The sequence below is a fragment of the Fibrobacter sp. UWS1 genome (assembly GCF_002300445.1).
GTDB classification, from domain to species: domain Bacteria; phylum Fibrobacterota; class Fibrobacteria; order Fibrobacterales; family Fibrobacteraceae; genus Hallerella; species Hallerella intestinalis.
Genome location: NZ_NSGW01000001.1, coordinates 1,384,114 through 1,441,784, shown reverse-complemented (window position 1 = coordinate 1,441,784; position 57,671 = coordinate 1,384,114). Strand labels below are relative to the sequence as shown.

Annotated in this window: 51 protein-coding genes, 1 tRNA gene and 2 pseudogenes (2 of these 54 only partly in view); 29 read left to right on the top strand and 25 right to left on the bottom strand. The window is 47.1% G+C overall.

Features of this window, described 5'->3' with window-relative positions; translation table 11 throughout:
* Positions 1-1,472, bottom strand: partial view of a PD40 domain-containing protein gene (locus BGX14_RS05985; protein WP_095879367.1) — the 5' end (the start) only. It extends 2,035 nt beyond the left edge of the window; the window shows 1,472 of its 3,507 coding nt (coding positions 1-1,472); the start codon lies at positions 1,470-1,472; the stop codon falls past the left edge of the window.
* A 32-nt stretch (positions 1,473-1,504) separates the two neighbouring features.
* A complete protein-coding gene (gene mutL, locus BGX14_RS05980) occupies positions 1,505-3,397 on the bottom strand; it encodes a DNA mismatch repair endonuclease MutL (RefSeq protein WP_095879366.1) in 1,893 nt (630 codons plus the stop codon).
* Positions 3,398-3,494: 97 nt separating this feature from the next.
* On the opposite strand from mutL, the gene BGX14_RS05975 reads away from it, so the two are divergent.
* From BGX14_RS05975 to BGX14_RS05965, 3 genes are all read left to right on the top strand, one after another.
* On the top strand, positions 3,495-4,808 hold the full coding sequence (locus BGX14_RS05975) for a hypothetical protein (protein WP_143394164.1): 1,314 nt from the start codon (positions 3,495-3,497) through the stop codon (positions 4,806-4,808).
* Between the two features lie 375 nt (positions 4,809-5,183).
* Complete coding sequence (locus tag BGX14_RS05970) at positions 5,184-6,011, top strand: TIGR02147 family protein (protein ID WP_095879364.1); 828 nt, start codon at positions 5,184-5,186, stop codon at positions 6,009-6,011.
* A 169-nt stretch (positions 6,012-6,180) separates the two neighbouring features.
* Positions 6,181-7,554, top strand: coding sequence for a hypothetical protein (locus tag BGX14_RS05965; protein WP_095879363.1), 1,374 nt, complete (start codon positions 6,181-6,183; stop codon positions 7,552-7,554).
* A 12-nt stretch (positions 7,555-7,566) separates the two neighbouring features.
* Here BGX14_RS05965 and BGX14_RS05960 read toward each other — a convergent pair whose 3' ends face one another.
* Complete coding sequence (locus tag BGX14_RS05960) at positions 7,567-7,866, bottom strand: septum formation initiator family protein (RefSeq protein WP_158222140.1); 300 nt, start codon at positions 7,864-7,866, stop codon at positions 7,567-7,569.
* A gap of 4 nt (positions 7,867-7,870) precedes the next feature.
* Positions 7,871-8,770 carry a DNA-protecting protein DprA gene (locus BGX14_RS05955; RefSeq protein WP_095879362.1) on the bottom strand — a complete coding sequence of 300 codons (900 nt, stop codon included), beginning with the start codon at positions 8,768-8,770 and terminating at the stop codon, positions 7,871-7,873.
* Between BGX14_RS05955 and mazG the strand changes: the two genes are divergently transcribed.
* Complete coding sequence (gene mazG, locus BGX14_RS05950) at positions 8,769-9,590, top strand: nucleoside triphosphate pyrophosphohydrolase (protein WP_073305407.1); 822 nt, start codon at positions 8,769-8,771, stop codon at positions 9,588-9,590. The genes BGX14_RS05955 and mazG overlap by 2 nt on opposite strands.
* Here mazG and BGX14_RS05945 read toward each other — a convergent pair.
* A complete protein-coding gene (locus BGX14_RS05945; protein WP_073305406.1) occupies positions 9,568-9,783 on the bottom strand; it encodes a hypothetical protein in 216 nt (71 codons plus the stop codon). The two genes, mazG and BGX14_RS05945, sit on opposite strands and share 23 nt — an antisense overlap.
* A gap of 124 nt (positions 9,784-9,907) precedes the next feature.
* Here BGX14_RS05945 and rimP point away from each other — a divergent pair, with 124 nt between their 5' ends.
* The 7 genes from rimP to thrS all read left to right on the top strand — a co-directional run bounded on the left by rimP (position 9,908) and on the right by thrS (position 18,849).
* Positions 9,908-10,357: a ribosome maturation factor RimP gene (rimP, locus tag BGX14_RS05940; RefSeq protein ID WP_095849645.1), complete on the top strand. Its 450-nt coding sequence runs from the start codon at positions 9,908-9,910 to the stop codon at positions 10,355-10,357.
* 13 nt (positions 10,358-10,370) lie between these two features.
* Positions 10,371-11,675 carry a transcription termination factor NusA gene (nusA, locus tag BGX14_RS05935; RefSeq protein ID WP_095879361.1) on the top strand — a complete coding sequence of 435 codons (1,305 nt, stop codon included), beginning with the start codon at positions 10,371-10,373 and terminating at the stop codon, positions 11,673-11,675.
* A gap of 28 nt (positions 11,676-11,703) precedes the next feature.
* Positions 11,704-14,652, top strand: a complete 2,949-nt coding sequence (gene infB, locus BGX14_RS05930; RefSeq protein WP_095879360.1) for a translation initiation factor IF-2 — start codon at positions 11,704-11,706, stop codon at positions 14,650-14,652.
* Positions 14,645-15,025, top strand: a complete 381-nt coding sequence (rbfA, locus tag BGX14_RS05925) for a 30S ribosome-binding factor RbfA (protein WP_073305398.1) — start codon at positions 14,645-14,647, stop codon at positions 15,023-15,025. Before infB ends, rbfA begins: the two co-directional genes overlap by 8 nt.
* Positions 15,015-15,941: a tRNA pseudouridine(55) synthase TruB gene (gene truB, locus BGX14_RS05920; RefSeq protein WP_073305396.1), complete on the top strand. Its 927-nt coding sequence runs from the start codon at positions 15,015-15,017 to the stop codon at positions 15,939-15,941. The genes rbfA and truB overlap by 11 nt, the downstream gene beginning before the upstream one ends.
* The gene (gene ribF / locus BGX14_RS05915) at positions 15,934-16,815 is read left to right on the top strand and encodes a riboflavin biosynthesis protein RibF (protein WP_073305394.1); all 882 of its coding nucleotides are present in this window, start codon (positions 15,934-15,936) and stop codon (positions 16,813-16,815) included. Before truB ends, ribF begins: the two co-directional genes overlap by 8 nt.
* A 96-nt stretch (positions 16,816-16,911) precedes the next feature.
* Entirely contained in the window at positions 16,912-18,849 is a 1,938-nt protein-coding gene (gene thrS, locus BGX14_RS05910; RefSeq protein WP_095879359.1) for a threonine--tRNA ligase, read from the top strand.
* A gap of 137 nt (positions 18,850-18,986) precedes the next feature.
* Here thrS and BGX14_RS16280 read toward each other — a convergent pair whose 3' ends face one another.
* From BGX14_RS16280 to BGX14_RS05900, 3 genes are all read right to left on the bottom strand, one after another.
* On the bottom strand, positions 18,987-19,115 hold the full coding sequence (locus BGX14_RS16280) for a hypothetical protein (RefSeq protein WP_255404482.1): 129 nt from the start codon (positions 19,113-19,115) through the stop codon (positions 18,987-18,989).
* Positions 19,116-19,238: 123 nt separating this feature from the next.
* The gene (locus BGX14_RS05905; protein ID WP_073305392.1) at positions 19,239-19,451 is read right to left on the bottom strand and encodes a hypothetical protein; all 213 of its coding nucleotides are present in this window, start codon (positions 19,449-19,451) and stop codon (positions 19,239-19,241) included.
* Between the two features lies 1 nt (position 19,452).
* Positions 19,453-19,935: a hypothetical protein gene (locus tag BGX14_RS05900; protein WP_198951161.1), complete on the bottom strand. Its 483-nt coding sequence runs from the start codon at positions 19,933-19,935 to the stop codon at positions 19,453-19,455.
* Between the two features lie 564 nt (positions 19,936-20,499).
* On the opposite strand from BGX14_RS05900, the gene BGX14_RS05895 reads away from it, so the two are divergent.
* The 3 genes from BGX14_RS05895 to BGX14_RS05885 are packed head-to-tail and all read left to right on the top strand — an operon-like array spanning position 20,500 to position 22,186.
* Positions 20,500-21,423, top strand: coding sequence for an FISUMP domain-containing protein (locus BGX14_RS05895; protein WP_143394163.1), 924 nt, complete (start codon positions 20,500-20,502; stop codon positions 21,421-21,423).
* Positions 21,424-21,428: 5 nt separating this feature from the next.
* Complete coding sequence (locus tag BGX14_RS05890; RefSeq protein WP_143394162.1) at positions 21,429-21,656, top strand: hypothetical protein; 228 nt, start codon at positions 21,429-21,431, stop codon at positions 21,654-21,656.
* A 14-nt stretch (positions 21,657-21,670) separates the two neighbouring features.
* Entirely contained in the window at positions 21,671-22,186 is a 516-nt protein-coding gene (locus BGX14_RS05885; protein ID WP_143394161.1) for a hypothetical protein, read from the top strand.
* 398 nt (positions 22,187-22,584) lie between these two features.
* Here the strand turns inward: BGX14_RS05885 and BGX14_RS05880 are convergent, their stop codons facing one another.
* A complete protein-coding gene (locus BGX14_RS05880) occupies positions 22,585-23,544 on the bottom strand; it encodes an IS30 family transposase (protein WP_095878741.1) in 960 nt (319 codons plus the stop codon).
* Between the two features lie 198 nt (positions 23,545-23,742).
* On the opposite strand from BGX14_RS05880, the gene BGX14_RS05875 reads away from it, so the two are divergent.
* From BGX14_RS05875 to BGX14_RS16470, 3 genes and pseudogenes are all read left to right on the top strand, one after another.
* Positions 23,743-24,294, top strand: a complete 552-nt coding sequence (locus BGX14_RS05875) for a hypothetical protein (RefSeq protein WP_143159454.1) — start codon at positions 23,743-23,745, stop codon at positions 24,292-24,294.
* A gap of 156 nt (positions 24,295-24,450) precedes the next feature.
* Positions 24,451-24,851 (top strand): annotated as a pseudogene (locus BGX14_RS05870) (aminoacyl--tRNA ligase-related protein); the annotation flags it as partial.
* 132 nt (positions 24,852-24,983) lie between these two features.
* Positions 24,984-25,350, top strand: a pseudogene (locus BGX14_RS16470) (His/Gly/Thr/Pro-type tRNA ligase C-terminal domain-containing protein); the annotation flags it as partial.
* Positions 25,351-25,355: 5 nt separating this feature from the next.
* On the opposite strand, the gene BGX14_RS05860 reads toward BGX14_RS16470, so the two are convergent.
* The 4 genes from BGX14_RS05860 to BGX14_RS05845 form a co-directional block, all read right to left on the bottom strand.
* The gene (locus BGX14_RS05860) at positions 25,356-26,708 is read right to left on the bottom strand and encodes an IS5 family transposase (protein ID WP_198951137.1); all 1,353 of its coding nucleotides are present in this window, start codon (positions 26,706-26,708) and stop codon (positions 25,356-25,358) included.
* Between the two features lie 332 nt (positions 26,709-27,040).
* Positions 27,041-27,385: a type II toxin-antitoxin system RelE/ParE family toxin gene (locus tag BGX14_RS05855; RefSeq protein ID WP_095879353.1), complete on the bottom strand. Its 345-nt coding sequence runs from the start codon at positions 27,383-27,385 to the stop codon at positions 27,041-27,043.
* Entirely contained in the window at positions 27,372-27,653 is a 282-nt protein-coding gene (locus BGX14_RS05850; RefSeq protein WP_198951160.1) for a type II toxin-antitoxin system Phd/YefM family antitoxin, read from the bottom strand. The genes BGX14_RS05855 and BGX14_RS05850 overlap by 14 nt, the downstream gene beginning before the upstream one ends.
* A 47-nt stretch (positions 27,654-27,700) precedes the next feature.
* Positions 27,701-27,940 (bottom strand): hypothetical protein, encoded by a 240-nt coding sequence (locus BGX14_RS05845; RefSeq protein WP_143394160.1) that lies wholly within the window; start codon positions 27,938-27,940, stop codon positions 27,701-27,703.
* A gap of 538 nt (positions 27,941-28,478) precedes the next feature.
* Here BGX14_RS05845 and BGX14_RS05840 point away from each other — a divergent pair.
* The 5 genes from BGX14_RS05840 (at position 28,479) to BGX14_RS05820 (ending at position 36,019) form a co-directional block, all read left to right on the top strand.
* Positions 28,479-29,639, top strand: coding sequence for a glycosyltransferase (locus BGX14_RS05840; RefSeq protein WP_078775916.1), 1,161 nt, complete (start codon positions 28,479-28,481; stop codon positions 29,637-29,639).
* Positions 29,640-31,589, top strand: a complete 1,950-nt coding sequence (locus tag BGX14_RS05835; RefSeq protein ID WP_233126425.1) for an LTA synthase family protein — start codon at positions 29,640-29,642, stop codon at positions 31,587-31,589.
* 88 nt (positions 31,590-31,677) lie between these two features.
* Positions 31,678-34,251, top strand: a complete 2,574-nt coding sequence (locus tag BGX14_RS05830) for an RND family transporter (RefSeq protein WP_095879351.1) — start codon at positions 31,678-31,680, stop codon at positions 34,249-34,251.
* A 390-nt stretch (positions 34,252-34,641) separates the two neighbouring features.
* Positions 34,642-35,595, top strand: coding sequence for an Rpn family recombination-promoting nuclease/putative transposase (locus BGX14_RS05825; protein ID WP_143394159.1), 954 nt, complete (start codon positions 34,642-34,644; stop codon positions 35,593-35,595).
* A gap of 127 nt (positions 35,596-35,722) precedes the next feature.
* Positions 35,723-36,019: a hypothetical protein gene (locus tag BGX14_RS05820; protein WP_073305810.1), complete on the top strand. Its 297-nt coding sequence runs from the start codon at positions 35,723-35,725 to the stop codon at positions 36,017-36,019.
* Between the two features lie 343 nt (positions 36,020-36,362).
* On the opposite strand, the gene BGX14_RS05815 is transcribed toward BGX14_RS05820, so the two are convergent.
* From BGX14_RS05815 to rnc, 9 genes are all read right to left on the bottom strand, one after another.
* Positions 36,363-37,610 carry a hypothetical protein gene (locus BGX14_RS05815; protein WP_095879349.1) on the bottom strand — a complete coding sequence of 416 codons (1,248 nt, stop codon included), beginning with the start codon at positions 37,608-37,610 and terminating at the stop codon, positions 36,363-36,365.
* A gap of 155 nt (positions 37,611-37,765) precedes the next feature.
* Positions 37,766-38,569, bottom strand: coding sequence for an ABC transporter ATP-binding protein (locus BGX14_RS05810; protein ID WP_073305803.1), 804 nt, complete (start codon positions 38,567-38,569; stop codon positions 37,766-37,768).
* A 9-nt stretch (positions 38,570-38,578) separates the two neighbouring features.
* The gene (locus BGX14_RS05805) at positions 38,579-39,361 is read right to left on the bottom strand and encodes an ABC transporter permease (RefSeq protein ID WP_073305802.1); all 783 of its coding nucleotides are present in this window, start codon (positions 39,359-39,361) and stop codon (positions 38,579-38,581) included.
* Positions 39,362-39,370: 9 nt separating this feature from the next.
* On the bottom strand, positions 39,371-40,777 hold the full coding sequence (gene dnaB, locus BGX14_RS05800) for a replicative DNA helicase (RefSeq protein ID WP_078775872.1): 1,407 nt from the start codon (positions 40,775-40,777) through the stop codon (positions 39,371-39,373).
* Positions 40,778-40,968: 191 nt separating this feature from the next.
* Positions 40,969-41,778 (bottom strand): uracil-DNA glycosylase family protein, encoded by an 810-nt coding sequence (locus BGX14_RS05795; protein WP_095879348.1) that lies wholly within the window; start codon positions 41,776-41,778, stop codon positions 40,969-40,971.
* Positions 41,771-42,979: a bifunctional phosphopantothenoylcysteine decarboxylase/phosphopantothenate--cysteine ligase CoaBC gene (gene coaBC, locus BGX14_RS05790; protein ID WP_073305799.1), complete on the bottom strand. Its 1,209-nt coding sequence runs from the start codon at positions 42,977-42,979 to the stop codon at positions 41,771-41,773. The genes BGX14_RS05795 and coaBC overlap by 8 nt, the downstream gene beginning before the upstream one ends.
* Positions 42,980-42,982: 3 nt before the next feature.
* Positions 42,983-43,876 carry an NAD(P)/FAD-dependent oxidoreductase gene (locus tag BGX14_RS05785; RefSeq protein ID WP_073305798.1) on the bottom strand — a complete coding sequence of 298 codons (894 nt, stop codon included), beginning with the start codon at positions 43,874-43,876 and terminating at the stop codon, positions 42,983-42,985.
* Positions 43,866-45,704 (bottom strand): extracellular solute-binding protein, encoded by a 1,839-nt coding sequence (locus tag BGX14_RS05780; protein WP_073305797.1) that lies wholly within the window; start codon positions 45,702-45,704, stop codon positions 43,866-43,868. The genes BGX14_RS05785 and BGX14_RS05780 overlap by 11 nt, the downstream gene beginning before the upstream one ends.
* Entirely contained in the window at positions 45,701-46,558 is an 858-nt protein-coding gene (gene rnc, locus BGX14_RS05775; RefSeq protein WP_095849644.1) for a ribonuclease III, read from the bottom strand. The genes BGX14_RS05780 and rnc overlap by 4 nt, the downstream gene beginning before the upstream one ends.
* Before the next feature lie 362 nt (positions 46,559-46,920).
* Here rnc and BGX14_RS05770 point away from each other — a divergent pair, with 362 nt between their 5' ends.
* The 5 genes from BGX14_RS05770 (at position 46,921) to BGX14_RS05750 (ending at position 51,977) form a co-directional block, all read left to right on the top strand.
* On the top strand, positions 46,921-47,304 hold the full coding sequence (locus tag BGX14_RS05770) for a VOC family protein (protein WP_073305817.1): 384 nt from the start codon (positions 46,921-46,923) through the stop codon (positions 47,302-47,304).
* A gap of 641 nt (positions 47,305-47,945) precedes the next feature.
* Complete coding sequence (locus BGX14_RS05765; protein ID WP_073305795.1) at positions 47,946-48,602, top strand: hypothetical protein; 657 nt, start codon at positions 47,946-47,948, stop codon at positions 48,600-48,602.
* A gap of 32 nt (positions 48,603-48,634) precedes the next feature.
* The gene (locus BGX14_RS05760; RefSeq protein WP_143394157.1) at positions 48,635-49,483 is read left to right on the top strand and encodes a hypothetical protein; all 849 of its coding nucleotides are present in this window, start codon (positions 48,635-48,637) and stop codon (positions 49,481-49,483) included.
* 72 nt (positions 49,484-49,555) lie between these two features.
* The gene (gene sppA, locus BGX14_RS05755; RefSeq protein ID WP_095879346.1) at positions 49,556-51,877 is read left to right on the top strand and encodes a signal peptide peptidase SppA; all 2,322 of its coding nucleotides are present in this window, start codon (positions 49,556-49,558) and stop codon (positions 51,875-51,877) included.
* 29 nt (positions 51,878-51,906) lie between these two features.
* Positions 51,907-51,977, top strand: a tRNA-Gln gene (locus BGX14_RS05750).
* 169 nt (positions 51,978-52,146) lie between these two features.
* Here the strand turns inward: BGX14_RS05750 and BGX14_RS16465 are convergent.
* Together BGX14_RS16465 and feoB are read right to left on the bottom strand one after the other, a co-directional pair.
* Positions 52,147-52,296 carry a FeoB-associated Cys-rich membrane protein gene (locus tag BGX14_RS16465; protein ID WP_158223241.1) on the bottom strand — a complete coding sequence of 50 codons (150 nt, stop codon included), beginning with the start codon at positions 52,294-52,296 and terminating at the stop codon, positions 52,147-52,149.
* Positions 52,296-54,641: a ferrous iron transport protein B gene (gene feoB / locus BGX14_RS05740; RefSeq protein WP_095879344.1), complete on the bottom strand. Its 2,346-nt coding sequence runs from the start codon at positions 54,639-54,641 to the stop codon at positions 52,296-52,298. The genes BGX14_RS16465 and feoB overlap by 1 nt, the downstream gene beginning before the upstream one ends.
* 78 nt (positions 54,642-54,719) lie before the next feature.
* Between feoB and BGX14_RS05735 the strand changes: the two genes are divergently transcribed.
* Positions 54,720-55,490, top strand: a complete 771-nt coding sequence (locus tag BGX14_RS05735; RefSeq protein WP_095879343.1) for an RsmB/NOP family class I SAM-dependent RNA methyltransferase — start codon at positions 54,720-54,722, stop codon at positions 55,488-55,490.
* Between the two features lie 413 nt (positions 55,491-55,903).
* Positions 55,904-57,322, top strand: coding sequence for a hypothetical protein (locus BGX14_RS05730; RefSeq protein WP_143394156.1), 1,419 nt, complete (start codon positions 55,904-55,906; stop codon positions 57,320-57,322).
* On the opposite strand, the gene opgC is transcribed toward BGX14_RS05730, so the two are convergent.
* Positions 57,263-57,671: the end of an OpgC domain-containing protein gene (gene opgC / locus BGX14_RS05725; protein WP_095879341.1), read on the bottom strand. The gene runs 677 nt beyond the window's last position; only the last 409 of its 1,086 coding nucleotides appear in the window; the start codon falls outside the window, past its right edge — the gene reads right to left on this strand; it ends in the stop codon at positions 57,263-57,265. The two genes, BGX14_RS05730 and opgC, sit on opposite strands and share 60 nt — an antisense overlap.

Below are 57,671 nucleotides of genomic sequence, written 5' to 3'. Positions count from 1 at the left end.
TAGTAAAGAAAATTTTCGTCGGGGATAAAAATGTCTTGAATTTCTTCATTTTTTTGAACTCCAGAATCGGGGATGGCGGCTTTACTCAAGACGAATCGCGTTGAATGGGGTTCCCTTCTTGCGAAGACGATTTCTTTGCCGTCGGGCGAAATATCTGGATATACGGCATCGGCGAGAGTGGTCACGAGTTGATTATTTCCGTTGGTGTCGGCGATGGCTATGTCAAAATGGGCGTGCCCGTGGCGATCGCGTTTTTTGAAAGTCGTATAAGCAAGAACGGGGCCTCGTCCTTCGATTTGTCGGACGGAGATTCCTTTGTCAAACCAAGGCTTTTCAGGATGAAATCCATTGTCTGAAAATTGGGAAATGTCTAAAATGGAATCTTGCAAGGTAATGGAAATGCCGCTTGCGGAATCTGTTGCCGTTATGGAATCTTGGGCGTGAACGGGAATTTTAAAAACGTCTCCGTCAAACCAGGCCCCTCCAAAATTGGAAATGCCGTAAATATGTCCGCCCGATACGACAGGAAAGTCGTGGTAAAAAGCATCTTGAGTCCATTTTTTCCCGGAAATTAAAACTCCCAATTCTTCTTTTTGTTTGGTATAATGGCGGGTTATATCTTCTTTCCAATTTTTATAGAGGGAATCTTCGTCAATGCCTATCACTTTTTGGAGCGCAGCGGAAAGAGTTGCGCGGTAGGGTCTAGAAAGTTCAAACCAAATGTCGGGAACAGCTTTGGGACCGTATTTGGCATCGATGTAGCGAACCAGCGAAAATCCTTGAGTGTAGGGACCGAGTTCCGCTTTCAGGGAATTGTCTGCAAAATCATGCATGTAATTCAAATCGAGCAAGCTGTCGTTCAAAACAGCCGTGCGAAGAATCATGTCCCGGTGGGAATCCCAGCTGTCAAAACCCATGCGCGCCGATTCAAATTGCGCAGTTCCTTCGGCAAACCAAAGAGGCTGTAATGTAAATGGAATGGTCAAAGATGCGTTTTCGGTACGGCGTTCATTGTAATAGTCGATATAAGAAAATTGCAGTCCGTAAAGAAAATGGGGAAGTTTGCTTCCGCTTTCGATGCTGACGAGATGCGAAAATTCATGAGTGATTACGTCCGTGACCCATGGGTGCGTGCTCCGCAATTTAAAATCCCAGTTAGACAAAAAAAGATTGACGGCGTTTTCGTTGGGAACTGCGGAACCATTCGCATACAAGGCGTTTTGAATGGAAACGTGAATGCGAAGCGGCATATCGATATGATAACGGGAAACGACGGAATCGTAAACGGCTTCTGCCGCCGAAGCGACGCGTCCTGCGTGAGTGCTGTATTCCGCTGGATAAATATAATGGAAGTGTTCAGACGTTGCAGTTTTCCATCGGATTTCGCTCTGATTGCCAGAAAAGGAAAGTTCGGCGGATGCGGCGAAACTGCAAAAGAGAAGAGAGGCGAAGATTGTCCGTATGATTTTCACAATAGATTTAAATATACAAACTCGGTGCTTTGTCAGCGCTTAAATCGTTTGTGAATTTCGGTCAGGGGAAGCCTCATTAAAGTCGGTCTGCCGCAAGGGGAACTCATGGGGTCTTGCGTCGCCAGAAGGGACGCCATCATCATGGTCATCTCCTCGACGCTCAATTTGTCTCCGGCATGAATGGCGTTGCTTTTTGCCCAAGCTTTGGCCCAAAGTTCTTGGGAAGGATTTTCGGGATTTTCGCCTTCAAAAACGTCTGCAAAAAGATTGTGCAAAGCCTCAACGGCTCGGGAAAAGGGAAGGTCTCGAGGGATTCCGCGAAGTTGGTATGTGTTTTTCCCGAACAACTCTAGATGAAAGCCCAATTTATCTAAAATCGGCAACAAATGAGGAATAACGCTGGCTTCCGCTGCAGAGACGTCTATCATTTCTGGAAAAAGCAGTTCTTGGCTTTCTAAGGCGACTTCGGACTTTAAAGAGTCCAACGCTTGTTCATAAAGAATGCGTTGATGTGCCGCATTCTGATCGATTAGCAGCAGCCCTTCGCTGTCTTCACAGACCAGATAGGTATTTGCCAGTTGAAAAAATTGGGGCGGAGGCGTTTTATCTATCCGAGCGGGCGGGCGCAGATTTTGCGGGGTCAGCGGAATAATGTTTCCGTTCTCCGGCAGGGAAAAGAGATCTTGAATGATGTCGTCGGGGTCAGGTGTCCGATATTTTTTAGGGGGCTCTTGAATGGTCTTGGGGGGAGCTTTTTGAACGGGAGCTGCAAAAGATGTCGGTTTGCTTTCATTAATCAGTTCAGACGTTGGCAAGGGAAAGTCGCGCTCGGTCTTGAAATTTTTGATTCCGACAACAGGAGCTTCAGGGGAAGTGCCTGTGTGAAACGGTACGGCGGGAATATCTTCTAACCGGATTATCGGATGTTCTTCGTCCGGTTTTTGAAAAGCGTCTCGAACGGCGTGGTGTACGGCCAAAAAAACATCGTTTTCGTTTGCGAAGCGGACTTCTCTTTTATTGGGATGGACGTTTACGTCGAAATCCAAGTCTGCCATTTCCAAGAAAAGTACGGCGATGGGGGAACTGGTCGTTCCGTAGGGTTCATAAGCTCGATTGACAGCCTTTGTCATAATCGGATTCCAAATCGGACGCTTTTGAACGTGGAAATACAACTTGCTCCGTTTGTTCTTTTGAATTCCTGGAGGTATAGCAAAGCCGGACACACGGATTCCCGCTTCTTCATAATCAACAGGAACCATGTCTTTGGCGATTCCTGCGCCAAGAGCTTCTGCGATCCGGCTGCGCAAGTCGTTTCCTTCTACGCCTGTAAAAACATCTCGCCCGTTTACTTTATAATCGAACCTCACGTTGGGGTTGGCGATGGCGAGTCGGGTTACGGTGTCCAAAATGCGGGATGCTTCTAACGTATCGCTTCCTAAAAATGTCTTTCGGACTGGAGCGTTAAAAAAAAGATCTTCGATGAAAAAAGACGTTCCTCGAGGGGACGCGTCGGTGTAATGGGAGTCGGGAACGCCTCCGATTAAATGGACGGAATGCGCTTCGGCGCTATCTGCTGTACGACTTGTGATGGTCAGTTTGGAAACCGCGGCAATCGATGCGATAGCTTCGCCCCGAAACCCATTGGTTGCTAAATGAAAAAGGTCTTCTGCCGATTTCAGCTTGGATGTTGTATGGGGAAGATAGCAGATGTTCAGGTCGGCTTCATTCATTCCTTCGCCATTGTCTCGAACTAAAATGGACTTTTTTCCGCCGTCCGTAATTTGAATTTCGATTCGGGTTGCTTTGGCATCCAATGCGTTTTCGATGAGTTCTTTGATGGCGGATGCCGGGCGTTCGACAACTTCTCCGGCTGCAATTTGGTTTACAACTTCTTCGGGAAGGGGGTGAATTCGGGTTGTTTCCATGTATTGAAATATAGAAAACTTGCTAAAAAGCCCCAAAAAGAGGATGATTTGTCCTAGAAGGTGGCCAAAATTTAAATAAAAAATCTAAATTATGGCCATGTCGGAAAAAGAAAATAAAATCCCTAATGTTTTTTTGAAGTTGGCCTACAGCGAACTTCTTCTTTCCTTTAGTACCGAAGAACTTGTTCCTTTGGTACAGAGTTCAAACATTTCGAGCCGCAAGCTGATTGAAAACGCCTGGCGCGATGACGAATTGATCAGTGCAAGTGACAATGCGTTGATCTTGTCGGGATTTTCAAATTGGCTTCTCTCTAAAGGGCGGAATTTGGACGCCTTCGCCGATTCCATGTTTGGGAAGTTGAATCACTTGAATTCTGTTCCCAAAAGGGCGATCTTGCGTTCTTATTTGCCTTATATCCGTGATTTTTATGAAATGCAGGATCAGCGTCAAGGTATTTTGCGTTTGATAGAAAAACGGAATATGTTCCACGAAAATTTCGTGTTTGTGGAAGGTGCTGCCGAAGGCAACGAACGTCACGATTACTTGGTAAATCAGGGCCATAAGGCTGGGGGGCAGCCCTCGCCGATATATTCTTCGTGGCTTTTGCGTTTTATGCAGAACTCTCCGCGCTTGCTGGATCTCCCCGCGTTTGAAAAAATGCAGGTTTATGCCTGTGAATACCCTGCGGATGAAGCTTTGCTCGGACGTTTAGGCGGCGGCTTGGAAGGCGATATTTTCTATGTAAGCGGAATTGCTGTCGGCAAGTTGGTGAAATTTTCGGAATGCTTGGAAAAGCACCCGATCAATCGGGATCTTTCGAAATATGCGGACTGCCTTTGTGTTCGTGCGGATACGGATGTCATTGACACGTTTACGGGAACGCATTTGCTCTATAAAGATCGCTATTATAGTGCGCCGGTTACTTTGGCTGAATTTGTTTATGCAAAAGATGCCCACGTTAAAGATCCTTTTGCCGGTCTGATTTCTGCACTGGTTCAAGATGAATACAATGCGTGGACTCCGGTACAAAAAGCGCATGATGAACTTTTGCATAAAATCAATCATGTCGCGGAAATCATCTATTATGAAGCGGACGATTCTATTTCGGTCAATGGCAAGCATTTGATGCGTAATGTTCCTGCTCGAATTTTGCGTAATATCTTGCGGGAATATAAAAGCACTGGTCGTGAAGAATTTGAAAACCGTGAATTCAAGCGCGATCCGGAAATTTGTATCGATTCGGTGAATCCGAACTTTGAAAGCCGTTTGAATCGAGTCGTTGATCATCTGGAAAAAATCGCTGACGTGATGGGTTTGAACCGTCATCGCCGCGGAGGCTTCCGGTTTGAGCCGCATTGCCATATTGAGTTCCGCGAAGAACCTGCAATTGTTCGCAAATCGAAAAAATAAGCAATAAGTAATGGTTCTGCTTGAGGTTCCATTTCTATATTGGGAATAGAAATTTGGCGGAAAGGTAAATCCTCTAACAACTCTATCATTGCTCCCCTCCTGGTAAGTTCGGGGTTCAATCCGCCAGCTTTTAAGAGTTCCGTGTTCATCACGGAACTTTTTGTATAAGCTGAAAACGATTGACTCGCCGGTAGTTCTGTAAAAGTCTTTTGGCTGTCAAGAGAAAAAGAATAAGCGTCGATGCCATTTGGATTGCATTTATTGAAACCAAAAAGTGCCGAAAGTGTTTTTATGGACGGATTTTATGTAAAATCCTATTCGCATTTCTTAAAGTTTACGAACAAATGAAGCGGAACATTTTAGATTTGGGCTTGTATGGAGACGATTTTTTATTACGATAATTATCGGGATTTTTTGAGAGATTCGCATGATGTCAAAAATCGTGCTTGTTTTTCCTGGAGGGCGATTTCGCATCGCGCTAAAATCAACAACCCGAATTTTTTGCGGCAAGTTATGCTGGGCGGGAAAAATTTGAGTCTGAAAACGATAGAACCGGTGGGAAAGGCTCTTGGTCTTCGCGGTGAAGAATTAGCATACTGGTTTGAGTTGGTCAATTACTGTCAGTCTGAACCCGGTGAAAATCGAGAAAGGCTCCGTTTGGAACTCGCCAAAATGAAAGGTTCTATTCGTCCGGTACAAATTTCTTCGGGGTTGGCCGAGTATTATGGGCGTTGGTATATTCCCGTTATTCGAGAGTTGATTGCTTTGTACGATTTTCGGGATGATTTTGAATTGCTCGGACTATCGCTGGTTCCGCCGATTTTGGAAAGGGAAGCTCGTTATGCTGTTCAGGTCTTGGAAAAATTTCATTTTATTGTGAAAGATGAAAAAGGGAAATGGGTGCAGACGGAAAAGGCTCTTCGCAGTGGAACTTCTTGTGAAAGTTCGTGTTTATTGCGATACCATCAGTGGATGTTGGAAAAAGCGGCGCAATCTTTAACTCATTGCAATAAAGAAGAACGTCTGGTGTCGGGAATGACAATGGGAGTTTCTAAAGGTTGTTATAAAATGATTTTAGCGGAATTTAAAAAATTCAAGAATTGTGTTGCGGCACTTGTTCAAAATGATTCTCAAAGCGATAGGGTGATGAATTTGTCGATGCAGATATTTCCTGTTGGTATTGTTGGAGGGAAAGGAAAATGAAAAACTTGAATTCAGAAATAGGAGTGGAAATTTTTACGATTGCCGTTTGGGCGGAATATTTTGGAGGAACTAGCGAACATGAAAATGTTCTTCGGCGGAAATAGAGTTTTTCTTTGCTGGAGAATTTTAGAAGCCTGCTTTCAAAAAGAATAAAAATTATTTTTGAGACATGAGAAAAATATTTTTGTTTCTTTTACTTTTTACGGTGTCTCTTTTGGCTCAAGAAGATTCTACGGTGGAGATTTCTTCGGCTTCTAGCGATTCGGTTTCGCCGTTGAGTGTTGAACAAGAAATTTTGGCGGAACCGGTTCCTGCTACTGAAATGGTTCGCCGAGCTAGAACGTTGCTTTTGCGAGCTTTGCAGGAAAAGGACAAAGAACGAGCCACTCGTTTTGTGCATTTTTTAGACGGCCAGTATTCGGATAATGTTTGTTCTTTTTCGGGAATGGAAAAGGGACTCGTATTTTTGCATTTGGGCGTATATGATGCCGCTTTGACTTTGCTTGTTCAGGAACGCCGACTTTTGGGATCGGGTTCTAGACGGGCGGAATCGCGGGAAGAACGCTGTGTCGCAGAAGTTTTAAACGCCAATTGGAAAACGGCGAGTATCATTCAAGATGAACTGTTTTTGTATTTGAATCAATTTTATGCACGGCAATCGCAAAAGCAAGATAGCCTCGTGTCCGTTATTCAGGAATCTACTGTTGATGTGTTTTTTAAAGAAGCGGCTCCTGCTTTTTTGCCGGTGATTTTCACCATTTCATGGGGAAACGCCGAAGACCGTGCGATTCGCCATCTGCTGCATTCTGGAACGGCATTTGTGCAAAAATATCCGATGGATGAAAATGGACGCTGGTTGGAACGCTATTTTTTGGAACCATTTGAGAAGCGTTTTCAGAAAACGCCATCGACGACGCAAGACCCGATTCAAAATCATTTATATGGTAAAAGCGTTGGCTTTGAGTTTTTATCCGGCATCGGCTTTTTGACGGGAGATTTGAAAGACGAGTTTCATCATCGATTTTGGGATTACGCTTTTGCGGTTCCCATTCAAATTTATCGTGTCGTATTTACGCCGTTTATTTCCTTTGGTTGGATAGAAACGCGAAATAACCGAAAATTTTCTGACGTACTGTGGGAAAAGGATAGTGAATTGCTGGTTTATGAAGGCGGAGTGTCTGTCGGTGTTGTGGCTTGGGATAGCCGTTATATCAAATTGGAACCGTTTGTTGGGATCGCTACGGCAAGCGCCTCTTTGCCGGAAAATAGTTATGATTACTATTACTACGCCAATAAGCCGAATAATAATTATCACTTGTTGCGGGATCATATTGAAACCAATAACTCGTTGGCTTTTTTAGCGGGCATTGCCGGAGAAGTTAGGCTGGTGACGATTTGTAGGCGCGACGAGGAAGCTCCGCTAAATTCCATTTCGCTTCGAGTCAAATATACCGCTAGTTTCTTGGATCATGATTTCGGTTATCAAAAAATGGAAGGCCTGTCGCATAAAGTACAGGCCGGTGTCGGATTTTTCATCTGGTAGCGTTGAAAATTGTTATTCTTTCTCGCTTGTAAATTGATAGCTTATTTCGCCTTTTTTAGAAAGTCCGTAATTTTTTCGGGCGATGGATTCGATATAAAAAGAATCTTTAAGCAGCCGCTCTTCTTCGTGTTTGCGAATTTCCAGCTCCGTTTTTAACGAGTCGATTTCCGCTTCTAGCCGAATCACTTGATTTTTCATTTTTTGTTGCCGCCATAAACCGATTTTTCCAAAGGAAAATGTCCAGGCCAAAGACGCTGTTACCACAATGAGGCCGACGGCGATAAAAAGAAAAATTTTCTTTTGCAGGTTCAACGGTTTACTCCGGAATAGAAAAATGAAAAGCATCGCCGTCTTTGGAATGAACCAGTCCGGCGATTTCTAGTTCAGTCAATATAGCTAAAATCTGAGAAATCGGAAAAGAGCTGTTTGCGCATAAATCGTTTAACGAGTGGGTGAAGCCCGCATTTTGGTCGAATAATTTTTGGGCGCTTTCCGAAAGGCGAATTCCCATGCCGGGTAGATTTTGGGGAGAAATGTCTGTCAAGCGTCGTGCGCCACAGAGGTCGGAAAAATCATTTGGATTCCATACGGGTTCTGCAATTTTTTGAGAGATCAGCCGATTAGGCCCTTGCGCCGTTTCAGAAAGAAGACTGCCAGGAACGGCTAGAATTTTTCGCTTCAGTTTTTGTGCGTATTCTACAGTCAGCAGGCCGCCGCCGCGATCCTTGCTTTCGATGAGCGTAACGCTTTTGGAAAGTCCCGCAATGATCCGGTTCCTTTGCGGAAACATAAAAGCCAGCGGTGGAGTTTTTCCGGGATATTCCGAAATAATAGCGCCGCCGCTTTCCAGAATTTTTTCGGCGACGATTTTTCGGGAACCGCCGATTTCCAGTTCGATTCCTTGGGCGATGACAGCCACGGTTGGAATTTTATAAAGAAACGCGGATTGATGACAGTAGCTGTCAATGCCTTGCGCAAGACCGGAGAGAACGACGGCATCTGTGCCTTGGAGATTGCGAATCAGTTTTTGACAGATGGTTTCTGCATTTGGGCTTGGCCTTCGTGTGCCGACCATCGCTATCCACGAAAGATGAAAATCGGGTAGAGAACCTCGGTAGTATAAAACTTCGGGCAAGTGAGGGATTTGACGAAAGTCGTCGGGAAAATTTTTGCGCTCCAGCGTATGGACGGGGAAATAATTAATTTTGCTTGTCATGAAATACTCCTTTGATGATTTAGTTCGGATAATGAAACGTTTGCGTTCTTCGGAGGGTTGCCCCTGGGATCGTGCGCAGACCACACAAACGCTTTTGCCTTATTTGGTGGAAGAAACTTCGGAATTTATCGACGCGGCTCAAGCTCATGACAAATCCCAAATGTGCGAAGAATTGGGCGACGTTTTGTTGCAGGTCGTTTTTCATGCGCAGGTGGCCGAAGAAAACGGGGATTTTAAAAGCGATGACGTGACGGATGCGATTTGCCGGAAAATGATTCGTCGGCACCCTCACGTATTTGGAAATGCCCATGCGGAAAATGCGAAAGAAGTTTCCGCTCGCTGGGAAGAAATCAAAGCGAAGGAAGTCATGGATGCGGGCAGGACGGAGATGTCGGCGATGGACAAGGTTTCCCGCAGCATGCCGACACTTTCCCGTGCGCAAGAGATGGGCCGCCGTGCCGCCAAGAATGGATTTGATTGGAAGGAAAATGCAGAAGTATTGGATAAAGTGCACGAGGAATGGAATGAGTTTTTGGCCGAATATCAAAAGGCTCCGGAAGAGTCTGGGCGTCTGGAACGCATGGAGGATGAATTCGGCGACTTGCTGTTCACTCTTTGCCATTTGGCGCGTCATTTGGGATTGAATGCGGAAATGGCGCTGCTTCGGGCGACTCGAAAATTTGACATTCGCTTTCGAATGCTGGAAAGCATCGCTCGGAAAAAACACCCGCAAAAATCCCTCAAGGAATATTCTCCCGGGGAGTTGCTCGCCCTGTGGAGCGAGGCCAAAACGGCGACTAGTCAAAAATCAGATTATTGACGGAAAGACCTACAAAGAAGACGAACAGATAGCCGTACCAGAGAATGGTGAGCGGGTAATTCAGCATCCGCTTGGTTTTGCTTTCGATGGCCTTGTTCTTTTCGGCGATACGAATCAGATTCCGTTTCAGGAAAAAGAAGGTTCCAGCGGTGCCGATAAGGCTTGCGAGAATGAGCAAAAAGATGGAAAGCATGAATTAAAGATAAAAATCGCCGCGGATTTTGGGAATCCGGTTGCCCGTTGTCATTATTTTTTCTCTATTTGATGTCGTTGACGGTTCGTTTATGGAAACGATCCTTTCTTTTAATGAGGTGTATTTGGATACACAAGAAAAATTGAATGCGCTGATTGCTGCGGCTTGCGATGCCGTCCAGGTGGAATTTGTCGAATGCGACAGATTTAAGGCGGGAAAGCGTGAAATTCTTCGGATTTACATTGATAAAGAGGGCGGAGTCGATGTGGAGGACTGCGCAAATGTCAGCCGTCGGCTTTCAGAAGCTCTCGATGAGGATGAAACGCTTATCGAAGGAGCGTTTACGCTGGAAGTCTCCTCTCCGGGGATCGACCGTCCCCTCAAGTCTATGCGGGATTTTGAACGCAATCTGAATAGCCTGCTGCGTATAACCCGGGAAACGGGCAAGCCGATTACGGGAATTCTGATTGCTGCAGATGAACAAAATTTAACCCTCTCGGTGAAAGGCGTGACGGATGCGGTCTTGGTTCCGCGGTCCGAGATCCTCTCCGCGAAAGTAGAAGTTCAATTCTAAAATAAAGGCTCTTATGACAACGAAGACTAAGGAACCCAAAATCAATCTGCTCGAGGCTTTAAAAACAGTCGTCGATACCAAAAACATTGACGATTCCATTGTAGAAGGAGCTCTCAAAGACGCTCTGATTACGGCGGCTCGCAAATATCTGAATATCGATAAACATTTTGATGTCAATATCGATGAAGAAACGAATGAAATTTCGATAGCGCTGGTTGTCGATATTGTGGATGATTATCCGGACTACGACCCGTCGCTTTCTGCAGAAGCCGTTCAGGAAATGGACGAGCATTATATGCTGATTGAACAAGCCCGTGATTTGAATCCGGATGTTCAGCCGGGAGACCATTTGGAAATGGAACTTCCCGTTTCTGCTTTTGGTCGCCAAGCGATTCAGACCGCCAAGCAGTACTTAATTCAGCGCATTCGCGATGCAGAACGCAGCAAAATTGTGGATACCTATCGCAATCGTATCGGCTCTATTGTGAATGGCGAAGTCTTGCGGATTGAATCCCGCAATGCGATCGTGTCCATCGGTCGTCAGACGGAAGCGGTGCTCCCTTACAGAGACCAGTTGCCCAAGGAGCGATTCCAGCAGGGCAGTTCTGTCAAGGCTGTGATCAAAGATGTCGCCGAGTCCGCCAAAAATGGTGCGCAGGTGATTCTTTCCCGTACAAGCGACATGTTCCTTTATGAACTGTTCCGTCAGGAAGTCCCCGAAATTTTTGATGGCACTGTGGAAGTTAAAGGCGTTGTCCGGGATCCGGGTTTCCGTGCAAAAATTTCTGTTTCGGCGCGCGATGCTCGGATTGATCCGGTCGGTGCGTGTGTCGGAATGCAGGGCGCCCGAGTAAAAGCGATTGTCCGTGAATTGGGCAATGAACGGATTGATATTGTCCATTGGAATCCGGATTTGATCACGTTTATTCGCCACGCCCTTTCTCCGGCGAATATCGTCAAGTATTTTGAAGTGCCTGGAACTCGTCGCATTGTGATTGTGATTGCGGATGAAGATCTCGCTCAGGCGATAGGTCGCAATGGGCAGAATGTAACGCTGGCGACTAGGCTGGTGGAACATGATTTGGACGTGTTTGGCGAAAAAGAATGGTCCGAAAAAAGCGATGAAGAAAAACAGAAAATTTTGACGCCTCGCCAGAAAGAACTCGTGGAATCCGAGGACTTCCATTCTGCGGAAAATTCTCCGTTCAAGGAAAATTCCGAAAATGTTTCCGAACCGCCTGAAGAAACGCCTGAAACCGAAAAGAGTGAACCGGCACAGGTGGATGAGTCTCAAGAGGCAGACGAATCACAGGTTTAAGGAATAGCCTATTGGAGCAAAAGCATAGATGAGTAATGAAATCAAAATCACCCCGGGTGAATGGGCTAAAAAACGCGGCGTAGATCCCAGCCGAGTTGTTGCGTTGCTGCATGATAATGGCGTGCAGGTGTTGACTCCGTTCAGTCCGGTTCCCCAAATGGCTTTTGCTTCGATAGAAGCTCAAGTTCTGGAAGAAAAAGCGAAAGCGGAAGCGCGCAAGGCAAAGGCCAGCAGTTTACGCAAGAATGTGAAAAAGAACGCTCCGGACGAAAAAGAAGCTCCCGCAGCCACGCCGTCGCAACCTGCGGCTCCGTCTAGCGGTCGGAGAACTATCACCGGGAAATTTATGGGTGGTAGCGTTCGTGTTACACGAGATGCTCGTTCTACAGTCAAACCTTCCAAGCCCGTTCCGTCTATTCCGAAGGCGGCTCCGATTTCGGCACCCAAGCCTGTCGTTGCTCCTGTGGTAAAACCGGTTGCGGTTAAAACGAATGAGGTTAAAACAGATCCTGTTAAACCGTCCGTTTCAGAACCGGCAAAATCGGCACCGACTCCTGCTCCGGTGGCAAAACCGGCTGCAGCTCCGGCAGTCGCTCCCAAAGTCAATGCGGTTCCGGTGGGCGGTCTTCGCCAAGTCGGAATGAAAGCTCAGGTATTTAAACCAGATGCGGCAATTCTTGCTCGAATTGAAAAATCTCGTCAGCAGGCTGCGGCTCAACATCGCGGTCGTGGAAATAACGCTTCGGGCGGCTACAATGCGGGGCATTTGGGCCAAAACGGAAATAATCGCAATGGTCAGGGTGCTAATTCGCATTATCGGGGAAACGCCGGTCAGCAGGGAACGGGACGTTCTTTTGGCGGCGGGACTCGCGGGGGGCATTTCCCGGGCCAGAATATGCAGGATGTTTTTGCCAATGCGCAAAACAATCCCAATGCGGGTTCCAATCGTTTTGGTGGTTCTTCTGCGGGTCGTAATGATAAAAACAAGCGCGGTAAAAATGGTCGAGACAATAAAGACGGTCGTTTTGAACTGCGCGAACAGCAAGATTCCATTCGCCAGAATGTTTCCCGCGTGATGGCGTCTCTTTCGAAGAATCCTGTGAAAAAAGTCTATCACAAAGACAAGGCGGCTTCTTCGGACGGAGAACAGAAGAAAATTTTGAAGACGTCGGATTTCATCACTGTCGGTGAACTCGCTGGAATGATGGATCAGATGCCGGCGCGAGTCATTGCGAAGTGCATGGAAATGGGTATGATGGTGACCATCAACGCTCGCTTGGATTTTGAAACGATTCAAGTTCTTGCCGATGAATTTGGCTACGACGCCCAGTTGATGGAAGAATATGAAGAGGAAGTTCTTGGCGTTGACGACAGCCAGGCCGAGGATTTGGAACCGCGGCATCCTGTTGTGACGGTAATGGGACACGTGGACCATGGTAAGACTTCGCTCTTGGACTGGATTCGCAAGACTCATGTCGTTTCTGGAGAATCGGGCGGCATTACCCAGCACATTGGCGCTTATGAAGTAACGACTTCTGTTGGTAAGGTGACTTTCTTGGATACGCCGGGTCACGAAGCGTTTAGCGCGATGCGTGCTCGCGGTTCTCAAGTTACCGACGTAATCGTTCTGGTTGTTGCTGCAGACTCGATGGTGATGCCGCAGACGGTGGAATCCATTGAACTTGCCAAGCGTGAAAAAGTCCCGCTGGTTGTCGCGATTACCAAAATGGATTTGCCGACCGCCAACCCGGACAAAATCCGTGCGCAACTCGCGGAACGCGGTGTCGAAGTAGAACAGTGGGGCGGTAACGTCAGCTGTATTGAAGTTTCTGCTCGCACAGGCGAGGGAATGCCACAGCTTTTGGAAACTCTGGCTCTGGAAGCGGAAGTGTTGGAACTGAAAGCGTCCAAATCCGCTCATGCCCGAGGTGCCGTTGTCGAATCCAAATTGGATGCGGGCAAAGGCTCTATGGCGACAATTCTTGTTCAGAATGGAACCCTCCATATTGGCGACCCGTTTGTTTGCGGTGTTTACGCTGGCCGTGTCCGTGCGATGTTTGACGATCGCGGCAAGCAGATGAAGAGCGCCGGGCCTTCGGCTCCGTGCCAGGTCTTGGGCTTTGATGGAACTCCGCAGGCTGGCGATGAGCTTACCGTGGTCGAAGACGAAAAGACCGCGCGTGAAATTGCATCGAAGCGTCGTATGGCGGCCCGTGAACGCGATTTGCGTGCTCGCAAGTCCATTTCTCTAGAATCCACTTATGAAGGCGTCAAGAACGGAACGATTTCCGAACTCAATTTGATTATTAAGGCGGACGTGGGCGGATCTTCCGAAGCGATTGCCGCTAGCCTGGAAAAACTGTCGAATAGCGAAGTCAAAGTCAATATCATTCGTAAGGGTGTCGGTGCCATTACGGATTCCGATATCCTGCTCGCTTCGACTTCTCAGGCGGTAATCATCGCGTTCCATCTGATGCCGTCCTTCTCCATTCGTGAAATGGCGCAGAAAGAAGGCGTTCAGATTAAGAACTACCGGATTATCTACGAAATTATTGACGACATCAAGAATACGGTCGAAGGCCTTTTGAAGCCGACGACTCGCGAAGAACTGACGGGCGAAGCCGAAATCCGCCAGCTGTTCAAGATTCCCAAAGTCGGAATTATTGCCGGCTGTATGGTTACGGACGGCGAAGTGGACCGCAACAGCCGTGTGCATGTCTATCGCGATGGCGTAGAACTTGGACAGACCGTTGTGCAGTCGCTGAAACGCCTCAAGGACGATGTCAAGTCGGTTTCTCGTGGCTTTGAATGCGGTATCGGATTGAAGGGCTATGACAACATGAAGGAAGGCGATACGCTGATGTTCTTCAAGGAAGTGACCGTGGCTCGAACTCTTGCGGATGTCGCCCGGGATGAAGCTGCTGCCAAAGCCGCTGCTGCCGAGAAGAAAGACGCGGAAAAGGATTCCGATGCGTAAATCACATAGCCATAGCAATCGGCGAGTCCCTCGCACCACGCGCTTGGACGAACAATTTCGTGAAGAGATCGCGAAGCTCCTGATGAAGGGGCTGAAAGATCCGCGAATCGGTTTTGTTACGATCAATCGCGTGGAGATTACGAATGACTTGAGCTATGCAAAAGTTTTTGTCTCTGTCCTTGGTTCGGACAGGGAGAAGGCTTCTTCGTTAATCGCTCTCCGAAATTCTGCCGGATTCATTCGCACTTATCTGGGCAAGGCTCTTAAAATTCGCAAGATTCCGCAGCTTTCCTTTATTTTGGATGAAAGTCTGGATCATGCGATGCACATTGAAGAAATCCTTGCGGAATTGAAGGACTCAGGTGAACTCTGAAAATTCTGCTTCTGGCTTGATTTTGCTCGATAAAGCGGCGGGCGTTACTTCTTGTAACGCCCTTTTTCCGATTCGCAAAATTTTTCAAACGCGGCGCGTTGGCCATGCGGGATCGCTGGATATGCGGGCTTCTGGCTTGATTGTTGCAGCGGTGGGAAGGGCAACGCGTTTGCTGCCGTTTGTGGAAGCCGCCGAAAAGACTTATTCTTTTGTCGCCCATTTTGGTTATTCCACGCAAACGGATGAATGGGATGGAGCTTTAGTCCATCAAGATCCGGACACGTCGCCGATTTCAACGGAACAAGTGCAAAGCATATTGCCTCAATTCATCGGCGAAATCGAACAGATTCCTCCGGATTACAGCGCGGTCAAACTGAACGGCCATCGGGCTTCGGATTTGAAACGCAAAGGGCGACAAGTTGAATTGAAAGCGCGGAAAATTTTCATTCGCCATTTGAATTTGGATGGAGTTGCCGAAGCGCCTGATGGTGTTTCCGGGCGGGTTCGTTCTTCGTATCGATTTACTTGCGATTGTTCAAAAGGCACCTATATCCGTTCGCTGGTGCGAGATATGGCGAACGCTCTGGGGACATTTGGCGCGGTTTCGGGCATTCGACGCTTGCGCATTGGGCACTTGTCCATCGAACAGGCGGTTCTGCCGGAAAATTTGAATGCGGGATCCCTTTTAAATCCTCAGGACTGTATGAAATTTCCAGTCGTGGAATTGACGGACAGGCAAGTTGTCGCCTTGCGGAACGGGCGTTTAATCACTTGGAACGGTTCGGAGATCGTTTTAGAGAAAGATGCTCCCAATATGATTTTGGCTGTCGGTCGGGACGGCGAATTGAAAGCGGGCTGTTCCTTTGAAAACGGCAAGCTTGCCCCGAAGTTTTATTTGGGAAGTGACGATGCTTGATTTGGTTGCGCGTGCGGTAACGGTCGGCAATTTTGACGGCTGTCATTTGGGGCATCAGGAAGTGTTCCAGATTTTGCGAACCGAAGCAAAGGCTCGTGGTTTGGTGCCGACGGTCGTTTCCTTTGAACCGCATACGCGTCATGTTCTGGGCATTCCCGGGCATCCGGCTCTGCTGACGACGACCGAAGAAAAATCTTTTTTTGTGCGCTCTTTAGGATTGGATTTTGTGGCGTTGCCATTTTCCCGTCAAGTTGCTGAACAGCCATTTCAGCAATTTTTCCAAGAAAAAATTCTGGGCGAACTGAATACGAAATTTTTGGTGCTAGGACACGACCATCGTTTTGGTGCAGCGGGCAAAGGCACTTTTGACGCCATCATCGCCGCATTTCCCGATGTTTCTGCCATTCAGGTTTCGGCAAAATATAAAGACGGAGAAATTCTCAGTTCGTCTCGAATCCGGAATGCTCTGGAAAACGGGGCTGTTGAACGTGCGACGACTTTTCTCGGTCGGCCATATCGAATCCACGGGATTGTCGTAGATGGCAAGCATCTTGGCCGGACTATCGGTTTCCCTACGGCGAATGTGCAAACGGGCGCATTCAAATTGATTCCCAAATACGGCTCTTACGCCGCGGTCGTTCGCTTGCAAAATTCAACGGCGCATCGGGCGGTGGTCAATATCGGTCGCCAGCCGTCTATCGGGGATTTACCGCTCGCTATTGAAGCGCACATTTTGGATTTTAACCAAAATATCTATGGACAGTCGATGGATGTGGACTTGGTCGCATTTATCCGACCGGAGCAAAAGTTCGATTCCCTTGACGATTTAAAACGCCAGATTGGGATGGACGCGGATTTCGCTCGGAATATCTAGTTGCTGGGGCTTTCAGATTTTATTATCTTACAGCGCACCACCAGATGTCGTATTTCTGGGGAACCGGGCGAGAACCGCCCACCAAAGGAAAATATCATGTCTCAAATCGAAATCACTTTCCCCGATGGCTCCGTACGTTCCGTAGCATCGGGCACCACCGGCCTCGAAATCGCGAAAGGCATTTCCGAAGGACTCGCCCGTAAAGCTCTTGGCGTCAAATTGGGGAACAAGGTTCTGGACCTTTCCCGTCCGCTGACCGAAAGCGGCACCATCAAAATTATCACGCCGAACAATGACGACCCGGATGCCTTAATGCTCCTGCGCCACAGCTGCAGCCATGTGCTCGCCGAAGCCATCTGCGATTTGTTTCCGGGGACAAAGTTGGCGTATGGCCCCGCCATCGAAAAAGGTTTCTATTACGATTTGATGACGCCGACTCCGATTAAAGAAGAGGATTTCCCGAAAATTGAAAAACGCATGAAGGAAATCATCAAGGAAGATCGCCCGTTTACTCGTATCGAAGTCAGCGGCGAAGAAGGCTTGAAGCGTACCGAAGGCGATAAATACAAGACGGACAATGCGGAGCGCGCCCTTGCCCGCGAAAATTCGGATGGCACGTTGAGTTTTTATGTTACAGGCGAACCGGGAAAAAATTGGGAAGACTTGTGTGCGGGTCCCCATGTGCCGAGTACGGGAAAACTCAAAAGTTTCAAAATTCTTTCCCTCTCCGGCGCTTACTGGCACGGCGATCAGAAAAGCGACCAGCTGACCCGCGTTTACGGAACCTGCTTTGCCGACAAGGAAGGCCTTGAAATCTATGTCAAGCAGCTGGAAGAAGCCGCCAAGCGCGACCATCGGAAAATCGGCAAGGAAATGGACCTTTACCACATCGAAGACCACTCTCCGGGAATGGTGTTCTGGCATCCGAAGGGAACCAAGATGGTCAATGCCCTCAAGGATTATATCCGTGGGAAAATCGACAATCGCGGCTACCAGGAAGTGATTACGCCGGAAATCGTGAACAAGGTTTTGTGGTTGAAATCCGGGCACGCCGACAAATACAACGAAAATATGTTCAAAACTATGGCGGGCGACGTGGAGATGGCGGTGAAGCCGATGAATTGCCCCTGCCATATTTTGATTTTCAATTCCCAGCTTCGCAGCTGGCGGGATTTGCCGATGCGCCTTGCGGAATTTGGCAAGTGTCATCGCTACGAACCCGCAGGAACCATGCACGGTTTGATGCGCGTCCGCGGATTTGTTCAGGATGACGCACACATTTTCTGCACCGAAGACCAGATTGCAAGCGAAGTCGCCGACTTCTGCGCCCTAGTCAAGGAAATCTACCACGACTTTGGGTTTGACGATGTCAAGGTCAAGTTCTCGACCCGTCCGGCAAAACGCGTGGGTTCGGACGAACTTTGGGACAAGGCGGAAGCCTCGCTGGAACAGGCGACAAAGCTGGCCGGACTCGACTATGAACTAAATCCGGGCGAAGGTGCTTTCTATGGCCCGAAACTGGAATTCACTTTGAAGGATTCTCTCGGTCGTGACTGGCAATGCGGAACGATTCAGGTGGACTTCAACTTGCCGCAGCGTCTGGGTGCCGAATATGTCGGTAAGGACAACCAGAAGCACATTCCGGTGATGCTGCACCGTGCGGCCGTGGGTTCCATCGAACGCTTCCTCGGCATTTTGATTGAAGAATTCATGGGCGATTTCCCGCTGTGGCTCGCTCCGGTTCAGGCCCGCGTGCTCCCGATTTCCGAGAAGTTCGTTGACTACGCAAAATCCGTGGAACGCGAGCTCGTGAACGCCGGCGTCCGCGTGGAAGTCGACGAATCCAACGAAAAGCTCGGCTACAAGATCCGCCAGTGCGAATTGCAGAAGGTGCCTTACCTCCTCATCGTAGGCGAGAAGGAAGTGGCCGATGGTGTCGTGTCTGTTCGCCGCCGTAAAGAGGGTGACAAGGGCAGCATGAAAGTTGCCGACTTCCTCAAGATGACCGCTGAAGACAGAAAAGTCGTTCGCTAGTCGCCAAACATGTCATGCCGGACTTTGTTCCGGCATCGCCTTTTAGAAAACGCAGACTCATTGAGCTTGCGTTTTTTTGGTATAGGGGAAAGCGTGGGACTATAGTCCCAACTGCTCGGCTCGATCATGCCAGCCCGCTAGCGGTCTGTCGCGATACTCGCCTTATGCAGTTGTCCCCTGGTTCGCACTTCGTTGTTCTCCACCCTTTCTAGCGGATGTACAGTCGCCGCACCCGCAAAGCCATGCAAGGCGAGTGCCGCAGCCATGCTTGCATGGCTATGGCCGAGCCGCAGGGGTTTCTGTAACGCCCGGGCTTACCCCGCCCTCCCGCCCAAAACAGAAGGCCATTGCTTTATCAGCAATGGCCTTCTGAAAAATATGTCCAACGTTTAAATTTCGAACAGTTTCATTTCCTGCTCTGTGAGCGGACGTCCCAAACTGTTTGAATAGGCAATTGCTTCATGCAAACGGAAATGTCGTTCTGTCGGAGATGGTTCAGTCAAACGACCGTCAGAAAAGTCTTCTCCGAAGCGGTCGAAATTTTCTCGCAGCGTATTACTCTTGCGTGAAGCAACGACGGGTTCGAGTTCTGCTACAATCATATTATGCCTCCTCGGGAAAATAGGTTTGAATTAGTTTCAATGCTCCATAACTGTCTATGTACATTTTTTGAGAATCGATGTTTCGCGCACCTAAAGTTTCACGATAATGTTCTACAAGATTCGTTTTTGCGGTAAATTGGATATAGCCCTCATTGCCGACATCCCAGCTTAACTTGCAAGCTATTGCAAAGAGATGAGCTCCTACGCCCTTGTATTTTCCTAAATGCCCGATATTCTCCGGAGCAGCTTCTACAATATCTACATGTGTATAAAATTGATCGCGGATATGCTTCAGTGCTATCATACCTTGCACTTGAGTGTCATCCTTCAACAACAACTCATAAACCTCATAATCGTGCTGATGTGGTATGCTCCAATCGAATTTCCATCCTTTTCGTTGTAGTGCTGCTGCATCCTTTTTTGAAATAGTTTTTAGGACAAGTCGAAATTCGGTATCGAGTTGTTCTCCTGTTTCTCGGCACACTAGGCAATTCGTTAGGGAATCTATTTGGATGTCAATTTCCATTGGGTCGCGTCATCCTTATCAGTGTAAATATACCTTTTTCGCACCTCAAAGGCAAGTTTTAGGGAGGTCCATTCCAAGTAGGAATAGCCCGTTTGCTTTACAAAATGGCACAAATTCGCCATTTTCTTCACAAAAGCGCTCTCTTTTATAAACTTTTTGAGCGTTTTACTTTTTTTATTTTATTTTTAAGGAGTAAAAGAGTTTTTGCTCTTGTTCTCTAAGCGAAATCTAGACAATTTCCCAATGCGAGGACAAGGCGAACGCTCACGCAGGTATGCCGTTTTGTGGTGTATCTCGGTTTGTCGTATCAGCTATTTGGCTGATTTATGGTTGTTTCGACCAGTGGCAACAGCCCGTTTGGGGCGTGGGTCGTTTGCGTTTATCGCATTGAGGCAAGTCTAGAGCCCCGCTTAGGTAAATGCAACGATCTACGCCTTTTTTGTATTCATACAAATTTTGGCGAAGTTCCTTGTTGAGCAGGGGCGGAACTCATTAGGTTTTAATCCAACCAGTGAGGACTGTATGAAACATCTCAATAGAATCGCCGCTGCCGTAGCCTTTATTGCTACGACATTCCTTTTCTCCGCCTGCGGTGGAGAATCTTTCACCGACTCGCGTGACGGTCAAAAATATAAGACCGTCAAAATTGGAGACCAAGTGTGGATGGCGGAAAATCTCAAATTCAAGGGTGGGGCAGAGTCTGTTGAAGAATCGGGTGCAAGGTATGTTTGGGATTCTGCTCTTGTAGCATGTCCCGAAGGTTGGCATTTACCAAGTAAATCAGAACTAGAGGGAATAGTTTCTGATACAAGCATTGACTACGTCTGGTCATCCACAGAAAAAGAAGACTTGTCTTTAGGTGCTTATGTAAAAGACGGAGATAAGTTAGCGTATGCTTTCAAGTCAGAATTATGGTCGGTTCGTTGTGTTCAGGGGAAAGGCGAGCTACAACGACTTCAAGAAGTCAACGGTCATAAAGTTATTCGCATCGGAAACAGTATTTGGATGGCGAACAATCTAAACATAGAGACGCCTACTAGCATATGCTATCTTGAAGACGAAAGCGAATGTTCTAAAGGTCGATTCTATACCATTTTAGAGGCTAAAAATATATGTCCCGAAGGATGGCGTTTGCCAAATAAAAAAGACGCTTCTACACTTATTAACAAACTATCAAAGTATTGCAAGGAAAGAGAACCATATCAACATGCTCTTGAAAAATGCTCTGTTGTTCGTGAATTTTGGGGTCAAAAAATGGGCTATTTTGATGACGAATCACAGTTCAAATATGGAACAGGCAGCATGATAATAGGCTATTGGCTCCTTTCCGACGGAAATACTATTAAAAATCACGTCGATCTTAGCGTTGAAAAAATTTATAGATGGGATTTTAAGGGAAAATTTAATGTTCGCTGCATCGCTGATACTGAAGAAAACAAGGAGTAATAAATATGACAAAGACATATTCCTTGTTGCTTAACATTAAGGTTGAAACTCAAAAAGGTGCCGACAGTCGTAAAGTACGGACATACAAATTCAAAGGATGGAAAAATGGCTTGTGCAATAGTAAAGCCTTTGAATGGTCTGAAGAATACGCTCAAGGCAAACCAAAGTCTATGCAAAAGCTAGGTAAATTGATATTCGACGCTGCACAGAGCATTGCCAAAAGTAACGATTAATGGAGGAAACATCAATGCCAGTAAACTTTACCATTCACGGACCATTTGATGTTCCGACAAAGCCTAAGAAAATCAAGGGCGGAACTACAACCATTCGACAACTTGGTGATGTCGGTGCGTTCTTATGGAAAGAAAAAAACTTTTCAAAATATGCCGACAAGAAAGGCTGCTATGTTTTTGTCAACGCTGTAACTCGTGGGTCAACCCCCATTTATGTCGGCAGAACGAACAAAACATTTAAAAATGAATGCTTTGCAACCGCCAAAAAGGCAATGCTCAATGATTTTTTAGCAGAAGCGTCTAAGACGGGATTAAAAGTATATTTCATTGTCTTGGAGCATCGAAAAGATTGCTTTGAAGAAATCGATCTTTGCGAAACACTACTTATCCAAAAATGTAAGAAAGCTAATCCCAATTTGTTGAATGTCAGAAAACTTGCGGAAAAGTTTACTATCAAAAGTTTTCATGGGAATACAAGTAGGGCTAACGGCGATGTAACGGAATTCAAAAAGTGTCTCAACATTAAATGAGGATTAAATGATACCAAAATTGATAGCTCCGTTGCTACTTGCAGGTGGTTGCGTCTTCTTGTGCACATCATGTTCTTTTAAGGAACTGTATGAAGAAGCGTGCAATACTGTTACGCGAATTTTGCAAAAAGAAGGTAATGGAATTTATTATGGTCTTGGGAAAAACTCCGCTAAATGCGAAGAATTGCATTTGGGCGAACCTATGATTGCAGATAATTATTATCCCAATGCAATGGCTTGTCTGGATAACAACCTTCGCATTCGTGTAGTGGTAGAACTTACTGATTCGTCTGTAAAGGTTTCCATTCCTCCAAGGACATATGCATCGGAATCAGAACTATTGAAGATCCCCAATCCGTGTCCTCATGCGAAGGGCGGATTTTCGTCGCTAACGCGACTTAGGTTTGTAGTTTAACTTGCGTATAAATATACTCTAAAGGGGTCATAAAGTCAAGCCTTTTTCGAGGCCTGTTGTTCAGTTTATCCTGTATCCAGCGAACTTTCCGGGGAGAGATTCCCTTGAACGACTCCTTCTTGGGAAGATATTGGCGTATTAGACCGTTCATGTTCTCGTTGGCACCGCGCTCCCAGGAGTGGTACGGGTTCGCAAAGTAGTAATCCGCCTTCATAGCTTTCGCTATTTCTGCGTGACAGGCGAACTCCTTCCCGTTGTCCGAAGTGATTGTGAGAATCTTGACTTCGAACGTTTTCTCAAAGTCCTTCAGCGCCCTCACAAGCGTTCTCTTCAGGTCTTTCGCGTTCTTCGTCGGAAGATACCTTATCAGGCTGTAATTCGTCATCCTGTCGTTGATCGTGAGCAGGTTCGCGTCATGGTCCGCGCTGTTTATCAGGTCTATCTCGATGTCGCCTACGCGTGATTTCTCGTCCACGATTGCCGGACGTTCCTCGATGGGCACGCGGCCTACAATCTGGCCTCTCTTGTCCTTCTTCTCCCCGCGCTTACGGTATGGTTTCTTGCCGTGCCGCAAGTGCTTCTTCAGGTCCTCGTCCTTGTTCACATGCCTGTATATCGTGGCGACGCTAGGGACACCCATCCCATCGAGTTTCGCGCGTCCGTTCACCTGTTCGGGAGAGTAGTCTTCCTTGATTTTCCCGTCCACGATTTTCCAGTCGTCCTCGTCGTAGTCGTAATGCAGGTGACTTGTCGCGGCAAGGAGGTCTGCCCGTTCCTGCGACTTGACCGGGTCGTAATGCTGGCGGCCGCCGCCCCTGTTTAGTTCCCTGTAGATTGTGGATTTGTGGACCTTCAGCTGCAAGGCTATGTTTTTCGGGGGGATCTTTGCCGCATTGAGCGCTCGTATTTCGTATCTTTGTGCTTGGTTGAGACTCACCGCCATGTCCTTTTTTGGTAGAATCGGCAAGGTAGAAAAGTTTCGGCCAGGTTCCCCAGGGGCTAGCCCTAGGGAACTTTTTTTCTTCCCGATTCAACCTATATCAGTCGCATTGACGGTGAAAATTCGCGAAGTATTAAAATCTAGCTTGAAAATTATATGAGTTTTCAGTTTTCTTCTCGCATAATAATTTTAATTTCGGTCATGATGTTTCTCACCGCCTGTATGGAGGTGGAACATCATGTTTATGGCTCAAAGAAAGATGTAAAAGTCCGCTTTGAAATCCTTGCCCATCACTCTATGGTTCAATTGTCCGACAACCAAACCGGTGGTGATGTTATGGGAGATGCAGCGACACAATTTCGTGCTGTTGGCAAAGGGATGGTCGTCAAGGAATATAAACGTGAAAAAAACGGAGAAACATATGATGTGGTTTCTGGAACTTTTTCTGCTAATTCAAAAAATAAAGATTTTTCGGATTACGCACCATTGTTTGAAAAGGACAAAATAATTATACCCACTCCGTTTGATAATTCCGAGTGGGATGATGACAATTCCTACCTGTTTACAAATTCAACATATTCTGTTTATGTTGCCAAGACACTTTGCCCTACGGCATCTGCTGCGTACACTCTACGGCACAATGGTCAAATTCGAGAAATTGATTTGAAAATAAAAGGAGATACATACATCGCAGAATTTCCGATTCTTTGGTGGTTGAATGGAAATGTAGATGGTGTTATTTTGACGAAATAAAAATGCGTTAGGGATAGTGACCCCTTGGGGACAAGACTAGCGAAGCGAGGCTTGGTTGCAAGAGCGGCGCGGGCGTACCGCAGATGCGCACGGGAGGCCTTGCAATATAGCCCGACCCACACGATAGTGCGGGGAACGCTCAAAGGACTAATATGCGAAGTGGCCGACTTCTGCGCCCTCGTCAAGGAAATCTACCACGACTTCGGTTTCGACGATATCGTGGTGAAGTTCTCTACCCGCCCCGAAAAGCGCGTGGGTTCCAACGAAATCTGGGACAAGGCTGAAGCCGCCCTCGCCGAAGCGACGAAGCTCGCTGGCCTCGACTACATTTTGAATCCGGGCGAAGGCGCCTTCTACGGCCCGAAAAGTGTGCAAAACGAGTGTCGCAGAAAAATGCTTGCATTTTTCTATGACCGAGTGCAGCCACGGACGCCATCGGCGTCAACCTCGAATTCACGCTGAAGGACAGCCTCGGTCGTGACTGGCAGTGCGGTACCATCCAGGTGGACTTCAACTTGCCGCAGCGCCTCGGTGCTGAATATGTCGGCAAGGACAACCAGTAATGCGCAAGGCGAATCCAGCAAAAATACGCTTGCGTATTTTTATTGGTGAGCCGCAGCCATAGACGCCTATACGAAACTCGCCACTTTAGTGGCCTAGTTGAGTTATCCCCTTTGGGGAAAAGGCGTCAAAAGCACATTCCGGTGATGCTCCACCGTGCGGCTGTCGGTTCCATCGAACGTTTCCTCGGCATCCTCATCGAAGACAGATGACAAGTCGAGAGTCGCGGTCAAACTTGTTTGACCATGACCGAGACGCATCATCTGGGGCGAAGCCCAATTCATGGGCGATTTTCCGCTGTGGCTCGCTCCGGTGCAGGCACGAGTTCTCCCCATTTCCGAAAAATTTGTCGATTACGCCCACAAAGTGGAACGGGAACTGGTAAACGCCGGAATGCGCGTGGAAATCGACGAATCCAACGAGAAACTCGGATACAAGATTCGCCAATGCGAACTCCAGAAGGTGCCGTACAAAATTATTGTAGTCGTCCCTTAAAAAGGTCACTTTGCGAACGCAAGATAAGGACGTTCGCATTTTTTGTTCATTCCGTTCCACAGAAGGCAAAAAAAGTATAGCCATTCCAACAGGACAAAAAAGCGCCTCATGGCCCTCTTGAAGTTGAACGCCGCTGCTGCAAGCTTTGCATTGAGCATATCGCCAAAGATTCCCTTGTAGAAATTTCTGCCCATACGGTGATCGCTTTTCAGATGGCCGTTGATAGGCTCGATGCCAGCCCTCTTGCAAAAAAGATTGTGTGCCTTTTTCTTCTGGTAGTAAGTCGCGTTTTTCTTCGGGACGTCGGGTATCACGATCTTTGTCGTTCCGGATTCCTTTTGTCCGCGGTAGCCTCGGTCGCATGCGGCCTGGCTCGGCCTGAATCCAAGCATTTGTTCAACATGGTCAAGCGTATCGTCTATCGTATGTCCGTCATACTCGTCCCTGAACGCGACTGCGCCGACGATGATGCCGTTGTAGCTCCGGGCAATTGACACCTTGTTGCCGAACTCGTATTTCTTGTGTTCCTTGCCCTTGCCGATGCATTTCACTTCGGGTTCGTGTAGCGAATAGATTTTGTCCTTGTCGCATTTCTTCTGTGCCAGAACTTTGTAGAAAAGTTCAATTTTTCCTTTGTACGTACCCGACAGATTTTTCTTCGAAAGATTCCGTTCCATTTCGCGGACGAGCCGTCCCGCGATGGTTTTCAACCTGCGATCCGCCTTGTGAGCCTTTTTGGCGTTTTTCGGGTGATTGCGGAAACGCTGGTCACGATGAATCTTCTTCAAGGTTCTCTTGTAGGACTGTCTCTGCGGAAGGCCGTGTTCTTCCACGATTTTCTGCACCTGCTCTATTATCTTGTTCGCAAGTTTGGCGTCTGTAGGGAACGTGATGTTCTTTTCCTGCACGGTCGTGTCAAGAAAGACCGTGCCGCATCCTGTCGGTCCTTGTTTATCGTGGTCATCGTTGACGAGGATACTTTCCTTGAGGATCATGTCCAAGCCTTCCTCGCCGATCTTATGCCGGAAGTGGACAAGTTCGCTCGGGTCGCAGGGTTGCTCCGTCGAGAAGAACCGTTCTCCGCAAAAGTACTGGTAATAGGCGTTTTCCTGGAACTGCTCCACGACGGACTCGTCCGATACGTTGCGGATGTGCTTCAGGATGATGAGCCCGGTCATGAGACGGATCGGCTTGTTCGGCGCACCCATTTTGTCGTCAAACAGTTTCGAAAACTCGGTCTCGAACTTGTTCCAGTCAATCTTGTTCGCAAGAACGTAAAGGGGATGCTTGTGGTTCAACTGCTCCTCAAGGGAACAGAAAAGGCTTGTCTGGGCGGAGGATTTTGGCGGTCTGTACATGGGAAAAATTGCAAGGTTTTCAGTCATATTTTAGAAAACCTTGCAATATTTTCACAGGGTAGAAATCAATTTTTCCCAATAGTTATGCGGGCTGGGCGGGATTTTAAGGGACGACTATTGTAGGCGAAAAGGAACAGGCTGAAGGTCTCATCGCTGTCAACAAGAGAAAGGAAGGCGATAAGGGTCAAATGACCGTCGCCGACTTCCTCAAGATGACCGAAGACGACCGCAAGGTTGTGCGCTAATCGCCCAATATGTCATGCCGGACACCGTTCCGGCATCCCCTTTTAAACTCAAAAGCGCAGACTCAACCTGAGCCTGCGTTTTGTTTTCTATTTCTTTATATATCGCATCAGCTTTGCGATTAGCACTTCATCCAAATTTCTTCGGCTATCAATAATTGTATGAATGACGACATCTTTTTCTCGAATTTCATACACAATACGATACAAACCCTGAATGATTTCTCTATACCGTTCAATACCTTGTCTGTATAATTCGGGAACGATTCTTCCGCTTTCGGGAAAATGCGACAAGGAGAGGATGTTGTCTTCAAATTGAGTAATGACAGATTCAACATAAGATTTGTTTAACGACTCATGGTAAGCAATGATTTCGTTCAAATCTTCTTTTGCGAATTGTGAAACGACAACGTTGTAAAAATCATTTTCCGACATTGTACTTCCGCCTTAAATCCTGAAAAACCATCGTCGCCGGTTCTGTCCGTCCTGACTGGACATCCTTTTCCGAAAGTTGAATGATTTTTAGAAGGCCGAAGGCTTTCTTCATGTCTTGGTATGTCTCGACATCGACAAGAACCGCCCGAGATTTTCCATCCTGGGTTATTACCATCGGTTCCCTGCGATCGTTCACAAAATTCATCACATCGTCGATGTTGGAACTGACGTAAGAATCGGGCTTTATGCATTCGCACACATCAAGCATGATTGACTCCTGTCGATAAACTTCCCTAAATATACCTTTTTCGCCTATCAAAGGCAAGTTTTAAGGGGGTTATAAAAACAATCTGGGCTTTTATACGACTTCCCGTATCGAACCGCATTAACTTCGGCAGCAATTTCATCGTCAGTCATCATTGGCGTCTTGGGGCAAGAATCGACGAATTTCTGGACAATGCTCCGCTTAGACCGCACAGTCCAGCCCATGCGAGCCGCCAAAGTTTCCATAATACCCAAATCTTGAGTCGGGATTGTTAGAACTAAATCTTCCATAGTAATCCTCATCTAGAAATTATATTTCTCGTTCCAAGTTGGACGATCCGAGAATTCCTAAAAAAGTGACTTTTCAGCCTATTTTATCATTTTTTTGTGGATTCAAGACTTTTCGTTGAATTGTAAGTTATTATTTTAAGAAATAAAAGAGTTTAGCTCTTGTTCTCAAAGCGAAATCTCGAAAATTTCTCATATTCGGGAACAAGGCGAACGCTCACGCAGGCATGCCGTATTGCGGCATATCTCGGTTTGTCGTATCAGCTTTAAGCTGATTGGGCAACAGCCCTTTCGGGGCGCGGGTCGTTTGCGTTTATCGAATATGGGCATTCGAGAGCCTCGCTTTGGTAAATGCAACGACTCGCGCCTTTTTTATTAGGAACAGTAAGCTTTTAAATGCAATCGGCATCGTGCCATTTGCCGTCCCGAGCAAAAAACGGGTCGCGGCATCATGCCGAAGTCTTTCTTTCCATATCCCGCTACAACTGTTCCCTCATTTTTGACGACTTTGCCGGCCAAAACAAAAATTATATTTGACCCGATGAAGCTTTTATTCAATTTGGTTGCGGTGCAGCCGATTCACAGTGCCAAATTTCATGGCGGCGGCTCTTATGGAGAAGTCCTGTTCTGGGCGCTTGTTAAGCGTTTTCATACGACAATCCAAATTTTCTGCGCTTATGATTCCCAAAAGTATCTGGATTCAAAAATCCAGGAAGCTTGCAAGGAACTTGCCATTCCGCTGTGCGACATCCGGGAAAATTCTCCGCAATCGATCATTGATGCGAATGCGATTGACACTTTTTATACGCCGCTTTTTTCGCTGGAAAAAAAATGGGCGGTGCAGGTGAAGCGTTTTGTGTTCACATGGCACGGCGTTCGGGCGTTGGAAATGAATTACAGTCCGCAGGGCATTTCTTTTGCCAAGACGTTTTCGCAAAAAGCCGAAGCGCTTGTGCGTTACCGGAAAAATTGGAAGGAACTTTTTTATAAGCCCAAATACGACGATTTGGCGAACCGCATTGCTGCCGGAAACGTTCAGACGATGACGGTGAGCGAACACAGCAAGGCTTCTATCCAGACATTCTTTCCGCAGTTGATGCGCACGGATATTCCCGTCTTTTACAGCCCGATGCAAGAGGTGAATCCGCAAGGAGAACTTCCCGACGGCGTTTTGCCCCAGAACTATTTTTTGCTCACGAGCGGTGCGCGCTGGGAAAAGAATAATCTGCGGGCGGTTCGGGCTTTTGATTCCCTCGTCGATTCCATTCCCGAGACGCCGTATCGCGTCGTGGTGACGGGAGTGACGAACGAGAAGGTTTATCGCAGGCGTTTGAAGCATCCTGAAAAATTCATCTTTTTGGGTTATGTCGAAACGGAAACGCTGGAACTTTTGCACCAGAACGCCTACGCTTTTATTTTCCCCAGTTTGAATGAGGGATTTGGCTATCCGCCCATGCAGTCGATGCGCTACGGCGTTCCTGTGGCGGCAAGCGGAACGTCTTCGATTCCCGAAGTGTGCGGCGATGCGGCGATTTATTTTGATCCTTATTCCGAGAGCGAAATCCGGAATCGATTTGCGCAGCTTTTGAATCCGGCGATTTATAATCGTTACGCCGAACGCGCTCGCATTCGCTATGCGCAAGTTCACGAACGGCAAGTGGCGGATTTGGAAAAAGCGGTTGATTTTATTGTGGGGAATTAAATGCCTCTATTCAAAAATCCGTTTGTTCTTATCACGAGTTTCGCCTTTCTTTTGCAGACAGTTCTGTTTGTATTTTTCTATGCGCTGCCTGATCCGCTCGGGCTTTCCATGCTGGAAATGTTTTCGGGGAAAATGCTTTGGCAATTTTCCATGACCTACGGCGCGATACTCGTCCTTTCCGCTCTTTTTGCTTTTGCCAAGGCACCGCGCGCCCTGTCCGTTTTTTACGTTTTCTATTTCTTCTTTGCGATTGTGGATTATGAAGTGTTCCGCTGGACGCACCAGCGCCTTTCTTATTCTTATATTCGTACCTATTTTCATTTTTCGAACATTTCGGATTCCACGACGACATCGACTTTGGGAGGTGAACCGGGAACGGTTCTGTATTTGTCCGCTCTTTTTATAACGATAGCGGCGGCGACTGCCTTTTGCATTTTTTGGACGCTCCGGAATCGAAAAAAGAAGAAGGCTGGAATTTCCACACGCCTGGTTTTCAGCAAAAAGCTGCCGATAGCCATGCTGGTTTCGGGGCTTGTGCTTTCGGTGATTCCGCTGGTTTTGTTTTTGGCGGGCACACGGGGCGTGAAGACAATTCCCCTTGTCCAATTTCCTGTCGATATGCGATTCACGTTGGGAAAGCACACGATTACCGCTCCGATTTTGCATATTGCCGCCGAAGAGACTTTTGAATTTGTGCGGGACAATTATAAGGTGACGCCGGAGCGAATTGCGGATTTAGACGCATTCTTGCCGCGTTCGTTTGCGGAAAATCGTGTGGATGCGGACTATCCGGGATTTCGCAAGGAACTTTCGGGAACTTTTAAAGCTACGCATCCCTACAACATCGTTTTTATTTTCGGCGAATCTTTTAAAGGCCGGATTTTCAACCAGATGCTCGAGGGTGATACGACTTTGGCTCCTCACATTTGGAAGCTGGCGAACGGCGGGTATTTTTCGCATGGCGGCACGCTTTGGTTTAAAAATGCGTTTAGCGGGAGCTATCCGACGGTGCGGGGAACCATGGCGACTTACCTCGGTTTTCCTTCGCATCCCAATCGAGATTTGCCGAGCTTTTATGCGTCCAATCATTTCAAGGGATTTCCGGAATATCTGACGGATTACACGCGGGCTTATGTGACGATTTCCAATCCGATTTTCGATCACACGTTGCCTTTTGTGGAAAGATTTTTTGATTCGTGGGAATCGCTTTCGGATCCGGAGATTGCAGGATCGATGGATAGTCTGGGTGCCGACAAGGCGATTCAAACTCTGGAAAAATTGCCGACAGACAAGAATTGGCTTTTGATATTCAATACGATTGCGACTCATATCCCATTTCGCAATTACCCCGAAGCTTTTGCCGAGAAATCGGACGATGCGATGAAACGCTATCGCACTGCGCTGCGCTATACAGATATCCAGCTCGGGCGTTTTTTGGATGCGCTTTCCAAACGGGAAGATTTAGAAAGAACGGTGGTCATTATCGTCGGCGATCACGATACGCCGGTGGATTCCGTGGATTATCGCGTTCCGCAACCGCTGGGAGTCGCCGCGTCGCAAATTTTTATCGGTATTTTTTCGGCGGATTCGCTTTTGCAGCAAGGTTTGAACATTCGTGAAGATGTCGCTTCCCAACTTGATTTGGGACCGACGATTCTGGATCTTTCGCAGGTTCGCGCTCCAAGCCATTTTTGGGGCTATGACTTGCTCGCCGAAGAACGCCCGGCAGAACAGCCTTCGCTTTTTTACACGCAGAACGCTTATTACTTGGGCTTTCGGGATTCTGTGATTACGGGCGGGTTGGATAATGACGATGTATTCGTAGGCAAGGACTACATTTTTTCTCGAACAAATGATTCCCTTTCTAGACTTTGGAGAAAGCGGGCGATAGGCGCAAGTCAGGTTCTGCGCTCGCTGCTTCGCAACGACAAGATGATGCCTGCGAAATAAGCCGATAGTCGCTGCCGTTTTTTTACCGCTTATCGGTCAAATCGGGTTTTAGGATGGGCTGAAAAAGGAATATTTATATATTTAGCGTATGGAAAAAAAATCGTTGATAGAAAGATTTTCTGCTTGGTACATTCCACTTATTTGCAAACATCAATACAAGGCTCTGCTTTTTTATATTCTTTTGGCACTGGCCTTTGCTTTTCCGATTCTTGTTTATCCGGGGTTGAAGTTGGATGCCGACTTGGCGCACTTGCTTCCGGAAAAAACTCCCAGCGTTATCGCTTTGAACGAATCTTACGAGCGCTTTGGAAGTACGGACCGGTTTATGATTGCCATCCAGAGCGAAGACGTGGAATTGGTCGCGGCATTGCAGGATTCTATCGCCGATTACATTCATCGGAATTGGCAGGGTGATTACGTTTCGACGCAAATCGATAACGAAAATCAATTTTTCAAAGATAACGCGCTGCTCTACCTTCCGTTAAAACATCTGGAATCCCTTCGCGACAATCTGGAAGATGTCCAGCAGGAAATCGGCAGACAAAATGGTCCTCTCGTCGTGGACCTTTTGGGCGAAGACCTGGCAGAGAAAAAAGAAAGGGTTTGGTTCGACGCCAGCATTCCTCAAGAGCTGGGACTTCCCGAAGAAGCGTTGAGTGCATTCGATTCTTTTTTCAAAAAAGATTCCTCGAAAACGGAAAACGCTTCGGCGGAATGGAATCCCAAATCGACGATTCCTGCGCATTTGAGAACTCGTTTAATCGGCAGTCCGCAGCCTGATAGCACGGGAAAAATCCTTTATAATGGCGTGGTCAATGCGAAGCTTTTAAAACCTTCGACGGATTATGAATTTGTCACGCGCATTTTGGCCAAAACCGATACGCTGTTGCAGAATTTCAACAGCCGTACTTATGCTGTGCCCACCCGTTTTACAGTGGAAGGAACTTATGAAGGTTTGAAAGAAGTGGATGATGTGGCGAACGACAGTATCTTCTCCTTCGGAATCAGTCTGGTTCTTATTTTCTTGCTGACGATGTTCTTTTTCCGTAGCGTGAAAGGCCCGATTCTCGTGACGGGTTCGGTGCTGTATGCGTGCCTCCCGACGTTGGCGTTTACCGCTCTTTTTTACGGCAAGTTCAATCCGTTTACGGTTTTTGTCGCTTCCATCATTTTGGGAATTGGCATTGACTATTCCATTCATATTTTGGGAACGGCACAAAAATTAAAACACAAATATGCGACGCTGGAAGAGGTTTTGGAAGCCGCACAAAGCAAGATGATCAAACCGTTTATTTTGGCGAGCATCACGACGATCGCGGCCTTTTTGACCCTTCTTGCATCGAACTTCCGGGGATTTTATGAATTTGGCATTGTGGCTTCGACGGGCGTCCTGTTCAGTATGCTGACTTCGGTGCTGGTGCTTCCCGTTTTTGTCAAATGTCTCGGCGGCATTCCCGCAGCTCCGCAAAACAGCCTTTTGCCCAAATCCTGGAGCGAACAGAAAATCGCCCGATTCTTCAGAACGGCTTCGATTGTGGGATTTGCTTTAGGTGCGTTCGCTCTGTATTTCTGCCAGTATGTGGATTTTGAACACAATTTGAAAAATCTTCGTCGTGTTTCAACGGAAAAAACTCAGAAGAAAAATAAAATTTCGACGAAGGTCACGCGGGAATCGAACAAGGCGGTTTCTTCGACACCGGCTGCGGTTATGGGTTCCAAACCGGAACAGCTCGATCTGCTCTACGACACCCTGATGGTCCGTCTGCTGGTGGAAAAGGACTCGATGCTCGGCAGCTTTTTAACACTGAAAAGCCTGGTTCCTCCACAGGATTCGCAGGAATTGCGCTTGGAAATCATCGAAGAAATTCGGGATTTGGCGAATGCCAGAGTTTTTGATCGGGCAACGGGCGAGGATTCGGCAAACATCGCCAGCCTCCGCAAACTTTCTCAAGTGGAAAAACCGTTCACCGCCGAAGACATTCCGTCGTGGACTTTGGATTTGCTGCGGGAAAAGGACGGATCCTATGGAAAGATTGGATTTATCTATGGGGATTTCCCCAGTTGGGACGCCAAAGCTTTGCATAAATTTCAGGAACGCTACGGCCATTGGAATTTTGACGGCGAAAATCTTCGCACGTTCTCTTCGCAGTTCATCCTTTCCGACGTGATAGAATCGGTCAAGGCGGACAGCTTTAAGTTGGCGGGAGCCATTATCGTTGTCATTATGGGAACGCTGGCAATTTCTTTCCGCAAACCGAAATTGTTTGTAACGGGCTGCATTTCTTTTGGAATGGGATTTTTGATTACGATGGGCTTGCTCGGTTTTTTGACGCACTTTTTTGAATTTGGAAAAATCAGTATTTATAACGTGATAGTGATTCCGATGACTTTGGGAATTGGAATCGATGCGACGATTCACTTTATTTCGGCGTGGGTTTCCGATAAAAATCTGACGTTGCGCACCCTCTTGGACACGACGGGGCGCAATGTGATGGCGAGTTCGACGACGACGATTGCGGGTTTTGTCGGCTTTCTCTTTACGACGCATCGCGGTCTGCAGGGAATCGGGCATTTGGCGTGCATCGGCATTGCGGTATTTTTAGTGACGAGCGTTGTCTTTTCCATGAGTCTTTGCGGGAATTGGCTGAAGAAGCGTGATTAAATCTTTTGAGGCAAACGCTTTTCTCCGTTTAAGACTTGTTTGTGCGAAAGAAAAAGGCAAAACGACTGGAAATTTCTCTTAAATGAGAACCCCGAATGAGCGAAGACGATAGCTTCGCCGCGGTCTCCTTGCTATGATGGTACGCGTTTTACTCGTTTGAATGACGACTTTACATCGCTTGTGGCTTGCTACGATGTGCGCTTCACTCGGTTGAAAGCCCGGTTGCCTTGGGGAAACGAGCTGCTGCACAAAAGCAAGGTTTGACTTAAAAACCGCCCCTATCCCTGCAAGCAACATTTTACACAAATCGAGGTGGAAAAAACGTCCGCAAAAACGTTTAAAGGAGTTGGACTTTCATTGGGGAAAGTCCACATTTCAACGAGGAAATCCATGAAAGAAAACAACGCTAACGCCCGCGCTGGGCACGACTCCTATTTCCGCTCCGTCTTCAAGGCTCCCGACCGGGCCGCGGAACTTTTGCGCCTCGTCGCCCGCAACAACAGGAGCCTCGCCGAATTTCTGAAGACCGTGGACCTCTCGACCCTCACCGAAATCTCCGAATCCTTCAGCGACACGGAAAGCTTCGGCTACGCGGACCTGGCGTTCACCGTCAGAATCGCAGGCGTCGGATGCGAAAGCAACGATGTAAAAGACGGCGAGAAAACGAAACGCTCCGCGGATCTCCTCGTCGGCATCCTCGAGGAACACAAGTCTTCAAAGGACCCGAACATCACTGCGCAGCTCGTCAAGTACTGGTACCACATCATGGTCAAGAATCAAAGGAACATCCCCACCGTCGCCATCGTATTCTACAACGGCAAGGAACATTGGGAACTGGACGTGCGAACCATGTTCCCGGACTACCCGGAATACTACCACCGCATCGGCCTGCCGTTCGTGCTCGAACTTGTGGATATCGGCGACAGTTTCAGCACAAACGAAATCCGGGACATCTCCCCGAAAATCGCGCTCGCCCTGGTCGCCATGAAATACGTCTTCCACGGCGAAAAGATGCAAAGCCACTTGCGCACCGCCGTGAAAATGCTGAAGGAATTGCCCCGGGACGAGGCGGAAAACTTTCTCACGCAGACTTTACTATATTTGAAGAAGCTTCTCCCCAAAGAAGAGAAAGAGGAATTCAAAATGGACTTCATCAAGACATCCGAAGCCTACGGCTACGAGACCATCGCCGACGCCGAAGAGAAGGCCCTCGCTAAAAGATACGAGGAAGGCGATTTAAATGCTCGCAGGGAAATGGCAAAAGCTCTTAAAAACAATGGAGCGTCTCTAAACCTTATCGTGAATGTTTCCTGCCTTTCTGAAGAAGAAATCCGGAATTTGTAAATCCCATTTCCGAACTTAAGCTTTACTTTGTTTTGGGCTTTTTTATTGGGTTTCAGCTCTTTATTATGCTGTTCTTCCCCGCGAAGAGGCAGAGAATTTCCTCACGGAGACTTTTCTATATTTGAAGATGCTCCTGCCGCAGGAAGAGAAAGAGGAATTCCAAATGGACTTTGTCAAAACATCCGAAGCGTACGGTTACGAGACCATCGCCGACGCCGAAGAGAAGGCCCTCGCCGCCAAGTACGAAGAGGGTCGTGACGAAGGTATCGGGATTGGCATGGAAAGGGGACGGGAAGAAGGTATCGGAATCGGCGTCGAAAGGGAGCGGAGGGAAATGGCGAAAGGTTTCCGCGATGCTGGAATACCCTTGGAACTGATTGCTCGGCAAACCGGCCTTTCCGAAGAAGAGATCCAAAACCTGTAATTTCCGTTTCAAACGAAAGTTTTGCTCCGTGCGGGGCTTGATGGAATCCAGAGGGTTTGTGATGCTCTCTTAGAAAAAAATCAAAAATGGGAAAGGGCGTTGTGTTCATCTTGTCGCATTTTGTCGGTTTCTGTTTTTGCTGTCTTTGCCATAGCAAGAAGCCCTCTGCCGGAATTATGTCCGTGTCCGGATTGCAAGTCTTTACATAAAATACTGAGAATTGCTGTACTTCTGAATTTTGCCTCGATTTCACAGCTAAATTTTGCTAATCAAAATGCAAACTTTCAAAGTATGAAAAAGCCTCTCCGAAGAGAGGCGAAAAATAACGATAGATTTTGATTTTTTACCAACTAGTTATAACCATCTTAACAGATTCGGCTCCAGTGATTTCTACACATGCTTGAGCTCCAACCGTTACAGATGTAGGTAATTCATTACTAAAATTGCAGTTTGTGAACGTTTTTTCCTGTTTATTTCCTTCAATAGTTAGAGCTATTGTACAGTCAGTAGATTGCCAGCCGGTTGTATTTATTCTAAGATTTCCCGCTACTGTTACCGTGCCACAGCTTCCACTGGGGATTGTAATTCCCGTTCCATCAATCTCATAATCCGGAGTGCTGCTGTTTACTGCCTTGGCTGCGGCGCAAGTGAACTGCTCTTGAGTATTGTCGTCGTTAGAAACCGTTACGACGGGTGTAATGGTTTGACCCTTTTCCGTAAACGAAGCGGTTGCCGTTTCGCCTGTTCCCGTTGCATCGGTCCATGCGTATCCTGTAATGGTGGCTCCGGTTGTTTGACAGCCGGAAACCGTCCAGGTTACCGTGGCGGGACCGCTGGCGACATCTGGGTTGGCTACATCCGGCGTGCAGACGCAGCCCGTAATCGGAGCACCGTTGACTTGAAGCTCTGAACACTGAATGGTATTGCCGTCCACTTGGAGAGTTGCCCCGAAAGAACCCGAAGCCGTATAAGTTGCGGTAGCGGCATTGCCTCCATTTTTGCCAAGTTCGCTAAACGTCCCCTCCGTGGAGTTGGGCATTGTCCAGTCGAACAGCGCATTTTGCTGGGCAGTCATCCCCGCCATCCCAGGCGGCGTAACCCGTTTAAATGTCCACTTTGTGCTTGCTCCCTTTTCAATTTTAGCGGGAACGGGGTCGCAGGTCCCATTGACGGTTCCATTGTCTTCGATTTCAACCGAAGAGCTGGATACGATGACGCTCGCACTTGACGTGATGACGCTGGCTGAAGAAAGGTTCACAATGGGAGAAGAGGAACTCAGCAGCGGAGGCAAGACTGATGCCGAGGACATGGATGCGGAAGAAACGGAAGCCGAACTCGGTTCGGTAATTTCGCTTGCCGAGCTTGAAGAGGGTTCTACGACAATGTTGCCGATATTCGCCGCGCACTTGGGGTCGTCGTTGCAGGCTGTCGTTGCGGATTCGATCAGTGTTTTATTTTTATAATAATCCGGATCGAAGGCGCTGCTCTCGTCATCCGCAGAAGTGCTGGATACATCCCCATCGCCGCAAGCAATGAAAAGGCTACCTGCCAGCGCGGCTGCCGCAAAGCCAAAAACCAACTTCTTTTGCATAAGAAAGACCTCTTTCTTGTAAAGGACAAATACTCACAGTGAATTTAAACATTTTTGGCCGCATCGTAACATATTTATGGCATACCAAAGGGGAATTTGCGTGATATTTGATACGGAATTTCCTCTTTTGGCGTTGAAATGGGCTAATTTAGCAACTATTGGCCAGAAACGGGCCTGGTTTCTTCCGGGTTGATTTTCCGCTTGCCGGTGATGAACTGCTGCACAAAGGGGTTCGACGTGTTCTTGATTTCTTCTACCGTGCCGACTTCGATGATTCGCCCTTTATACAGCATGGCGATTCTGTCCGCCACTTTGAAGGCACTCACCATGTCATGCGTTACCACGACGGAGGTCACGCCGAGTTTGCTTTGCATATCCAAAATCAAATCGTTGATGACGTCGCTCGTAATGGGGTCAAGGCCTGTCGTAGGTTCGTCATAAAGGAGGATTTCGGGGTTTAAGGCAATGGCTCGCGCCAAGGCGACGCGTTTCCGCATACCGCCCGAAAGTTCGCTGGGCATTTTGGTGCGAAATTCCGGAACGAGATTGATCAGTTTTAATTTTTCCGTAACGATTTCTTGCACCCGCTTTTCCGAGAGTTCCGGGTGATGTTCCCGCAGCGCAAATGCGATGTTTTCGCCCGTGTCCATGCTATCGAAGAGGGCTCCGCTTTGAAAGAGCATTCCCATTTTTTTGCGAATCGTACGCGTGTCGAAAAATTTTGGCGTGCTGATAGTGACCCCATCGACTACGACTTCGCCTTCGTCCGGTTGTAAAAGGCCTATCATGTGTTTCAATATCACCGACTTGCCGCCGCCGGATTGTCCGATAATCACCATGGTTTCGCCTCGGCGAATATCCAGATTGACATCCGCTAAAACCGTCTGGGTTCCAAAGCTTTTTTTGAGTCCGCGAAGCTGGATCATGATGTCGTTGGAATCGATGTTCACATTGGGCATAGTCCGTTCCTATTGAAAAAGCATCGCATCTGTTGCCAGATCCAAAATTAAAATCATCAGGCAGCAGGAGACAACCGCGTCTTTTGTCGCCAGTCCCACGCCGCGCGCTCCCGGTGCTGCATTGATGCCGTGGAACCAGCCGAGCAGAAAAATGACAACGCCAAAAACAAAAGATTTAATGGCTCCGCCGAAAAGATCCATCGGATTGAACAGGTATTGCATACCCGTGTAAAATGTATAGGATGAAATATCCAGAGCCAGAACAGCGACTATCCAGCCGCCGATTAACGCCAGACAATTGGATATGATGGTTAGGCACGGCACCATCGTAAAGAAAGCGACAAAGCGGGGCATTGCCAGAAAGCGGTAAGGATCAAGCCCTAAAACTTCGTGGGCGTCCAGTTCTTCTTTTTCTCGCATAGAGGCGATTTCTGCGGCAAGGGCGCTGCCTACTCGTCCGGCTAAAACCAAGGCTGTAAGGAGCGGCCCGAGTTCTATCAGCACCATTTTACAGGCGGCGGTTCCCACCCATTTGTCGGCAACAAGCCCTCGAAATTGAAATGACGCTTGAACGGTGGCGACCATTCCCGTAAAAATGGACGTGACAAAAAGCAGCGGCATCGAAGATACGCCAATGGAAACCATCTGCTTTAAAACCAATCCCCAGGTTCGGAAAACGTAGGGAACTTGGCGAAGCGTCCAATACAGAATGCAACACAGCTCTCCGACGCTGGAAATTCCGTTTACAACGATTTTTCCCAAAAATTGAAATGGCGCCAAGAGAAATTTCATTGTCTGGCCTCAGAGACTATCGCCCAAAGAGCCGAATGAGTTCGCCAGCCCGGCGTCCGGATCTTCTTCGGCGATGTAATTGTCGAATTTGGTGAACTCTCCACGCCAGGTGAGATTTATATCCCGAGTGGAGCCGTTGCGGTGTTTGGCCACCAGAAGCTGCGCCTTGTTTTTGTCCTCTTCGCTTTGGGTGCGGTAAAAAGGGCGTTCAATAAACCAGACCATGTCGGCATCCTGTTCGATGGATCCGGATTCACGCAAGTCCGAAAGTTGCGGTCGGGTCTTTCCGTTTTTCATATCGGCGCGGTCTTCGGATTTACGGGAGAGCTGGGCCAGAGCGATAACGGGAATTTTCAAATCTTTTGCCAGAATTTTCAATCCGCGGGAAAGCGCTCCGACTTCAACGGCGCGGTTTTCTGCTTTTTGCGTTTTCATCAGCTGCAAGTAATCTACGATGACCAAATCCAGTCCGACTTGGCGTTTTAGACTCCGGCATTTGGAAAGCAGTTCCATAATTCCCAAATCCAAATTGTCATCGACATAAAGGGAATTGGACTGGATGATGCGGCTGGCTACTCCGGGGAGCTTCGCCAATTCATCTCTGCTCAAATTTCCGTTTTGGACGGAGGAAAGACGAACTTCGGCCAAAGAGCAGAGGATGCGCTTCATCAGTTCTTCGGCACTCATTTCCAAACTGAAAAAGGCGACTTTTTTACCGTAATTGATGCTGGCGTTTGAAGCCAGGTTTAGGGCGAATGCCGATTTTCCCATGCCGGGGCGCGCCGCTAGAATAATCAAATTGGAAGGCTGCAAGCCGCTTGTCAGATTGTCCAGTTCCAAAAATCCCGTCGGGCATCCGGAGAGTCCTTGTTTTCTGTTGTCGATTCCTCGAAGGACTTCGTTTACTACATCGCTGGCGGAACGCAGAGAATTTTTGACTTGCTTTTCGGCAAGCGTCATGAAAGAACCTTCGGCGTCGGCGATGACTTTGTCTGGTTCCGCGGTCGGGTCTTCGGCATCCCGAATCGCTTTTGTGGATACGTTGATCACTCGGCGTAAAAGCGCTTTCTTTCGGATGATTTCGGCGTGATAGGCTGCGTTCGCACCACTGGCTACGGATTCAATCAGTTTGAGCAGGTAATCCACTCCGCCCACGGATTCCAGTTTGTTTTCTTGTTCCAAGGCTGCGCGAAGAGTGACGACATCGATTGGGGTATTGTTCTGCGAAAGTTTTTGTAATGTTTCCCAAATAATGCGGTGCCGTTCTTGATAAAAATCGTCCGGCGAAAGAAGGGAAATGACTTCCGATAGGACATTCACGTCCTGCATAACCCCGCCGAGCAAAAACACTTCGGCATCGGATGCCTGTGGAGCGGCTCTTCCGCTATAGGCGTAATTTTCTTGATCTTGAACCATAAGCGATGATAAAAATCCGTATTGATTATCCGACTTTTAATATAGACAAAATTCGGAGCGTATGGAAACGTCGATGGTCAATTCTACAAGGAATGCGGAAAAACGCTATTGCTGCTGGGCAAAACGGAAAAGGATGAGTTGGTAAATTGTTTCGATAATGCTTTTTATTTTGGATTTTTATGGAGAGTATATCACCCCGCAAAGAATCCGCATTTGGGAATGTGAATTTTCCATGTCAGTAATTTTAATTGTTTGTCTGTGAACATTTCTTCGGGTTCAATAAGCGCCGTCGCCTGTGTTTGGGCGAATTCCAAGGGCGTGCCACCAAAGTCGAACATCTTTGCCGAATTTTGGGAAAGCGCCTGTTTTAAAAGTTTGTCGCCAAAAAATACGACTGTTTTCGGGTGAATCAGCGATACTTCTTTTTCCAGCATTTTTTTCAAAACCTGGGCGACCTGCGGAAGTACTATTCTTGCGGTTTGTTTTTTGCAAAAATATGTGATGGCGATTTCTTCGGGAGGAATGTTCAAACTGCCAAACATTCGGGAGACCATTTGCCCTACATCCGAATGGAGATAGCCGTCTGCAAGATATTTTTCTTGGGGAGAATAGATGACCAGCAAAATTCTGGGAGATGCGAGATTTCCTTCACCTTTGGCGAAAGGTGTTTTAGCGTAGATTTTTTCCGTTGAAACGAGATGGTAAAATTCGTCAAGACTCTGTGCGGATTCGTATGCCGAGGGAGTTGTCGATTTTGCCGATTCGGGAATGACAATTTGAGTGGCTTTAGGCTGTAATGGCGCAATTTTTTTAGGCGGCTCGGATGGCGGTTTTGGTGTGTATGCCGCCGTTTTTACGGGAGGGTTTATTGGTGCTGCCGTTGAAGAAATCATCGGGCGCGGTTGTTTTGGGGGCGACCAAGGTTCATCTAAAAGAACAATGCTGTCGCCTAAGTCTATTTGTTCTGACAAATACTTTGCAAGTTCCGAAAAATCAGGCACCTAAATCCTCCAGCTTTTGACGAACTTTGTTTACAATTTCTGCGGCGAGTTCCCGCTTTGAACGCATTGTCAATTCTGGCACAGATTTTCCTTGTTCCAAAATGGCAAAAGGAACTTGATCGAAACCGAATCCCGCATTGGGCATGACAGGAGTGTTGAGTACCAAAAAATCGGCACCGCTTTTTTCCAATTTTTCTTTGCCATGCTTTTGCACATCGTCGGTCTCTAATCCGAATCCAACAATGACTTGTTTTTCCGTTTTATTTTTGACCGAATCCCGCAAGATATTGGGGTTGGGCTCCAGTTCCAAGACGAATTGGGAACGGCTGTCTTTGATTTTTGAAGTGGAGATATTTTTGGGTCGGTAATCCGCTACGGCTGCGCAGTGGACGATGGCGTTTACTTCTGCCTGTCGAGAAAGTACCGATTCGTACATTTCTTGTGCGCTTTGGACGGCGACTTCCAAAATGCCGTTGGGGATTTTTACATCCATCGGTCCGTGGACTAAAATGACTTGAAATCCCGCATTCCAAAAGGCTTCGGCTAGTGCGACGGCGGTTTTCCCGCTGGAACGATTGGAAATGTAGCGGACGGGATCAATGGCTTCTTCGGTGCGGCCCGCTGTAATTAGAACGGATTTTGCGAAATCATTTTCTTTGGAACGGAATTGTTTCAGAGCTGCAACGATTTCGGCGGGTTCCATGAAGCGTCCCGGACCATTTTCGCCGCAAGCGAGTTTTCCCGACGGAGATTCCAGAACGGTCGTGTCGGCAAAGGAACGGAGAGTTTGCAAATTTTTTTGGACAGCGCAAGAAAGATACATGGTGGAATTCATCGCCGGAGCAATCCATTTTTCATGGCCGCTAGACATATAGCACAAAGAAACGGGATCGTCGGCGATGCCATTTGCCATTTTACCGATGGAATCCGCCGATGCGGGGGCTGCTAAAAAAATATCCGCCCAACGGGGAAAATCGATATGTTGAAAAGGCCGCCCTTCTGGATTGCCGTCCGAAGTATAAACCGGACATTTGGAAAGGGAGGCGAAGGTCAAAGGCGATACGAATTTTGTTGCAGCGTCCGTCATCGCGACTCGTACTTCTGCGCCTTCTTTTTGCAGCAGACGCAAGAGTTCGCAAGCTTTATATGCGGCGATGCTTCCCGTAACGCCCAGCAAAATTTTCTTTCCTTTTAAAAACATGGTTTATTCCTTTGCTTTGGATTTTCGGACAAATTCTACAGCACCGAGTCCTGCTTTTGCGCCTTCGCCTACTGCAACGGCGACCTGCAAAACACCGCCAAGGCAATCGCCGGCAGCGAAAAGGCCCGGAACCGTCGTCATCTGTTTTTCATCTATAATCAATTTGTTTTGTTGAACAGCTGCTCCTGTTTTGCGGGCCAGATCTGCCGCACTTGCTGTTCCGATGGCAACAAAAATGCCATCTACAGGGATTTCTTTGCCGCTTGCAAATCGAATTTTTTGGACTTTATCATTGCCCGCGATTTCAGCGATGTTTTCTTTTTCTACGGCGTAGGTTTCGGGAATTTCTACAGCGGGATCTTTACCAAGAGTGCACAGGGTGACTTTGGAGGCTAGCGGTAACAATTCTTTTGCTTCGGCGAGCGCGTATGCGCCATTGCCCAGGACGGCCACATTTTTTTTGCGGTAAAAAAATCCATCGCAAACGGCGCAGTAGCTAACGCCTTTACCTTCAAAAGAATCCAGTCCAGGAATAGGAACTTTGGAACGGACTGTTCCTGCAGCGATGATGACCGCTTTTGAAAAAAAAGTTTGTTCGGTTCCGTCGGATTTCTTAATGGTCGCATGAAATTTTTCTGCGAACATTAAATCGACGACTTCGCCCGTCACTACTTCCGCGCCGAGTTTTTTCGCTTGTTCTTCTCCTCGGTGTGCGAGTTCTTGCCCCGAAATGGTGCTTTCTAGTCCATAGTAATTGGCAATTTGGTGCGCACGGGAAAGTGCCCCAGCGTCTTTCGCCAAAAGTAAAACAGACAGGCCGGATCTCAATACATACAGGGCAGCTGAAATTCCCGCAGGTCCTTTGCCCACAATGATCACGTCAAATTCATTCTGCATAATGAACCTCCGAAGCTTCTAAAGGCAACTCCTTTCCTTCTGCCATGGCTGCGTCCAGTTTTTGTCTTTTTTCTGTGGATAGCCACCAGTAAACCGGAATGCTTTCGTCTTCGCGTCCGAATTTTGCATAGACATTTTTAGGCATGCCAAAGCGGTTCCAATAGAGAACCCGATGAAAATCGCATTGCCACATGAGCACATAGGGAACGATTTCGGTCAAGCGCGTATCAAGTGCGCGTAAAATTTCGTTGCGTTTTTTTAAATCGAATTCCGTTTTCTGCAAATGGATAAGGCTGTCGATTATCGGGTCTTGAACTCCTGTCAAATTATTCGTTCCCGGGTCATTTGCCGTTGCGCTAGACCAAGAGGCTTCGGGATCGTTCAAACGGGAACTTCCCCATGCGATCCAATACATGTCAAAATCGGCTTCGTCCAAACGTTTTCGAAGCGTACTTTGTGAAATTTGTTCTATAGAAACCTGAATGCCTGCTTTTTGTAGAGTCTCCTGATAAAAAGTCAAGTGCCGCATATCTTCGCTGGCGGTGATAAAAGAGATGGTGAATGGAATTCCGTCTTTTTCTAACATTCCTTTGTTGCCCGGAATATAACCTGCTTCGGTCAAGAGGGCGCGTGCCTTGTCCATGTCGAACGGATAGTTTTCTGCATGGGGATTATCGTGCGAAGGCCATTGATCCGGATAGTAACTATTCAGTAGAAAGTATTGGTTATACATGTATTTCTCATTCATCAGCTGGCGGTTCATTAAATAGGAAAGTGCTTTGCGAACTCGTACGTCTTTGAATTTATCCCGGCGCAAATTCATCGCCATACCTTGGAAACCGATGGGTTCGCGGTTAAAGATTTGTTGTTTTACTGCCCAGCCTTTTTGTACGGCGTCAAAATCGGTCTGCTTCATCCAAATGGAAGAGGTGTACACGGCGTAAACATCCAAGTCGCCTTTTTTGAAAGCTTCCAAAGCTTTGGTTCGGTCTTCCATAAAACGATAGCGGATTTTTTCAAAATTGTATTTTCCTCGATTCCAGTTTTTGTGAAAGCCCCACCAGTTTGCATTACGAGAAAGTTCCACATAGCGTTCTTCTCGAAAATCGGAAATTTGATATGGGCCTTCAACGACGGAAAAACGATAGCGGATTTGATTAAAGTCGGCGTCTTTCCATACGTGTTTGGGAAAGGCGACAAGTCCTGCCGCTTCCCAGAAATTTGCCCAATGCACATCTTTTGCCGTAATAGAAAGGGTGAGTGAATCAATGATTTTGGGGCGTTCAAAACGAGAAAGGCCAACTTTGAAAATCGGTGTCAAGTTCTGGGGATTCATAATGACATCGTAATAAAATTGAACGTCTTCCGCCGTGATTTGCACGCCATCGCTCCAGCGTGCCCGAGGGTCGATATGGAACGTAAATGTCATGCTGTCTGCAGAAATTTCCCAGCGATCCGCTAAAATGCCGATAGGACGGTCTTCTGTTGAATGCAAAGAGACCAGCGGCTCGAACATGAGGCTCATGAGGCCGGCACTAAAGCTGTTGTAATCTTCCCACATGTTAAAAGATTTGGGCATCGCCGAACCCCAGAGGCGAATCGTTCCGCAGGGAACCGCGGACAAGTCGGCCATCGGATCGAATTCTCCATCGGCATCTGCCGGGTAGATGCTTGTTTCCGGGCACACTTCTGGATTTGCCGTTTTATGGCTTTGCTTTTCTGTTTTACAGCCGACGAGGGAAATCCCGATGACGAGCGACGACAGTATGAGTTTAAAGAACGACGACGCTACTTGAAAACGAGCAAAGCTTGATGCAATTTTTTTCATTTCTTTTTCCCTTTTACAATGTCTTGCGCGTCTTTTTCTGCGCGGGCAATAGAACGTTTTGTCACTTTGGGCGGTTTCACATTCAAAAACGCCGCATTCGTTTTTTCTTTTTCTTCTTTCTGAAATTCAGCGAGGGCAATTTTTGCGGCTTCCTGTTCCGCTTTCTTTTTAGACGCGCCTTTTCCTTTGCCGTATTCTTTTCCATCGAACATCACCGCTATTTCAAAAATTTTGCAGTGTTCCGGTCCGGTTTCCGAAATCACTTCGTAATCGGGCGAAGGCAATGAACGCGCTTGCATATATTCGAGCAGTGCGCTCTTGTAGTTTATAAAATCCGCTTCTGAAATGACTTCTTGCACATTCGGGAAAATGTGCTTTTCCAAAAATTTTCGGCATTGTTTAATATCGCTGTCCAGATACATTGCGCCAAGAATCGCTTCAAAAGCGTCTTCTAATAAGCTGTCTCTTTGTCGTCCACCGGTTTTTGCTTCGCCTTTGCCCACGCGAAGATAAGCACCCAAGTTCCAGCTTCGAGCGATTTTGGTGAGAGCCTGACCAGAAACAATAACGCTTTTCATTTTGGAAAGGTCGCCTTCCGGCAAATGCGGATAAGTCTTATACAGATATTCCGTGACCAGCATATTCAATACGGAATCGCCTAAAAATTCAAGGCGTTCATTATTTTCCCAATAGGGAATTTCTTTTCCGGAAAGCCAAGAACGGTGCACCAAGGCGTGCGCCAGATACTCTGGATTTTTAAATTCATATCCCAAACTGTTTTCTAAATCATTTCCTGATTTTTTGCGGAACCACAAAAAAAGACGGCGGATTACATTTTTTTCTTTCTTTTCCATGGTGGAAAACATAGAAATTTGAATTTCATTTGAAGTTCGCCTTTAAAAATTCATTTTCAAAAAATCGGTTGCATTAGAGTGGTTCGTTGTCAGTTATCTGTTGTCAGTGGTTAGTGGTTGGTGAGCTTGCCGCCCTTTGATAAACTCAGGGAGAACCATGGTTGCTGAGCTTGTCGAAGCATTACCAAAGCTGTTTTGAGTCGCAGTCTAAAATGCGTTTGTACAAATTAAGAAATACGTCGAATATAAATTTTTATGGCGAGATCCATTTTTATAAATGAAGATGCCGGAGAAAATTATATTTTGAAAGGAGAATTGAAAATGACAAGCTGCCATTTTTCAAAATGAAAATTGAGGTTTGTATGCAAATAGAACATATCGCTATGTATGTAAATGATTTAGAAAAAGCAAAGGACTTTTTCATAAAATATTTCAACGCATCTTCGAATGCGCTATATCATAACGAACAAACAAATTTTCGATCGTACTTTTTATCTTTTGACGATGGCGCAAGGCTTGAAATAATGAACAGACCCAATATGATTGACGAAGAAAAGCCTTTGGCCAAAACGGGATATACGCATGTCGCTTTTCGTCTAGGGAGTCAAAAAGCGGTAAACGAACTTACGGATAAATTAAAAAACGATGGCTATCAAGTTGTCAGCGGACCAAGAATTACCGGCGATGGATATTATGAAAGTTGTATTGTCGGTTTTGAAGGAAATCAAATAGAAATTACGGAATGAGAATCGGATGGAAAATAAGGGAATTGTTCACAATCTTCCTCCAAATTTCCTCAAATAATTTTTTTCCAAAGCGTGGATTTCTTTTTCACAAGGGAAATTTCTTCTCGCAGACTGCGAGGTGCTCGCTTACGCCTATGAGCCTTGGAAGCTCCGCTTCCTTTAGGCGAATTGTCCCTTTCAGGGATACTTCAACTATGGAATCAAAGATTCCAAGTTTCAGGGATGCAAAGCCCCCTTTCCCCTTCACCCTATCCCCCGCCACGCTTTGTGGTTGGAAGTTTTGGTTTTGTGGGGCGGAATTGGATATTGCGCCATAGCGAGAAGGGGAAACTCGGTTATCGGTTATCAGTTATTAGTTTTCAGTTGTCAGTTTCAACCCTCAACTCCCAACTCCCAACTTTCAACTTTCAACTAACCCCTAATCACTAACTACTTACAAATAAATCGGGTGGAATTTTGTATATAAATTCCCAAAATAAAGTAGCGTCAGAAACCCAATTTATCCAAGCTCGATCAAAATAATGTCAAACGTGTTGTTGTTCAGAAACTTTTACGAAATCCCCGTTTTTTAATTTTTTGTAACAATCCTAAAATCTTTTTGCTTTTTTTAGCCCTGTCTTGAAAATATATTCCAAAATGGAATGAAAAACGCTGTCAGAATCATTTGTGGAATAGCTCTTTTGTCTTCATTGGCGTTTGCAAGCGCTTCGGGCGAAGTTGCTGATTCTTTACAAAACCGTCTATCGGTAGATTTAGGAGTGTCGCTGGAAGGAGCGTTCGGATTGTGGAACGTTAAATTGGAAGAAGATCATATTCGCACACCGGAATTTGGTTTTGGTGTTTCTTCGCTTTGGGGAATAGGGCATTTGGCTTTTCGGATTTCGGCTTTAGGCAAATACCAGGCGGTATATGTCAGTGAAGGAACGCAAGCGACGATCAATGAAGGATTTTGGCGATTGGGCGGTGGTGTCGCTGTTCGGTTGCAGGAAAATTCTTTGGAAGGATTTTGGACCGAAATCGGTTCTTCATGGATGTTCCCGCTTCGAAAATCGAAAACACTGTGCGAAGGATCGGATGGAACGCAAGATATTCGCTGGTCTTTGAAAACGGATTTGGAAGTTCCCTTGGAATTTTCTTTAGGGTATCGCATTCCCGTAGGATTCGTATCGTTGGATTTTTCTCTGTTTGGAATGTATGATTTGACAAAGCCTTTGACCTTTCGTGTAAACGAAAATGAGCGGCAAAGCAGGGCTTGGAATGTTGGCTTTAGGACAACTCTTTGGGGTTTGAGGTTTTGATGCTTTTTGGGAAAAAGACAAGAAAAAATTTTTTGCTCACTGCGCTATTTTTCCTTTTTGGTGTTGTCGCGTGTGACGATACGGATTTGCGGGCGGTTTCTGGGATTGAGGATTCGAGTTCTGCGGAAACGATTAGTTCAGCTGTGGAAATGTCGTCTTTTTACGAGTCCAGTTCTTCGTTCATGGAGACTGTTCCTGCAAGCTCGTTTGAAGAAAACTCCAGTTCATCGGAAAATAGCAGTTCCGACGTGATTTCCTGTGAATTTTCATCTAGTTCTGCGAAGTCTAGCAGTTCAGTAAAATCCAGCAGTTCGGTGGTTTCGTCGTCCAGCAAAGATGCTGAAATCACGATTGTGGGGACTTGTGCTCCGCAAAACGATACCATTATCATGGGAACTTCGGCCACATGGATTTTTTCTCAGCAAAGCCCCGAAGATAAAACGCTGGCGGAAAACGCAAAATTTAAATGGGTCATTAGCGGCACTTATGAAGGAAAGGCTTCTGGAAAAGGTAAAATTTCAGCTTCGGGCACTTACCCGGAAGCGGGCGAGTACGATGCCAAGTTGACGATTGATGGCGGCGATACGATTTTTTGTGAAAAATTGTTCGTGAGAAAGCCGATGCTTTTGGGGTGCGAATGCAAAGCCGAATCAAGAACTGTAGAAGCGCAGTCGCGTGCCAAGTGGACTTTGTCGGGCTGTGTCGGCGAAAATAATGCGGGACTGAGCAAAGTTGTCTGGTCGGAAGATGTGACGTCCAACGGCTGGACGGAAGCGACAAAAGAACTGTCCGCGGGAGAAACGGCGGAGCCTACGGTGGAAGCGCGGAATGGTGCGGGTTATTCTTTGACCATCCCTTGCGAATCGGTTGCCGCATATTAGCTGTTGAGTGCTTGGAAATCGCTTTTTGAAAGCGGATACGACAAAATTCTTTAGTGGTGTTATATTTTTGCCATGAATATCGTATTGCTTGTTGTTGTTCTCGCCTCTGCGCTTTTGGCTTATTTGCCGGGAGAATGGAAATTTCCCTCCGTTCCTAATTCCCACGGACTTTTGGGAAATCCGGCGGGGCTTTCTGCATTTGATTCGCCTGGAGCCATTTTGAATTTCGGGCGAGACAAAGAGGACGTTTATGAATTTTCGACCGGTCTGAACGGCGATTATCTCGGTGCTGCTTTTAGTTACCGTTCGGATTACGAAAAAGTGGATGAATCTCGATGGAATTTGATAGCTTCTCTGCCTTTGTTGGATCGATATGCCTTTTTGGGATTTTCGGCGGGAGCTTTTCGCAGTTCCGCATTTCGAGGAACGGATTTTTCGGCGACACCAGGCGTTTTGATTCGTCCTTTTCATTTTTTGGCTTTGGGATTTAACAGCCGACACGCATTGCAGTTTGGACCGGAAAAAGAAAGGCGAATTCAGGAATACGGGGCGACTTTGCGCTTGCTTGAAGGAATGTCGGTCAGTTACGCTGGAGAAAACAAGAACACGCATCGATTGCTGGTGCAAGCGGATTTGGGATTTTTGAATTTGGGTGTGCAGATTCCTCTTCATGGCGACGATGAATGTCGGATTTTTGCATCGCACGCTTTTGGCCGTACCTTCCAAGGAACGATCGCTGTGGATGACGATTGGAAACCAAGACATTTTTCTATAGCGTATCACAAAGCCAAAGTCGCGGATCCGTATATGCTTTCTCGAGTTGTTCGGGTGCCGCTTTCGATGCCGCTCACCGAAACCGAGCCCGGATTTTCGCTTTTGGGAAGCCGCTCTTTGAGCGTAGAATCTTTGCGTGAAAATTTTGATTTGCTCCTTGCCGATAAAAGCGCCCAGCTGATTATTTTTGATTTTACGGGTTACAAGGCGGGAACGGCGATTTCCAAGGAAATCGAGCGGGGAATTATCAAGTTGAATTTGCAAGGAAGAACGACAGTTGCCTATTTAGATGAATTGCGGCCAGCGACGCTTCTTGCTTCCAGTGCGGCGACAAAAGTGGTTCTTTCACCGTTGGCGCGGGTAAATTATCGCGGGGTTGGCGGCGAAGTGCTGTATTACAAAGGCCTTTTTGATTGGGTGGGAGTCAAGGTGGAACTTTTGCGGCATGGGGCTTACAAGTCGGCTGTAGAGCCATGGACCGCAGATTCGATGAGTGCGGAGGCGCGGGAAAATTACACGCAGCTTTATCAGGATTGGTGGACTTCAATAACGGAAGACGCGCGTAGTCGCATTTCGAATACCGCCGTGTTGGATTCGTTGCAGGAACATCCCAGCTTACTGGCTTCCGACGCAAAAAAATCGGGTTTGGTCGATACGTTGTTGTATTTGGACGAGGTCGCTCCTTATGCGCTGAAAACGCTTTACGGACTGGATGCTCCTTTTGTCCGGGTTGCCGATTATGTTCCTCGAGCAGGTGTGCGTTTGTTTGACGAGGACTGGCGCCCGCGTTCCAAGATTGCCCTTTTGAATATCGAAGGCTCTATTGTTGATGGCCACGGCGGTTATGACCCTTTAACGGGAAGGCGCAGTACGGGGTCGGCTGAAGTTCTTGAAGCTTTGGGCTGGTTGATGAAGTCGCCTGAATATGCGGCCTTAATTGTGCGAATCAACAGTCCGGGCGGTTCGGCGCAAGCGGCGGATGCGATTTGGCATCGTTTGCAGACGATTTCTAAAACCCAAATGCCCGTGGTGGCGAGCATTGGAGATATGGGTGCTAGCGGTGGTTATATGATTGCTTGCGGGGCGAATGAAATTATTGCGGAAAAATCGAGCATCGTTGGCAGTATCGGCATTTTTGGCGGGAAAGTGAGTGCAAAAGGACTTTTGGATAAATTGAAATTGCGCATGGAATCGGTGAAATCACACGAACATGCCGATGCGGAAGGAGTCGGGCGGGAATTTACAGAGAATGAAAAAGTGGCCTTGCAAAATTATTTGGACACTTTCTACGGGCATTTTTTGGACGTGGTCAGTGGAGCGACGCAGCTTTCCAAGGATTCTTTGGATCGAAGTCTGGCCGGAGGACGAGTTTTTACGGGGAGTCAGGGTGTGCGTAACGGGCTTGTTCAGAAAATTGGTGGATTGGATCTTGCTGTGCAGGAAGCAAAGAGGTTTGCGGGAATTTCGGAAAGCCGTCCGGTAGTTCTTCGGTCGATTCTTTCGGATAAATCCTACCTCTCTCGCAGCTTTTCGGACGGAATCCATTTGGCGGATTGGATAAATTCGATAGAAAAAACGCAAGTTTGGGCTCTTTTTGTAGCTCCACCCTTGCCGTTTTAAGCAAATTATTTAAATTATGTCCGCACCGATGAGCTATGGTGTAATGGTAGCACAACAGATTCTGAATCTGTTTGTCTAGGTTCGAATCCTGGTAGCTCAATAAGGATAGGCCGGTTTTTTCATCGGCCTTTCTTATTTTTAAATGAAAAACGGACGGCTGGTTTAGGCTCCCTTTAAAATTCATTCCAACCAACGGTCCCTGAGCCTTGGTTAGTGAGCTTGTCGAACTAGCCGAACCACTTCACCTGAGCAATTTTTAGAGGTGGCCTTTAATTTTTCCGATTACGGCAATTTTGGGCGCAACGGCTGCAATTTCCGCAACAAGTTTTCCCGTTTTTCCGATTTTTTACGATTTTTCGGATAGCCCAAACACAAGCGGCGGCAACGATGAAAAGGATGAGAATGTCCCAGAAATTCATCAGAATCCTATTGCAGAAAGGAATGTTTTTACGCTCCATGCGGCAATCCAGGCTATGGCGCATTGAAAAAGGACGACAAAGAGCGCGTATTTTTTTCCGAGTTCACGCTTGACGGCAGAGATGGCGGCAACGCAAGGCGTGTAGAGTAAACAGAAAACCAAAAGAGTGGCGGCGCTTAAGGCTGAAAGAACATTTTTCACATCTTCGGTAAAGAGGACTTGCAGCGTGGATACGACGGATTCTTTGGCCATAAATCCGCTGATGAGAGCTGTGCAAATTCTCCAGTCCGCTAGACCGAGAGGGGCAAATAGCGGTGAAATCCATCCTGCTAAGGCGGCGAGAATGCTGTCTTTGGAATGTTCCACCATATTGAAATGCAAATCGAAGCTCTGCAAAAACCAGACGAGAATCGTAGCGATAAGAATAATGCTGAATGCGCGCTCCAAAAAATCTTTTGCTTTTTCCCACAGAAGCTGGCGAACGTTTCGGAATGCAGGCAGTCGGTAGTTGGGAAGCTCCATCACAAAGGGAACGGGTTCTCCGCGAAAAAGGGTCTTGCGGAAAATCAGGGCGATGACTATGCCGAATAGAATTCCCAAAAGATAAAGGATGGAAATGACAAGGCCTCCGTGCCCCGGAAAAAAGGCACTGACAAAAAAAGCGTAAATGGGAAGTTTTGCCGAACAGCTCATGAACGGCGTTAAAAGAATGGTCATTTTTCGATCGCGGGCACTAGGCAATGTGCGAGTGGACATCACCGCGGGAACGGTGCAGCCAAAACCGATGAGCATCGGGACAATGCTTCTTCCCGAAAGTCCGATTTTTCGCAATAGTTTGTCCATGAAAAAAGCGACGCGGGCAATGTAGCCGCTATCTTCTAAAAGGGAAAGAAAAAAGAAAAGTACGACGATAATCGGCAAAAAACTGAGAACGGTACCGACGCCGACCAAAATGCCATCCACCACCAGACTATGGATTGTCGCGTTAACGTGAAGAGCTGTTAATGCAGAATCTGTCCAAACCGTAATTTTATCAATGCCCGATTCCAGGAACTCTTGTAACCATGCGCCGATGACGTTGAACGTCAAATAGAAAACGCTCAGCATGATGGCGATAAAACATGGTATGGCCGTAAACTTGCCGGTGAGAAACCGGTCGATGTAAAGGCTTCGGCGGCTTTCTTTGCTTTGCACCGGTTTGATGACAGTTTGCTCGCAGACCTTTTGAATAAATTCAAACCGCATATCGGCAATGGCTGCGCTGCGATCCAGGCCTCGTTCCTTTTCCATTTGCGCTGTGATATGTTCCAGCATCTCCGTTTCATTGGCATCGAGCTGGAGCTGCTCAAGAATAAGTTCATCGCCTTCGACGACTTTGCTCGCGGCAAAGCGAATCGGCAAGCCTGCTCTTTCTGCATGGTCTTCTATCAAATGGATGACGGCGTGCAGACAGCGGTGAACGGCTCCGTTGTGCTGATTTTTATCGCAAAAATCTTGATGGCGTGGGCGTTCTTGGTTTTGAGCGACGTGAAGGGCGTGGGAAATCAGTTCTTCAATTCCTTGATTGTGAATTGCCGAAATCGGTATGACCGGAACGCCAAGCAGAGCTTCCATTTCGTTGATGTCGATGGAGCCGCCGTTTCCCGTCACTTCGTCCATCATGTTGAGGGCAACGACGGTGGGAACGTTCATTTCCAGCAGTTGCATGGTCAGATAGAGATTGCGCTCGATATTGGACGCATCGACGATGTTGATAATTCCCTGCGGCTTTTCATTCAGCACAAAATTTCGAGATACGATTTCTTCGCTGGAATAGGGCGACATGGAGTAGATGCCGGGCAAATCGACCACAGAGGCGTTTGTTGTCTCGCGAATGCGCCCTTCTTTTTTATCAACCGTCACTCCTGGGAAATTGCCAACGTGTTGATTTCCTCCGGTTAATTTGTTGAAAAGAGTGGTTTTGCCGCAATTCTGATTGCCCACTAATGCGAATTTTAATGGGGTTTCTGCCGGCAGCGGCGAAGCGTTGTTTTCGGAATGAAAGAAGCCTTCTTCGCCAATTCCCGGATGAACGGATTTTTTGCTCTCTCTTGCGTGAAGATGCAGTTTACTTCGTGCGGGAATCGGTTCCACTTCAATTCGGGCAGCGTCCATCAGGCGAAGGGTCAATTCGTATCCGTGAATTTGCAGTTCCATCGGATCGCCCATAGGGGCGAATTTGGTGACGGTAACTTCGGCACCGGGAAGAACGCCCATATCCAAAAGATGCTGACGCAGAATGCCTTTCCCTCCGACGGAGCGAATGACGGCACTTTGACCGACTTTGAGTTTGCGAAGCGATGTCATCAAGCGGCCTCAAAAAAAATGAAACTGATTTAAATATAGAAAGCTCTTTCATGCCTTGTGGTTTCTACATTTGTTTTTATGGCTGCCGTAGATTTTTACTCTTTTTTCTCTGCCTATTTTGGCGACCGCTGGGATGAACTTTTGCCTGCGCTTCGAGGAGAATCCGTTTACGAAACGATACAGTATCCGGGAAAAGAACCTTATTATTTAGATGAGGCTTCAGCATTTGCAGCCCGGTCGTTAGGTGTAGAACCGGGAATGGATGTTTTGGATATGTGTGCGGCTCCAGGCGGGAAAACGCTCCTTTTGGCGTCATCTTTAGCGGGCCGAGGTTCGCTTCAGTCGAATGATCGTTCTCCGGACAGACGTCAGCGTTTAATGCACAATATTGAAAATACCCTTCCCGAAAATTTGGCGTCCATCATTAAAGTTTCGGGATACGACGGCGTTCGTTTCGGTCTGTTTCGCAAAAACGAATTTGACCGCATTCTTTTGGACGCACCGTGCTCTTCGGAAAGGCACGTGATGGAAAGCGAAAAATATCTGGCGGAATGGACCCCCAAGCGGATTGCGCATATTGCTGTGACGCAGGGTTCCCTGCTGGCGAGTGCCGTAGATGCTTTGAAAATCGGCGGGCAAATGATATATAGCACCTGTGCGCTTTCAAAAATGGAGAATGACGATGTTGTCCGTAAAATTTTAAAAAAGCGCAAAGGCCGTGTTCATGTTTTGGAATTGAAACCAGAAATTCCTGGAACCGATGTGACGGAATTTGGCGTGCAAATGCTTCCGGATAAGTGCGCTGGGCGAGGTCCCATCTATTGCGCCAAGTTGGAGAAAATCGCATAAAGAACTATCTTCCGACCATCCGTAGTTCAACAGGTTCGTCAATTGTAGTTGAATCCGTTCGACAAGCGGCTACTTCCCTTCGGCAGGCTTAAGGACCGATTGTCGAACTAGCTGAAGGGCTGTAACCACTAATCCCGAGTCCTCAAACAACCGATTTCTTGAAAATGAATTTTTAGAGGTGCCAGAATTCAATTCCTGGATTTATGTCGGCGACCGCGTTTCCCATTCTGTGGCGTAAATGTTGCAGTAGTCAATGCTATGAAATTTTCTCGTCCAAGCTTCTTTGAGGGCAAAAAAGATTCTCGTGGAAAATTCTATCGCCCTTATTCACAAGATTTAAATTATTTTAGAGTCGTATGAAATCTTTTTTTTATTTCTGTTTTTTTTCTTTGTTGTGCTTGACTTCCGCTGCAATGGCAAGAGACGTTCCGGTTCGTTATATGCTTGCTAACGAATCGGTGGAGCAAGACGCCAAGTTTGTAAAAATCGCCAAGGATACCGTTTATCTGTTGCCTTTGGATTCTGCGGAAATTGCGGAAATCCAAAAAAAGGATGAGGCTCTGCTGAAACAGCTAGAACCGGATTCCGTGGAAGAGGAAAATCAAACGGGAGATATGGAATCCGATCAGAACTTGAATCCCTTGGAAGCTGCCGAGGATTCCGCGATGGTGGCGGATTCCCTTGCTCGGGTGGATTCCCTTGCGCGAGCGGATAGTTTGGCGAAAGCGCAAGCGGATAGTGCGAAAATTGCCGCCGCTTCGGATTTTGAAGCGGCTCTTCTTGCGCAGGAAAAACAAGCGATGGAAGATTCTTTGGCAAAAGAAAAAGCGATGGCTGATTCCATTGCTGCGGTTTCCGATTCTATTCGTGCCGTGGAAAGGCAGGATTCGTTGGATAAAATCGCCGCTATTCCCATTGAACAAAAGTATATCAAGATATTCAAGTACGAATTGATGCGCATGACGAATTTGGAATCGGGGGAAGCCGTCAATCTTTCTTTATCCGATTTTGTATTTCCGGAACTTGACGACGAAGAAGAACCGATATATCCCGAAGGCAATGCTAATTTGCGAGTCACATCCTACCCGGATAGTTGCGAAATTTACATCAATGGGGAATCGCTGGAATTGTTTGCTCCCGATACCATTCGAAAAATCAAACCGGGCAAATACACCGTGTCGGTTCGCAAAATGCTCAAAGGCGTGGACTGGTGGGGTTCCAAAACCATTAAAATCAATGCGGATTCGCTGAATGTTGTGCATATCGAAGTGGAGCGTCCCACAACGAAATTGACGGTGGCGACAATTCCTGATGGCGTAGAAGTTTATGTAGATGAGCAGCCGAATGAAAGCATTTTGCCTGAATATCTGACCGATGTGGCTATTGAAACGGAACCGTCGGTGCAAAAAATTATCTATTTGCGAAAAGTGGGTTATTTGGATACGGCTTTAGCGGTCGAAGTGAAAGCATTTATGCCGAATCCGGTTTACGTCGAATTGGAAGCTGTGGATAATGCAAGCGTTGTGGAAATGCAGCGCGAATATGATCGGGAACGCGCTAAGCGTCGAATCGGGAGAGGCCTTTTGTGGAGTTCCATTGCGCCGATTATTGCCGGCGGCGTGTTCTGGTATTTGGCGGAAAGGGACTGGAGTGACGCCGCTGATAAAAAATCCGCTTATAACAAGAGCGCATTTGAAAGTCCCGATACGCAAAAATTGCTTAAGAAGAACAAAGACTTAAACGATTCTGGCGATACGAAAGGGCTGATTGGGCTAGGATTTGGCGTTGTCGGCGTGGGCTTGTTTGTAACCGGCTTTGTTCTGGCGTTCTAAAAATTGGGCGATTCCTATTAAAAGTAGGCTGCAAAGAATTGGAGCCATCATATTAAACGGCGAGCGATATTGAATTGCCGCTGGAGTTGCCATCCATAGATAGACAAGCAGAGTGTGAACGCTGTAAATTTCAAGACTGTGCCTGCCGAGAATGCGGCAAAAGCTAAAGTCCAGCCAGAGAGGCTTGTGGCGAATGACAAAAGAAATGATTCCCACGAAGGCAAGGAAATTGATAAATCGCAACAAACCGAGATGCTCTTTTGAAATCCAGAATTCGTCGGGTTGTGGAATAGGCAGCGCATCGTGCCGCCAAAGAAATAAAAATACGCACAATGTAATGCAAATGGGA

Bases quoted from the DNA above. Each gene is read 5' to 3' on its own strand.
- BGX14_RS05855 (WP_095879353.1), bottom strand. From the start codon at position 27,385: ATGTCGGAAAATGATTTTTACAACGTTGTCGTTTCACAATTCGCAAAA.
- BGX14_RS05840 (WP_078775916.1), top strand. From the start codon at position 28,479: ATGAAGCTTTTATTCAATTTGGTTGCGGTGCAGCCGATTCACAGTGCC.
- BGX14_RS16465 (WP_158223241.1), bottom strand. From the start codon at position 52,296: ATGAATTTCTGGGACATTCTCATCCTTTTCATCGTTGCCGCCGCTTGT.
- BGX14_RS05820 (WP_073305810.1), top strand. From the start codon at position 35,723: ATGCTCCTGCCGCAGGAAGAGAAAGAGGAATTCCAAATGGACTTTGTC.
- rbfA (WP_073305398.1), top strand. From the start codon at position 14,645: ATGCGTAAATCACATAGCCATAGCAATCGGCGAGTCCCTCGCACCACG.
- BGX14_RS05965 (WP_095879363.1), top strand. From the start codon at position 6,181: ATGAGAAAAATATTTTTGTTTCTTTTACTTTTTACGGTGTCTCTTTTG.
- BGX14_RS05890 (WP_143394162.1), top strand. From the start codon at position 21,429: ATGACAAAGACATATTCCTTGTTGCTTAACATTAAGGTTGAAACTCAA.
- infB (WP_095879360.1), top strand. From the start codon at position 11,704: ATGAGTAATGAAATCAAAATCACCCCGGGTGAATGGGCTAAAAAACGC.
- BGX14_RS05810 (WP_073305803.1), bottom strand. From the start codon at position 38,569: ATGCCCAATGTGAACATCGATTCCAACGACATCATGATCCAGCTTCGC.
- mutL (WP_095879366.1), bottom strand. From the start codon at position 3,397: ATGGAAACAACCCGAATTCACCCCCTTCCCGAAGAAGTTGTAAACCAA.
- BGX14_RS05735 (WP_095879343.1), top strand. From the start codon at position 54,720: ATGGCTGCCGTAGATTTTTACTCTTTTTTCTCTGCCTATTTTGGCGAC.
- BGX14_RS05860 (WP_198951137.1), bottom strand. From the start codon at position 26,708: ATGTACAGACCGCCAAAATCCTCCGCCCAGACAAGCCTTTTCTGTTCC.
- BGX14_RS05885 (WP_143394161.1), top strand. From the start codon at position 21,671: ATGCCAGTAAACTTTACCATTCACGGACCATTTGATGTTCCGACAAAG.
- BGX14_RS05765 (WP_073305795.1), top strand. From the start codon at position 47,946: ATGAAAAACGCTGTCAGAATCATTTGTGGAATAGCTCTTTTGTCTTCA.
- feoB (WP_095879344.1), bottom strand. From the start codon at position 54,641: ATGACATCGCTTCGCAAACTCAAAGTCGGTCAAAGTGCCGTCATTCGC.
- BGX14_RS05850 (WP_198951160.1), bottom strand. From the start codon at position 27,653: ATGCTTGATGTGTGCGAATGCATAAAGCCCGATTCTTACGTCAGTTCC.
- BGX14_RS16280 (WP_255404482.1), bottom strand. From the start codon at position 19,115: ATGGCTGCGGCACTCGCCTTGCATGGCTTTGCGGGTGCGGCGACTGTA.
- BGX14_RS05730 (WP_143394156.1), top strand. From the start codon at position 55,904: ATGGCAAGAGACGTTCCGGTTCGTTATATGCTTGCTAACGAATCGGTG.
- BGX14_RS05875 (WP_143159454.1), top strand. From the start codon at position 23,743: ATGATGTTTCTCACCGCCTGTATGGAGGTGGAACATCATGTTTATGGC.
- BGX14_RS05905 (WP_073305392.1), bottom strand. From the start codon at position 19,451: ATGATTGTAGCAGAACTCGAACCCGTCGTTGCTTCACGCAAGAGTAAT.
- rnc (WP_095849644.1), bottom strand. From the start codon at position 46,558: ATGGAAAAGAAAGAAAAAAATGTAATCCGCCGTCTTTTTTTGTGGTTC.
- BGX14_RS05880 (WP_095878741.1), bottom strand. From the start codon at position 23,544: ATGGCGGTGAGTCTCAACCAAGCACAAAGATACGAAATACGAGCGCTC.
- BGX14_RS05895 (WP_143394163.1), top strand. From the start codon at position 20,500: ATGAAACATCTCAATAGAATCGCCGCTGCCGTAGCCTTTATTGCTACG.
- dnaB (WP_078775872.1), bottom strand. From the start codon at position 40,777: ATGGTTCAAGATCAAGAAAATTACGCCTATAGCGGAAGAGCCGCTCCA.
- sppA (WP_095879346.1), top strand. From the start codon at position 49,556: ATGAATATCGTATTGCTTGTTGTTGTTCTCGCCTCTGCGCTTTTGGCT.
- nusA (WP_095879361.1), top strand. From the start codon at position 10,371: ATGACAACGAAGACTAAGGAACCCAAAATCAATCTGCTCGAGGCTTTA.
- BGX14_RS05805 (WP_073305802.1), bottom strand. From the start codon at position 39,361: ATGAAATTTCTCTTGGCGCCATTTCAATTTTTGGGAAAAATCGTTGTA.
- BGX14_RS05830 (WP_095879351.1), top strand. From the start codon at position 31,678: ATGGAAAAAAAATCGTTGATAGAAAGATTTTCTGCTTGGTACATTCCA.
- BGX14_RS05975 (WP_143394164.1), top strand. From the start codon at position 3,495: ATGTCGGAAAAAGAAAATAAAATCCCTAATGTTTTTTTGAAGTTGGCC.
- BGX14_RS05845 (WP_143394160.1), bottom strand. From the start codon at position 27,940: ATGGAAGATTTAGTTCTAACAATCCCGACTCAAGATTTGGGTATTATG.
- BGX14_RS05970 (WP_095879364.1), top strand. From the start codon at position 5,184: ATGGAGACGATTTTTTATTACGATAATTATCGGGATTTTTTGAGAGAT.
- BGX14_RS05780 (WP_073305797.1), bottom strand. From the start codon at position 45,704: ATGAAAAAAATTGCATCAAGCTTTGCTCGTTTTCAAGTAGCGTCGTCG.
- mazG (WP_073305407.1), top strand. From the start codon at position 8,769: ATGAAATACTCCTTTGATGATTTAGTTCGGATAATGAAACGTTTGCGT.
- BGX14_RS05770 (WP_073305817.1), top strand. From the start codon at position 46,921: ATGCAAATAGAACATATCGCTATGTATGTAAATGATTTAGAAAAAGCA.
- BGX14_RS05825 (WP_143394159.1), top strand. From the start codon at position 34,642: ATGAAAGAAAACAACGCTAACGCCCGCGCTGGGCACGACTCCTATTTC.
- BGX14_RS05785 (WP_073305798.1), bottom strand. From the start codon at position 43,876: ATGCAGAATGAATTTGACGTGATCATTGTGGGCAAAGGACCTGCGGGA.
- BGX14_RS05835 (WP_233126425.1), top strand. From the start codon at position 29,640: ATGCCTCTATTCAAAAATCCGTTTGTTCTTATCACGAGTTTCGCCTTT.
- thrS (WP_095879359.1), top strand. From the start codon at position 16,912: ATGTCTCAAATCGAAATCACTTTCCCCGATGGCTCCGTACGTTCCGTA.
- BGX14_RS05815 (WP_095879349.1), bottom strand. From the start codon at position 37,610: ATGCAAAAGAAGTTGGTTTTTGGCTTTGCGGCAGCCGCGCTGGCAGGT.
- BGX14_RS05945 (WP_073305406.1), bottom strand. From the start codon at position 9,783: ATGCTTTCCATCTTTTTGCTCATTCTCGCAAGCCTTATCGGCACCGCT.
- coaBC (WP_073305799.1), bottom strand. From the start codon at position 42,979: ATGTTTTTAAAAGGAAAGAAAATTTTGCTGGGCGTTACGGGAAGCATC.
- ribF (WP_073305394.1), top strand. From the start codon at position 15,934: ATGCTTGATTTGGTTGCGCGTGCGGTAACGGTCGGCAATTTTGACGGC.
- BGX14_RS05955 (WP_095879362.1), bottom strand. From the start codon at position 8,770: ATGACAAGCAAAATTAATTATTTCCCCGTCCATACGCTGGAGCGCAAA.